This window comes from Streptomyces candidus, assembly GCF_014207445.1.
Lineage (GTDB): Bacteria > Actinomycetota > Actinomycetes > Streptomycetales > Streptomycetaceae > Streptomyces > Streptomyces candidus.
This window is the reverse complement of record NZ_JACHEM010000027.1, coordinates 1-47,596: the sequence shown is the minus strand read 5'-3', so window position 1 is coordinate 47,596 and position 47,596 is coordinate 1. Positions and strand designations below refer to the sequence as shown.

Annotated in this window: 46 protein-coding genes and 6 pseudogenes; 17 read left to right on the top strand and 35 right to left on the bottom strand. The window is 68.0% G+C overall.

Annotation, left to right across the window (positions count from 1 at the left end; genetic code table 11):
- Window positions 1-196: 196 nt before the first annotated feature.
- Together HNQ79_RS30765 and HNQ79_RS30760 are read right to left on the bottom strand one after the other, a co-directional pair.
- Window positions 197-670 (bottom strand): GNAT family N-acetyltransferase, encoded by a 474-nt coding sequence (locus HNQ79_RS30765; protein WP_185036263.1) that lies wholly within the window; start codon window positions 668-670, stop codon window positions 197-199.
- Between the two features lie 45 nt (window positions 671-715).
- Window positions 716-1,591 (bottom strand): IS5 family transposase, encoded by an 876-nt coding sequence (locus HNQ79_RS30760; RefSeq protein WP_185036262.1) that lies wholly within the window; start codon window positions 1,589-1,591, stop codon window positions 716-718.
- 109 nt (window positions 1,592-1,700) lie between these two features.
- Here HNQ79_RS30760 and HNQ79_RS30755 point away from each other — a divergent pair, with 109 nt between their 5' ends.
- Complete coding sequence (locus tag HNQ79_RS30755) at window positions 1,701-2,048, top strand: hypothetical protein (protein ID WP_229923491.1); 348 nt, start codon at window positions 1,701-1,703, stop codon at window positions 2,046-2,048.
- 33 nt (window positions 2,049-2,081) lie between these two features.
- Here HNQ79_RS30755 and HNQ79_RS30750 read toward each other — a convergent pair whose 3' ends face one another.
- Window positions 2,082-2,675 (bottom strand): TetR/AcrR family transcriptional regulator, encoded by a 594-nt coding sequence (locus HNQ79_RS30750; RefSeq protein WP_185036261.1) that lies wholly within the window; start codon window positions 2,673-2,675, stop codon window positions 2,082-2,084.
- A 79-nt stretch (window positions 2,676-2,754) separates the two neighbouring features.
- Between HNQ79_RS30750 and HNQ79_RS30745 the strand changes: the two genes are divergently transcribed.
- Complete coding sequence (locus HNQ79_RS30745; protein ID WP_221508320.1) at window positions 2,755-3,003, top strand: hypothetical protein; 249 nt, start codon at window positions 2,755-2,757, stop codon at window positions 3,001-3,003.
- A gap of 56 nt (window positions 3,004-3,059) precedes the next feature.
- On the opposite strand, the pseudogene HNQ79_RS30740 reads toward HNQ79_RS30745, so the two are convergent.
- Window positions 3,060-3,274, bottom strand: a pseudogene (locus tag HNQ79_RS30740) (IS5/IS1182 family transposase); the annotation flags it as partial.
- Between the two features lie 105 nt (window positions 3,275-3,379).
- Between HNQ79_RS30740 and HNQ79_RS30735 the strand changes: the two are divergent.
- Window positions 3,380-3,880, top strand: coding sequence for a hypothetical protein (locus tag HNQ79_RS30735; protein ID WP_185036260.1), 501 nt, complete (start codon window positions 3,380-3,382; stop codon window positions 3,878-3,880).
- 1,027 nt (window positions 3,881-4,907) lie between these two features.
- On the opposite strand, the gene HNQ79_RS30730 is transcribed toward HNQ79_RS30735, so the two are convergent.
- The gene (locus HNQ79_RS30730; RefSeq protein WP_229923490.1) at window positions 4,908-5,471 is read right to left on the bottom strand and encodes a hypothetical protein; all 564 of its coding nucleotides are present in this window, start codon (window positions 5,469-5,471) and stop codon (window positions 4,908-4,910) included.
- A gap of 150 nt (window positions 5,472-5,621) precedes the next feature.
- On the opposite strand from HNQ79_RS30730, the gene HNQ79_RS30725 reads away from it, so the two are divergent.
- Window positions 5,622-6,731 (top strand): SMI1/KNR4 family protein, encoded by a 1,110-nt coding sequence (locus HNQ79_RS30725; RefSeq protein WP_185036259.1) that lies wholly within the window; start codon window positions 5,622-5,624, stop codon window positions 6,729-6,731.
- Window positions 6,732-6,813: 82 nt separating this feature from the next.
- Here the strand turns inward: HNQ79_RS30725 and HNQ79_RS30720 are convergent, their stop codons facing one another.
- The 3 genes from HNQ79_RS30720 to HNQ79_RS30710 all read right to left on the bottom strand — a co-directional run bounded on the left by HNQ79_RS30720 (window position 6,814) and on the right by HNQ79_RS30710 (window position 10,067).
- Window positions 6,814-7,989, bottom strand: a complete 1,176-nt coding sequence (locus tag HNQ79_RS30720) for an erythromycin esterase family protein (protein ID WP_229923489.1) — start codon at window positions 7,987-7,989, stop codon at window positions 6,814-6,816.
- A gap of 402 nt (window positions 7,990-8,391) precedes the next feature.
- Window positions 8,392-9,297 carry a LysR family transcriptional regulator gene (locus HNQ79_RS30715; RefSeq protein ID WP_185036258.1) on the bottom strand — a complete coding sequence of 302 codons (906 nt, stop codon included), beginning with the start codon at window positions 9,295-9,297 and terminating at the stop codon, window positions 8,392-8,394.
- Window positions 9,298-9,320: 23 nt separating this feature from the next.
- A complete protein-coding gene (locus tag HNQ79_RS30710) occupies window positions 9,321-10,067 on the bottom strand; it encodes a transposase family protein (protein ID WP_185036257.1) in 747 nt (248 codons plus the stop codon).
- Window positions 10,068-10,332: 265 nt separating this feature from the next.
- Between HNQ79_RS30710 and rarD the strand changes: the two genes are divergently transcribed.
- Complete coding sequence (rarD, locus tag HNQ79_RS30705) at window positions 10,333-11,268, top strand: EamA family transporter RarD (RefSeq protein ID WP_185036256.1); 936 nt, start codon at window positions 10,333-10,335, stop codon at window positions 11,266-11,268.
- 546 nt (window positions 11,269-11,814) lie between these two features.
- On the opposite strand, the gene HNQ79_RS30700 is transcribed toward rarD, so the two are convergent.
- Window positions 11,815-12,462, bottom strand: a complete 648-nt coding sequence (locus HNQ79_RS30700; protein ID WP_185036255.1) for a DUF6461 domain-containing protein — start codon at window positions 12,460-12,462, stop codon at window positions 11,815-11,817.
- A gap of 754 nt (window positions 12,463-13,216) precedes the next feature.
- Between HNQ79_RS30700 and HNQ79_RS30695 the strand changes: the two are divergent.
- Window positions 13,217-13,549, top strand: a pseudogene (locus HNQ79_RS30695) (transposase); the annotation flags it as partial.
- A gap of 30 nt (window positions 13,550-13,579) precedes the next feature.
- Here HNQ79_RS30695 and HNQ79_RS30690 read toward each other — a convergent pair.
- The gene (locus HNQ79_RS30690; protein ID WP_229923508.1) at window positions 13,580-13,987 is read right to left on the bottom strand and encodes a hypothetical protein; all 408 of its coding nucleotides are present in this window, start codon (window positions 13,985-13,987) and stop codon (window positions 13,580-13,582) included.
- Between the two features lie 324 nt (window positions 13,988-14,311).
- Here HNQ79_RS30690 and HNQ79_RS30685 point away from each other — a divergent pair, with 324 nt between their 5' ends.
- Window positions 14,312-14,515 carry a DUF6417 family protein gene (locus tag HNQ79_RS30685; protein WP_185036254.1) on the top strand — a complete coding sequence of 68 codons (204 nt, stop codon included), beginning with the start codon at window positions 14,312-14,314 and terminating at the stop codon, window positions 14,513-14,515.
- 678 nt (window positions 14,516-15,193) lie between these two features.
- Window positions 15,194-15,484, top strand: a pseudogene (locus tag HNQ79_RS34870) (GNAT family N-acetyltransferase); the annotation flags it as partial.
- Window positions 15,485-15,707: 223 nt separating this feature from the next.
- Here HNQ79_RS34870 and HNQ79_RS30675 read toward each other — a convergent pair.
- The gene (locus HNQ79_RS30675) at window positions 15,708-16,253 is read right to left on the bottom strand and encodes a GNAT family N-acetyltransferase (RefSeq protein ID WP_185036253.1); all 546 of its coding nucleotides are present in this window, start codon (window positions 16,251-16,253) and stop codon (window positions 15,708-15,710) included.
- A gap of 86 nt (window positions 16,254-16,339) precedes the next feature.
- Window positions 16,340-17,148, bottom strand: a protein-coding gene (locus tag HNQ79_RS30670) for an IS5 family transposase (protein ID WP_221508319.1) whose coding sequence is annotated in 2 segments (ribosomal slippage) — window positions 16,340-16,800 and window positions 16,800-17,148 — 810 coding nt in all. Because the reading frame shifts where the segments join, the coding sequence is not laid out codon by codon here.
- Window positions 17,149-17,893: 745 nt separating this feature from the next.
- Between HNQ79_RS30670 and HNQ79_RS30665 the strand changes: the two genes are divergently transcribed.
- Window positions 17,894-18,286, top strand: a complete 393-nt coding sequence (locus HNQ79_RS30665) for a sigma-70 family RNA polymerase sigma factor (RefSeq protein WP_185036251.1) — start codon at window positions 17,894-17,896, stop codon at window positions 18,284-18,286.
- Between the two features lie 232 nt (window positions 18,287-18,518).
- Here HNQ79_RS30665 and HNQ79_RS30660 read toward each other — a convergent pair whose 3' ends face one another.
- The 6 genes from HNQ79_RS30660 to HNQ79_RS30635 form a co-directional block, all read right to left on the bottom strand.
- Window positions 18,519-19,004, bottom strand: a complete 486-nt coding sequence (locus HNQ79_RS30660) for a hypothetical protein (RefSeq protein WP_185036250.1) — start codon at window positions 19,002-19,004, stop codon at window positions 18,519-18,521.
- A gap of 2 nt (window positions 19,005-19,006) precedes the next feature.
- Complete coding sequence (locus tag HNQ79_RS30655; RefSeq protein WP_185036249.1) at window positions 19,007-19,552, bottom strand: matrixin family metalloprotease; 546 nt, start codon at window positions 19,550-19,552, stop codon at window positions 19,007-19,009.
- Between the two features lie 652 nt (window positions 19,553-20,204).
- On the bottom strand, window positions 20,205-21,113 hold the full coding sequence (locus HNQ79_RS30650) for a class I SAM-dependent methyltransferase (protein ID WP_185036248.1): 909 nt from the start codon (window positions 21,111-21,113) through the stop codon (window positions 20,205-20,207).
- Between the two features lie 73 nt (window positions 21,114-21,186).
- Complete coding sequence (locus HNQ79_RS30645; RefSeq protein ID WP_185036247.1) at window positions 21,187-22,287, bottom strand: NAD(P)-dependent alcohol dehydrogenase; 1,101 nt, start codon at window positions 22,285-22,287, stop codon at window positions 21,187-21,189.
- Window positions 22,284-23,660: an aldehyde dehydrogenase family protein gene (locus HNQ79_RS30640; protein ID WP_185036246.1), complete on the bottom strand. Its 1,377-nt coding sequence runs from the start codon at window positions 23,658-23,660 to the stop codon at window positions 22,284-22,286. The genes HNQ79_RS30645 and HNQ79_RS30640 overlap by 4 nt, the downstream gene beginning before the upstream one ends.
- 86 nt (window positions 23,661-23,746) lie before the next feature.
- Window positions 23,747-24,502, bottom strand: coding sequence for a (5-formylfuran-3-yl)methyl phosphate synthase (locus HNQ79_RS30635; RefSeq protein WP_185036245.1), 756 nt, complete (start codon window positions 24,500-24,502; stop codon window positions 23,747-23,749).
- Window positions 24,503-24,988: 486 nt separating this feature from the next.
- Here HNQ79_RS30635 and HNQ79_RS30630 point away from each other — a divergent pair, with 486 nt between their 5' ends.
- The 3 genes from HNQ79_RS30630 to HNQ79_RS34645 all read left to right on the top strand — a co-directional run bounded on the left by HNQ79_RS30630 (window position 24,989) and on the right by HNQ79_RS34645 (window position 29,242).
- The gene (locus HNQ79_RS30630) at window positions 24,989-25,522 is read left to right on the top strand and encodes an EF-hand domain-containing protein (RefSeq protein ID WP_185036244.1); all 534 of its coding nucleotides are present in this window, start codon (window positions 24,989-24,991) and stop codon (window positions 25,520-25,522) included.
- A 501-nt stretch (window positions 25,523-26,023) separates the two neighbouring features.
- A complete protein-coding gene (locus tag HNQ79_RS30625) occupies window positions 26,024-27,184 on the top strand; it encodes an acyl-CoA dehydrogenase family protein (protein WP_221508318.1) in 1,161 nt (386 codons plus the stop codon).
- A gap of 3 nt (window positions 27,185-27,187) precedes the next feature.
- Window positions 27,188-29,242 carry a SpoIIE family protein phosphatase gene (locus tag HNQ79_RS34645; protein ID WP_185036243.1) on the top strand — a complete coding sequence of 685 codons (2,055 nt, stop codon included), beginning with the start codon at window positions 27,188-27,190 and terminating at the stop codon, window positions 29,240-29,242.
- A 532-nt stretch (window positions 29,243-29,774) separates the two neighbouring features.
- On the opposite strand, the gene HNQ79_RS30615 is transcribed toward HNQ79_RS34645, so the two are convergent.
- Together HNQ79_RS30615 and HNQ79_RS30610 are read right to left on the bottom strand one after the other, a co-directional pair.
- Window positions 29,775-30,200: a hypothetical protein gene (locus tag HNQ79_RS30615; protein WP_185036242.1), complete on the bottom strand. Its 426-nt coding sequence runs from the start codon at window positions 30,198-30,200 to the stop codon at window positions 29,775-29,777.
- A 476-nt stretch (window positions 30,201-30,676) separates the two neighbouring features.
- Complete coding sequence (locus HNQ79_RS30610) at window positions 30,677-31,288, bottom strand: hypothetical protein (protein ID WP_185036241.1); 612 nt, start codon at window positions 31,286-31,288, stop codon at window positions 30,677-30,679.
- 528 nt (window positions 31,289-31,816) lie between these two features.
- Here HNQ79_RS30610 and HNQ79_RS30605 point away from each other — a divergent pair.
- The gene (locus HNQ79_RS30605) at window positions 31,817-32,212 is read left to right on the top strand and encodes an STAS domain-containing protein (protein WP_185036240.1); all 396 of its coding nucleotides are present in this window, start codon (window positions 31,817-31,819) and stop codon (window positions 32,210-32,212) included.
- Window positions 32,213-32,342: 130 nt separating this feature from the next.
- Here HNQ79_RS30605 and HNQ79_RS34250 read toward each other — a convergent pair whose 3' ends face one another.
- The gene (locus HNQ79_RS34250) at window positions 32,343-32,651 is read right to left on the bottom strand and encodes a DnaJ C-terminal domain-containing protein (protein ID WP_373312552.1); all 309 of its coding nucleotides are present in this window, start codon (window positions 32,649-32,651) and stop codon (window positions 32,343-32,345) included.
- 36 nt (window positions 32,652-32,687) lie between these two features.
- On the opposite strand from HNQ79_RS34250, the gene HNQ79_RS30600 reads away from it, so the two are divergent.
- Window positions 32,688-33,116, top strand: coding sequence for a hypothetical protein (locus HNQ79_RS30600; protein ID WP_185036239.1), 429 nt, complete (start codon window positions 32,688-32,690; stop codon window positions 33,114-33,116).
- Window positions 33,117-33,192: 76 nt separating this feature from the next.
- Here the strand turns inward: HNQ79_RS30600 and HNQ79_RS30595 are convergent, their stop codons facing one another.
- Window positions 33,193-34,539: an IS630 family transposase gene (locus HNQ79_RS30595; protein ID WP_185036238.1), complete on the bottom strand. Its 1,347-nt coding sequence runs from the start codon at window positions 34,537-34,539 to the stop codon at window positions 33,193-33,195.
- 428 nt (window positions 34,540-34,967) lie between these two features.
- Between HNQ79_RS30595 and HNQ79_RS30590 the strand changes: the two genes are divergently transcribed.
- Window positions 34,968-35,354, top strand: coding sequence for a hypothetical protein (locus tag HNQ79_RS30590; protein ID WP_185036237.1), 387 nt, complete (start codon window positions 34,968-34,970; stop codon window positions 35,352-35,354).
- Window positions 35,355-35,536: 182 nt separating this feature from the next.
- Here the strand turns inward: HNQ79_RS30590 and HNQ79_RS30585 are convergent, their stop codons facing one another.
- From HNQ79_RS30585 to HNQ79_RS30560, 6 genes are all read right to left on the bottom strand, one after another.
- Complete coding sequence (locus HNQ79_RS30585) at window positions 35,537-35,689, bottom strand: hypothetical protein (protein WP_185036236.1); 153 nt, start codon at window positions 35,687-35,689, stop codon at window positions 35,537-35,539.
- Between the two features lie 289 nt (window positions 35,690-35,978).
- The gene (locus HNQ79_RS30580; protein ID WP_185036235.1) at window positions 35,979-36,698 is read right to left on the bottom strand and encodes an SGNH/GDSL hydrolase family protein; all 720 of its coding nucleotides are present in this window, start codon (window positions 36,696-36,698) and stop codon (window positions 35,979-35,981) included.
- Complete coding sequence (locus HNQ79_RS30575) at window positions 36,695-37,162, bottom strand: cupin domain-containing protein (protein ID WP_185036234.1); 468 nt, start codon at window positions 37,160-37,162, stop codon at window positions 36,695-36,697. The genes HNQ79_RS30580 and HNQ79_RS30575 overlap by 4 nt, the downstream gene beginning before the upstream one ends.
- A gap of 84 nt (window positions 37,163-37,246) precedes the next feature.
- The gene (locus HNQ79_RS30570) at window positions 37,247-38,113 is read right to left on the bottom strand and encodes a helix-turn-helix domain-containing protein (protein WP_221508317.1); all 867 of its coding nucleotides are present in this window, start codon (window positions 38,111-38,113) and stop codon (window positions 37,247-37,249) included.
- A gap of 15 nt (window positions 38,114-38,128) precedes the next feature.
- Window positions 38,129-38,356, bottom strand: coding sequence for a hypothetical protein (locus tag HNQ79_RS34245; RefSeq protein WP_229923486.1), 228 nt, complete (start codon window positions 38,354-38,356; stop codon window positions 38,129-38,131).
- A gap of 536 nt (window positions 38,357-38,892) precedes the next feature.
- Complete coding sequence (locus HNQ79_RS30560) at window positions 38,893-39,351, bottom strand: hypothetical protein (RefSeq protein ID WP_229923485.1); 459 nt, start codon at window positions 39,349-39,351, stop codon at window positions 38,893-38,895.
- A 173-nt stretch (window positions 39,352-39,524) separates the two neighbouring features.
- On the opposite strand from HNQ79_RS30560, the gene HNQ79_RS30555 reads away from it, so the two are divergent.
- Complete coding sequence (locus HNQ79_RS30555; protein ID WP_185036232.1) at window positions 39,525-41,501, top strand: SMI1/KNR4 family protein; 1,977 nt, start codon at window positions 39,525-39,527, stop codon at window positions 41,499-41,501.
- A 75-nt stretch (window positions 41,502-41,576) separates the two neighbouring features.
- Here HNQ79_RS30555 and HNQ79_RS33335 read toward each other — a convergent pair.
- Both HNQ79_RS33335 and HNQ79_RS30550 read right to left on the bottom strand, forming a co-directional pair.
- Window positions 41,577-41,967: pseudogene (locus HNQ79_RS33335) on the bottom strand (DUF6009 family protein).
- Window positions 41,968-42,096: 129 nt separating this feature from the next.
- Window positions 42,097-42,692: pseudogene (locus HNQ79_RS30550) on the bottom strand (primase-like DNA-binding domain-containing protein); the annotation flags it as partial.
- A gap of 100 nt (window positions 42,693-42,792) precedes the next feature.
- Between HNQ79_RS30550 and HNQ79_RS30545 the strand changes: the two are divergent.
- Complete coding sequence (locus HNQ79_RS30545; RefSeq protein WP_185036231.1) at window positions 42,793-43,530, top strand: dienelactone hydrolase family protein; 738 nt, start codon at window positions 42,793-42,795, stop codon at window positions 43,528-43,530.
- 379 nt (window positions 43,531-43,909) lie between these two features.
- On the opposite strand, the gene HNQ79_RS30540 is transcribed toward HNQ79_RS30545, so the two are convergent.
- The 5 genes and pseudogenes from HNQ79_RS30540 to HNQ79_RS30525 form a co-directional block, all read right to left on the bottom strand.
- Window positions 43,910-44,296, bottom strand: a complete 387-nt coding sequence (locus HNQ79_RS30540; RefSeq protein ID WP_185036230.1) for a hypothetical protein — start codon at window positions 44,294-44,296, stop codon at window positions 43,910-43,912.
- Window positions 44,297-44,406: 110 nt separating this feature from the next.
- Window positions 44,407-45,174 carry a class I SAM-dependent methyltransferase gene (locus HNQ79_RS30535; RefSeq protein WP_185036229.1) on the bottom strand — a complete coding sequence of 256 codons (768 nt, stop codon included), beginning with the start codon at window positions 45,172-45,174 and terminating at the stop codon, window positions 44,407-44,409.
- A 258-nt stretch (window positions 45,175-45,432) separates the two neighbouring features.
- Window positions 45,433-45,996 carry a hypothetical protein gene (locus HNQ79_RS30530; RefSeq protein WP_185036228.1) on the bottom strand — a complete coding sequence of 188 codons (564 nt, stop codon included), beginning with the start codon at window positions 45,994-45,996 and terminating at the stop codon, window positions 45,433-45,435.
- Window positions 45,997-46,096: 100 nt separating this feature from the next.
- Window positions 46,097-46,275: pseudogene (locus HNQ79_RS34240) on the bottom strand (GNAT family N-acetyltransferase); the annotation flags it as partial.
- A gap of 361 nt (window positions 46,276-46,636) precedes the next feature.
- Complete coding sequence (locus HNQ79_RS30525) at window positions 46,637-46,963, bottom strand: WhiB family transcriptional regulator (protein ID WP_185036227.1); 327 nt, start codon at window positions 46,961-46,963, stop codon at window positions 46,637-46,639.
- Window positions 46,964-47,596: the final 633 nt, after the last annotated feature.

Genomic DNA, 47,596 nt, shown 5'->3' with positions numbered 1-47,596 from the left:
CACCCATCCTCCCGATCTGACTCAACGAGCCAGACCCTTGGAGGGGGTCAACTTTCAGGCGTCGATCGCGGTTCACTTTTGGGCCGTCGCCGACACTTGTGGGCGGGTACAAGGCGGTGTCACGAGCGCAGGGGTGCGTGGGACCCGGCAAGGTCCGCTGCACAGGCCCTAGGCCGTGTATCGGAAGTGGCCTTCGTCAGGTGTCGAGGGGTAGTTCCAGCAGTTCGTCCGGGGACTGGAAGCCGAGTCGTCGATAGAGGGGGATGCTGCGCTCTGACGGCCAGACGATCAGGCCCTCGAGGCCTGCGCTGCGTGCATGCTGCTGGAGCGCCTCAAGAAGCGCGGAGCCAGCTCCCCTGTTCCGTTGGGACGACAGGACGAAGTAGTTCGTGACATAGCCGACGGGGTTGTTGTCCTCGTAAGGCTCCGGCATCCGCTCCACCAGGCAGAGGAAGACGTGACCGCAGATTTCGCCTTCGGTCTCTGCGACCCAGGCCAACCAGTGGCCACTTTTGAGCCGGTCGCGGATCCAGTGTTCTGCCTCTGCCAGGGGCCGAGCGGGGGTCGCTGGTAGCTCTTCGTGGTCCTCTTGTTTGAACGTCCATCGGAGTTCGGCCAGGCGTCCCGCATCGGCGGGTCGGGCGGGGCGCACGGTGAAGTCAGTGGTCATGGGGCGAGTTTCCCGGTCACACCGCGGAACTGGTTTCCGTGCCGGTCATAGCCATTCGTTGATGGCCGCGACGAGGACCGTGGCTTCGTAACGGACAGCGAGTTTCTCGTAGCGGGTGGCCACCGACCGGTGTCTCTTGAGCCGGTTGATGCCGCACTCCACAGCGTGGCGCTCACGGTAGTCGGTCTTGTCGAACTTCGGCGGGCGGCCGCCGCGGGCACCGAGCTTCTTGCGGTTGCGGGCGTGGTCGGCCTTGTCCGGGATGGTGCAGCGGATCCCGCGTCGGCGCAGGTAGGCGCGGTTGATGCGGGAGGCATAAGCCTTGTCGGCTCGCACTCGGTCGGGGCGGGTGCGGGGTCTGCCCGGTCCTAGACGACGTACCTGGATCTGCTCCAGTACGGGCTCGAACTGTGGAGAGTCTCCGCGCTGCCCGGCTGTGATCACGATCGACATTGGCTTCTGGCCTTGTTCGACGGCCAGGTGCAGCTTGGTGGTCAAGCCGCCGCGTGAGCGTCCGAGTCCGTGGTCGGCCGGCTCGATGTCGACACCGCCTGGCGGCTCGACCTGCAGTTCGCCCCTTTTCCGTGCCCCGGCGGCGTGCTGGTGGGCCCGGCATACCGTGGAGTCGACGTTGATGTCCCACGTGATCAGACGCTTCGCGTCGGCCTGGGCCTGCAGTTCGGCGAAGATGCGTTTCCAGGTCCCGCCCCGCTGCCAGCGACGGAACAGGTCGTACACGCGGCCCCAGGGACCGTACCGCTCCGGCACATCCCGCCACGGCGACCCAGTCCGTGTCCGCCACCGTATGCCGTTGATCAGCTGCCGCCGCGTCCATATCGGCGGTCGTCCTGGCTTCTTGCCCGTTGGCAACAACGGCTCCAGCCGGGCCCACTGCGCATCGGTTAGATCTCCACGCTTCACGAAGGGAGATCATCTTCTGTCAACTGGCTGACGGGACGCGCCGGCGGCTGGGACGATCCGTGACGTGATCGCTTGGATGCACCGCACCCCACTCCGGGTGGTGATAGTGGTGTGCGCTACTGCAGCCGTCCTGCTTCTCGTTGGCGCCGTCTCCCATGTCACCGACCTTCTTCACTATGGCCTACAGCCCTACGACTGGGCTCCGAGGTGGCTCAACTTCTACTGGTCCTCGCTGGCGCTCCTCGACCTGCTCGCAGCCGCGCTGCTGATCAGCGGCAAGCGCCGAGGGACAGACCTCGCTTGCGTCATCATGGCGACCGACCTCGCCGCCAACTGGTACGCGACCTACGGCATCCAGCACAGCAACCTCGCCGCTCAGCCCGGCCTCCAACGACTGGTCGCCTTCACTGCATTTGTCTTGGGAACGGCGCCTTTTGTCCGACGGCACCTCAGCTGAGCTGACGTGAAGGACCCACTTCCGACACACGGCCTAGCGAAGGATCTGCTCGACGTGGTGGTCGAGGAGATGCTCGGCGGCTTCTGGGGTGCGGTAGCCGAGGGCGACGTCCACGCCAAGGCTGGTGGCGAGGGACCAGCAGATGTCGGCGTCGGTACGTTCCTCACCACGCGGCTCGCTTCCCCGTTCCTCACGGGCTGCCGCGATGAGGCCGGCGGTGAGGGTGAGCAGATCGTCGTCGGCTGGCGCCAGGGCCTTGGCCATTGTCGGATCGGAGACCGCCCGGCCTGCGGCCGCCAGCGCGAAGCGCATCAGCCGCGTACTCTCCTGGGCCGGGCTGATCAGGGCGTACAGGCAGGCGCGGAGGACGGCCTCCGGACTGGTCGTGTCGGCGGCGGCGACCGCGTTCTCGATGGTGGCGTTGACGGCCCGTGTGGCTCGGTCAAGGGCGTCGCGGATCAGGGCCTGCATCGAGGAGTAGTAGTGCTGGATCTGGCCCATCGAGACGCCCGCCTCCTCGGCCACCTTTCGCAGCGATACCTGCTCGATGCCGCCGCGCACGGTCAGTGACCAGACGGCCTCGACGAGGCGCGCCCTGCGCGCTTCGTGATCCACGATCTTCGGCACGGCGTCACCGCCTTTCCTCACACTTTAACCATGCGATCGCATTGCAAAACCGAGCACTGCGCGTTTACAGTGCAAGTGCATGGTAAACCGCAATCAGGCCGAGGAGGAACCCGTGAAGCATGGCCTCTACCAGGCGCTCGGTATGGCGCTGCTCGTCATCGGAGCCCAGGTTGCAATACGCCAATTCGTCGACCACGACAACGCCGGCCTGCTGGGCTGGCTGCCGGGAGGCTTCGCAGTGAACATCACCGTGTACCCACTGGCCGTCGCGATCGGCGTCGTCATCGCAGGGCGGGCTCACAATGCCCGCAAGGCGACTGGCAACTGACTCGGGGCGAGGAAAGGGGGACTGTCCGGCGGATCATGGGCGGAGCCGTAAGCGGATGCTGCTGCGGTGACGGTGCCGTGGAAGACGCAGGCCCTCTTGTCGTACCTCCTGGCGACGGCCCGTCAGTTCTTGAGGCGTTGATCGTTCGCTCGACTTCGTTCCTGCGTGTGTAGATAGTCGAGTCGAAACCCGTGGGCCGACCGCCCTTGCTGCCGCGGCGCCGGCGGCCGGCCCGCTGATTCATGGTGTGCTCGATCTGACGTCGACGCAGGCAGCAGCGTTACGCCGTCATGAATACGCCTCGTTGCCGCGGTCACCCTTAGACATCACTTCGCGGAGCCGTTCTGGGGCTCTGGGGATGCGGGATACTGCTGTGATGCTGTTGACGTGGATCGCAGAGGTGGCGGACGAGCCCTTGGCGCTGGAGCCGGCCGACCGCCGGGTGGAATGGGAGACCAACACCTGGCGCCTGAGCGCGTCGACGGAGGACAGGAGGTCGTTGTCCGTCTCCGCGGTAGTCGCCGCCTTCGAGCGGACCGCCTCAGCCATCCAGGTCCGCGTCCGCGAGCTGGGCTTTGCCGGGGTCGCGACATTCTATGTGTGGCACGACCGGCAGGCCGGTCAGCTCCGGTGTTCGACCGGCTCGGTCCCTGCGGACGCATTGCCGTTCGGCGGCGCCTACCTGATCTCGGACGATCTCGGACCGGTCATCGAGGAGTTCCTCGCTGACAAGCAGCCGGGTGCCACGAGCTGGTCGATCCTGGAAGACGTGCAGAACCACGCGGAGCAGGTAGCGGCTCAGACGGAGCTGGTGCCCATCCAGGTCTGGGCGAGCAGTGTGGGAGCAGCCCCGGGGAGACCGGTTTCGCACGGGTAGGCGGGCGGTGGCAGAGGCCAGCCGTGGACAGACCCGTGGTTGGCCTGCGGCGGTCTGGCGGCGTTGGCCGGCCAAAGTGCTGCTGGCGCTGAGCAGTTCGCTGACTCCCTTCAGGGGCGTCGGGTCGTTGAGTTCCGCTGGCCGGTGGCGGTGCCTGGGCGGCAATGATGGCGCGGGCGACCGTGCGTTCGGCGCATTCGTGGGTACCGGGTCTCGGCACGTCCCCCGCCTCGGTGGCCGCCCTCTCGGCACGCGCGGCCCCTCGCTCGCTGCCCGCCGCCCGGTCGGGCCCGCTGCGCGGCAGCAGCTACGAAGGAGGTGCCGACCGGTGCCCGAGGTGACAATGCAGGTAGTTCCTTGACAGAGTGCCCCTAATCAGAAAGGGCCAGAGCAGCGAGCAGTCCTGCTCCGCCTCCCAGGACAGTCAACTGCATGACACCCAAGGCGCGCCACCGCAGGGCAAGAAGGCCGCCGCCTGTGACTACTGCACCAGCAACCAGGAGCCACATTGCCGGCCACGCCATTTTGGGAGCGCCGGGCAAGTTGTCCTGGTCATAGCTGTCGGCCCAGCTGGCCATCCCGTAGCCGAACACCAACCAAGCGATGACCATCAAGTCGAGGACGAGGAGCGCCAGGCCGACCCCGACGTGTCGACCAGTCGACGCCTCTTTCCTGTGTCCCATCCTCACCACCGATGCCCATGACAGTCCGTTAACCGCATGAGGCCACCATGGGGCCGGGACGGGCCCTGCACATGAGTACGGATACTCAGCGTCTCCCCCTTGGCCGCGTTTCGACGGTCCCCCGCAGCCTCCCGCCACGCACGCGCCACTCGTTGTTTTCGGGAGCTCGGGATGCTGGATCTTCGAGCACCTTCACTGCCATGTTCCACTTCCTCGGCATTTTCCTTCAATGGTTCGAACCCACCGTTCGGGAACGACGCGATCCCGTTGCCCTGCCCAGAATCAGTGACTTCATCAAGCTCGCCTCCCCGATGGCGCCTCTCAGCCGCGTGCTCCGCAGACTCTTACCAGTGGTGCCAGACTTCTGCGGGGGCGATGTCCCAGGACGTGCCCGCGATTTCTCCGGTCTTGAAGAAGAGCGCCCAGGTCACCACAGCGTCGTCGGCACGTTGTGCGCCCAGCTCGATTTCGAAGCCGTCGACGGTCAGGCCTCCGCCCGGGCTGGACCGCAGCCCCGCGTCGTGCTCGATGGCGTACGACTCCATGTCTTTGCTGAGCTCCGACGGAACACGGCCGATCACACGGATGCCCTCGCAGGTCACTTGCGGACCGAGCAGTCCATCGACCAGCACGCACGTCAATCCCGCACCGGCGACGAAGTAGCACAGCACCGCGGGCCGGCCCCGGGCCGGATGCGCCTTTACGAACTCGACCCGCCACTGCGCACGGCCTGTCGAGTGCCAACTCCCCATAGCGTGCTGTTCCGCCGTGAAGCCCTGCTCCGCCATGGCGGCGACGGCGTTCTCCCAACTCATGCCGAAGGTCAGCGGTCCGATGGTCTGGCGCGGAACATACCGCCACTGATCCCGCTCCGAGTCCCAGAGAACCGCCCAATAGTCCACGCTCACGCCCTCATGATCATCGACGCGGTTCCGCTCAGCACAATCCGACCGAGAAGTCCCGAGCGAAGGCCGTGCGTGTAGTACCCAGTCGCACGAGTGCCTGGCGTCCGGGCCCCACTGTGTGCTGGCCCGGGGCACAGTGCGAGCGTGGGGCTCATGACCACTGACACACCAGCAGATGTTCGCGTCACCCGGGCATGGAGCCGGATCGTGGAATGGCTGGCTGAGTACGTTCCGCCGTCGTACGCGGCACTCAGGCCCGGCGCCAGTGAAGACGAGCTCGTGGCTCTGGAGGAAACCCTCGGCACGGGGGTCCGGGAGGAGCTGAAGGCGCTGTGGCGGCTGTCTGCCGGTGAGGACGGCGTCAACGGTTCGGGGCTCATGCTGGGTGGCTGGGCCCTGATGCCGCTCGACACCGTAGTCGAGGTCTACCAGGCGCAGATGCGGATGCAGGAGGAGAACAGTGAGGACGGCATCGAGGGCCAGGAAACGCCAGTGCGGTGGAAGCCGTCGTGGATACCGTTCTGCTCCTTCAGCCCCGGCGACACCGTCTACGGCCTCTACTTGAACGGTGAGAACGGGGAAGTGTGCCGGTGGACCAGGTTCGGGGAGCGTGAGCGGGAGTACGAGTCGCTGCCGGCCTACCTGGAACTCATGGCGGTCAGTCTGGAGGCCCCCATGGCGGCAGCCGGCCCGGAGAAGCCCGGCATGCTGGGCGGCGCCCTGGTGTGGGGACCCCCTCCCGACGAAGGGCGCAAGGACCAGTGGGTGCGCCACCTTGGCCAGGCCCCGCCGCGCCATCCGGCGAAGACTCTCGGCGCGATCCGGGAAGCTCTGCCCCGCGATGAGCGTGCGGAGTTCGACAGGCAGCGCGATGCCCTCGACCTGGCCGGCCCTGCGGCCGTCGCCGCCTTCCGGGACCACTGGTGGGAGCGTGCCGTGCAGGCCCAGGAGCAGCTGGAGGACGACGTTGCCGCCGCGCTGGGCGGGAACATCATGGTCGCGCCCGGCCGCACACTGGCACCGGAGTACGAGGCCATGCTCGCGCCCGCCATCCGCCACCGCCCGCCGTCCATGGACGACATCCGCTCCGCACTGCGCCACGAGAACGTCCGCACACGCTTCGACCGGGAGCTCATGGACGCCGTCCCGCCGCACTATCCGGCGCTGCTGCTGCGCTGGTGGGACATCGCCCGCCTGATGGCCGACCCTCGCGGTGACCGGGCCGTACGCGCCGTCATCAACGGCCTCCGCACCCCGGGTTAGCACGGGCCGAAGGCGCCGTGCGCTGCATCGCAGGCCAGGGCGCCTGCGATCCGCAGCCGCTGAGGGCGCCGCTCGCCTAGTTCTAGGGGGTCGTGAGTGGCCGGGAAGCGGTCGACACTGCGACGTAGACCAGTCCGTCGTACTCCTCGGCCGGGGAGATGGGGCTCACGTTGAAGCGATACGTCCAGCGGGGCACCATGGCGCCGAAAGTTCGCATGTGATGCCGGCCGTTGAGCCACTCCCGTACTGCCATCGGCGTGTTGCCCGCGCTGCGCAGGTCCACGAGGTGGTCGCCCGGGCTGGCGGTGGCGAGCTGGGCGTCGACGGTGCCCGCGCGGGCAGGACCGATCCGGTTGGTGACGGGGGCGCCGGCTCGTGGACGAGCCCAGGGGCCGGGCCACATTCGACGGGCGCGGAAGGAGCCGCTGCCGGACAGCAGACCGAGTGCGTAATACGCGTCGCCGAACTGTGCATGCAGGTGCTGCCCCATCGCCGGTACCGCGCCTGCGCAACGGCTCTTGGTGATGTGCCCGTTGTGAGCCCAGAGAGCGATCTTGGCGGATGGATCATTGAGAAGTTGCCCGACGGCCTCGGCCATGTACCGGTCGCGTGCGGCGAAAACGGTCTGCTCCGGGTCCGCGTGCTGCCTGGCTCGCGTCGCCAGGTCGGCGGCCCGCACCAGGATTCCGGCATGCCGGAGGGCGTCGGCCGCTTCGGGGCCTGCTCCATGGAGGAAGCTCAGGAGTTCGCCCGCCTGGTGCACCAGACGCCGCTGAGGATCAGGGTGCGATGCCGGGTATGCCTCGGCGAGCACGCGGAGCGGGGAGAGGAGTCCGGTCTCGCGCTCCGGTGCCGCCCTGCGCAGGAAGGAGCTGACCACGGCCAGGGAGTTGCCGCACTGTTGCGGGTCGATACCTGCGAAATGCACCTTTTGGCCTTCCGGGCACCCCCGGTTGTACTCGCGCATCCATGCGAGCATCCCGAGGACCTCACGGGTGCGCCAGGTCCAGAACCGCAGCCCGGCCAGTGCCCCCGCGGCGTCACCGACACCTTGGCGGACGTAGGCGTCCACCGCGGGGCCAGCGGATTCGCTGGCCTCCATGGCCAGAACTGAAAATCCCATCTCTTCGACGAGGAACTCCAGTAGGCGGTGCTTGAGCCGGAAGAACTCGCTCGTCCCATGCGTGGCCTCCCCCAAGCCCACGATCCGCACGCCGCCGAGGATGCTCTTCAGCGGCTGGAGGTCAGCAGTGGACACGCCCGCAGTCAGACCGCTCAGCGGTAAAGCGGTCCCGGCCAGCCAACGCGTCAACTCATCAGACACGGCTTTCCCCTCCGTCGCGGTCACGTCCGACGACCCTAGCCACGTCGCCGTTCGCGCAGTGCATGCCCGGCAAGCCCGCCCCACCCCGGTGCCGAAACAAAGAGCGAAGGGGGAGGTGAGAAAAATCTGGAGTGGCGAACGCGCGGCGCACTGGCCGTGACTACGAGTCTCGCCCCGAACGCTCCGAGGTGATGCTCTCCCTCGCAGCTGTCACGCTGATGGCCCGCCGTCTCACCCGGCAGCCCATCCACCCCACCCGCATCGGCCTCTCGGCCCGTTCAAGCCGTATGCCCTGCGGAGATCACTCCAGCGACTGAAGTTCGGGCGCAGGGGGGATCAGGTCTGCTGGTGCAGGGCTTCAATGTAGGCGTTGAGCGCCGGTGAGGTTGGGGACTGCTGGCGGATCATGGCGTAGAGCCGTCGGGTCAGGCTGGTACCGGCGATGTCGCGGATGGCCAGGCGTGGGTCTGCGGCGGGCAGGGTCAGGTCGGGCAGCAGGGTCACGGCGCCTGCGCTGCGGACGAGTTCGAGCTGGACGTCGGCGTCGTTGGATCGGTGTCGGAGGTCGGGGTCGAATCCTCCGTGCGCCCGGCAGGTCCCGATGATCATTGCGTGGTGTCCGGTACCGCTGCCTGAGGAAGCCCATACCTCGTGGCGCAGCGAGGGAAGAGCAACGGGCCCGGGGCGGGCGGCGAGTGGGTGCTCTGCGGGCAGAACCAGGCGTGTCCCTTCACGAAGGAGCAGGTGATGGTCCACGCCGTCGGGGCGCGGGCGGGGATGGCCTTCGTACTCGTCGCTGATGACGAGGTCGACGGTTCCCAGGCGCAGCTCGGGCAGGGCCGCTTCGAGTTCGAGTTCGGTGATCTCGACCTCGACGAGTGGGTGTGAACGTGCCACTTCCACCAGCGCGGGGATGAGTAGCCGCCGGGCTGCCGATTGCAGGCCCACGGCCCGGACCCTGCCGCGGACTTCCTGGGTCAGGTTCGCCAGTTCGGTTTCGGCGGTTTCGGCGACGTTCAACAGGACGGCGGCATGGCGGGCGAGCACTTTTCCGGCGTCGGTGAGCCGGAGTCCCCGTCCGGCCGGCTCGACCAGGCGGGCTCCGGCTTCCCGCTCCAGGACTGCCAGCTGCTGGGAGACCGCCGAGGGACTGTAGCCGATCGCGGATGCCACAGCGGCGAGGGTCCCCCGCTCGGCGAGTTCGCGAAGCATCCTCAGGCGGCGGAGATCAGACAAGACCATCCACAAATCCTAATGAGCCTCTTTCATCCCGAATAGTCGCAGGTCAGCAGTGTGTGGACGGCCTGGACGATGGTGCCGATGCGACGGGTGGAGCATCTGGCTCGCCGGAGTAGTCGCCAGGACTTCAGTTGCGCAAAGGCGCGCTCTCCGGGAGCTCTGAGCCGGGTGTGGTCCCGGTTGTACTGCTGGTAGTGCTCGGGCTGTTCGCGGTGGCGGTAGTAGGGGGTGCGGAAGGTGGCGCCAGCACCTTGGTAGGCCCGGTCGGCCAAGACGAGGATCTGCCGGGTCAGGCACGCCTGGACGATGCCGTGCGCGCGGGCAGACGTCAGGTCGTGGGTGCGGCCGGGCATCGCGCGGGAGAACCACAGCGGAGTGCCGTCCGGGGCGGCGATGACCTGCACGTTCATGCCGTGCTTGCGGTGCTTCTGCGAGTAGTACGGCTCGTCCGCGCGGATCCGGTCGATGGGAATCAGGGTCCCGTCGACGACGACGTGGTCGCCCTCACCGAGGCCGACGAGAGCCTCGTGCAGGCCAGGCGCCCAGGACGCGAGGACGTCCACGGTCTCGTCCACGTAGCGCCAGGCGGTGGCCTGGGATATCCCGAAACCGGCTCCGAGCTGCGAGAACGTCTCGTTCTTCCGCAGGTGGACCAGGGTGAGCAGCGCCTGCTTGAAGCAACCGAGCTTGCGCCAGCGGGTGTTGCGGACCCGACGATGCTCGTACAGCAGCCAGGAAACGTGCTCGACGAGCTCGTGCGGGACATCGAGCATGGCAAAATACGGAACCAACAGGGCCCCTCAGGTCGCCGGTGTGATGAGTGAGATCACCACCCCAACGACGAGGGGCCCTGCCTCGTCACCACACCCGCTGACCAGCCCATTTCACCCCTGCGAAACAGGATGAAAGAGGCTCAATGAACCCTCTCCATTATTCATCGCTGGTCCTTACCGGTGCGGTACGGGACGCTGAAGGACGCCGCTGGTCGGCCCCAGTCCATCTCACCCTCCCTGCCACACGGAAGGTCCCTACGCTCCTATGAACGCGCGCACCGCCTCCGTCCCTGCGTCCGGGATTATGTCCTCGGTCGGAGCGTCAGTCATCTTCGGGATCATTTTCGTCATCCCTCCGCACCTTCTGCCGCTGGATCCCGAGCAGATCCTGGGATACCGCATCATCGCGATGGTCGCCTTCCTGGCTGTCTTCTTCTGCACAGCGCGGATGTGGGGTCAGGCCGCGGCGCTGGTCGGCCGTCTGCGCGCCACACCGCATCTGGCCGGCGTCCTGGTCATGAACGCCGCCCTCCTGGGGCTGCAACTGTGGCTATTCGGATGGGCGCCCCAGAGCGGGCGCGGCCTCGATCTGTCGCTGGGCTATCTCATCCTGCCGCTGGTCATGGTGGTGGTGAGCGTCGTGGTCTACCGCGAGAAGCTCTCCCGCTGGCGGATCGCGGCCGTGCTCTGCGCCGTTGCGGGAGTCACGGCGGCCGTAGTCGTCGCCGGCGGGCTGCGCTGGCCCACCCTGCTGGTGGCACTGGGGTTTCCGCTCTACTTCGTCAGCCGCCGCGCCTTCGCCCTGGACTCAGCCGCGGCCCAGCTCTTCGAGCTCAGCGCGATGCTTCCCTTCTCGCTCTTCGTCCTGGCGGCCAAGCCGTCACTCGGCACGGTCATCCACCGCCCACAGCTGATCGCCGGACTTGTCCTGCTGGGGCTTCTCAGTGCCGCGGGGTTCGCGCTGTACCTGACCGCCAGCCGTGTCCTGCCGTTCTCCCTGTTCGGGGTGCTCAGCTACGTCGAGCCGGTGCTGCTGGTACTGGTTTCCCTGACGTTTCTGGACGAGCCGTGGCAGTCGGCCGACACCTTCGTCTACCTCCCGATCTGTGCCGGGCTCGTTCTTCTCGCACTCGAATCAGCAGCAAAAGAACCAGCAGCGCCGAAACAGCCCGCCCCTCAGCTCAACAGCGCACGCCCGTAACCCAGCGGCCGGGGGCAAAGACCGTGGGTGCCGCATAACCGCGGGCACGGTGCCCGCCGGTCGGTGAGCCCGGCCTCGGGGTGGTAGTGCGGGGCCCACAGCCGACGGACGCAGCCGGGTTCGAGTCCTCGCGAAAATCCGCCGGAGGCCCGCCCCGACCGCCTCGTGAGCGGTGCGGAACGACGACTCGCCAGAGGTTGACGGCGCTATGTGAAGTACTCCTGTCACACGCCGTTGCGTGACCCAAAGCAGCGCCCCCGTCCGGATCTGCGGGCGTGGGCGGGGTGGCGCGGTGCTGGGGCGACTCTGCGGGGCAGGGGCACGCGGCGCAACTGCGGCGGACCGAGGCCCGGACCCACTTTCAGCACAGAGCGGAGGACCATCAAATAGATCAACGGCCAGAGTCCGGGCGCCCTGCGAACCCTGCCGTGGCCAGGGACTTCACCACGAGGCTTCGCCGATGTCCAGTGGTTCTGGCTCGCTTTTCTGAACCAGAACCGAGAAGTGCGAACACTCTTTGGCCGCAGCTTGCCACCTGGCCCTGGACTACGCAGGTTCCAACAGGACCGCTGGCAGAGTGCCGCTCACGATCGAGTCCTGCGGCAGTGAAAGCCCGAAGAACCCCTCGACGATGCCCAGCGCGGTGCGGTGTACCTCCCTTTCGTCCCGCTCCGGGTCCGGGAGGCCGGCAGCGGTGAGCAGTTCCTGAAGGCGGAGGGCCGTCGCGGGGCCGCCGTCGACCCCCTGGTAGCCCCATGAGGCGTCCAGGTACAGGTTGCAGGCGCTCAGCAGGCGGCCGTCGTGGAAGTACTCGAAGTGCGGTGGGACCGGCTTGCCGTTCTCCTCCTCGTACTCCCGGAGGCAGACGTGCGCGCCGTCTCGCGAGACCGGTGCCAGCGGGCCGAACTCGCCTGGCCAACCGCCGTATGCGACTGCGTACGTCCACTCCCCGGCACGTCCGAGTCGCAGGCCGATGCCGTCGAAGGGGTCGCCGTAGGTGTCGTCCATGAGCTCCAGAAGGGACTCTCCGGTGTGCTCCCCGGCTGCCACAGCGATGTGCCCGGTGCCGTGCAGCACGGTCGCGGCGAGGCGGCCGGCGAGTTCCTCCGGCAACAGCCCGCGGGCGAGTACCACGTGGTAGCCCCCGAAAGCGATGGACTGAGGGGTAGCAATCCAGGTTGTTCCGTCTGTCATGACCGCCATCCTGACTGCTGCCTCCGGCAACGCGGAGCGGCCCCGCGGCTCGAACCGTGGTCGTGCGCAGCACACCAGTAGTCCCGAAGCAAACATCTACACGTTCCCGGAACTCCATGACACCGCTCCCGTGACATATCAGGCGGTCTCACCACTGGGCAACGTCTTTCCCCGGGTGCGGGCGTCGGCGGCCAGGACCGCACACTTTCGACGCTGATGTCATTGAGATCAGACTCGTTTCCGCAACATCCGCAGATTTCTCCGGTAGGCCAACCACCTTCCCAGGTAAGTCCCCCACCGTATCCACATACGCGGCAGATCTCTTCCTCATCCGGCCCTGGTGGCATCTGTACTTCCGGCACCTTCGTCGCCTCTCGTGATGCGGTCTGCAGCAACTTTCGACTTACCCTTGGGCCTTGAGGTAGTCGTCCAGCGTAAGATGGACCTCGGGATCATAGCTGTACTTGTTCTGGTCAGACTTCGGAGCAGGTTTATGCATCGCCTTCGGGGTCTTGTTGCCATCGTAGGAGATGAGAGTATTAGTGTTCTTCTCATACACGACGTAGCCGTTAATTTCCCGCTCTGTCCTGGCGCCCCCAAACCCGGAATCCCTTGGGGGGCTTTGCCGGGTCGAGCACGGAACGATACAAGTGTGCCAACTCCACGTCCTGCTTGGCGTTCTTCAGATCTGGAAATTCCGGCTTGTGCTTATTCTTCCAGTGCACGAGAGCATTTTAGAATGGATTGGATTTTCTCCGTCGGCGACGGCACCGGCCTCCCCACCGCCGCCCATCTGGCCTCCTACGCCGGCCTCGCCCCAGCCGCGAGATCGTCGGGGACCTCTATCCACGGCAAACACGCACCACGCGGGGGGAACAGGCAGCTCAAACGCGCAATGTTCCTCTCCGCGTTCACCGCCCTGCACGACCCCGCCTCCCGCACCTACTACGACAAATGCCGAGCCCGGGGAAAGACCCACACCCAGGCCCTCCTCCGTCTCGCCCGCCAACGCATCAGCGTCCTGTTCGCCATGCTCCGCGACGGCACCTTCTACGAATCCCGCGTCCCCCAGGCAACGGCTGCATGACCACCCAGCCCACAGGCAGGTCGATGCAGATCAACACCTTGTGTCGTCTGCCCATGCCGAGATATCCGCGGCCCCCCGACGGACAGCTTCTTCCGGATCCCGGGCGAGCTTCCCGCAGGCCGCTGCGACGTCCGGCCCACCGCCCAGTCCCACGAGCGCGTCATGCACCCCGGTCTGCAGCCAGTCGGCCTGGTTGTCGTCAGCCTCGGAAACCGCGAGAGCGATAAGCCTTATGGCGGTCACGGTCCCCACCCGGGCCAGGGCCGCTGCCGTCTGCCGGGTCACCGCCGTGTCCTCGACGTCCAGCAGCAGTCCCACCAGCGTTTCCGCAGCCTCAGGAACATCAGCGAAGGAAGCAAGGTCACGCCCGGCACGAACACGTTGCGTCCGCGAAGGAGACGACGCCCCGGCCAAGGCCTCCTCCAACCCACTCGTCATCTCTGGCACGACCAGACAGTCTCATGCCTCACAGAGAAGATCGAACCCCGGGCAGAAGCTGCCCACCCCTTGACGAAGAACATAGAGGCACCCCCGTTTGGGGCGCGGCCCCGGTCAGTGCCCGTGCCCTCGGGTGACCGCAGCGCTTGCGGGCCACGTGCGCTCCTGTCTCAGGTACTCCAGCCAAGGCTACGGACAGGGTCCGACAACGGCCGTGCCTTCCACCGGGGCGCCCAGGCGCCCAGGGGGTGTGCGGGATCTCCCTGGGGACTCCGTTGGCGTACCGGTGCGTATCCGGGCACCGCTGTAGGCGTTGTGGAGGTCATGACTCTCCCCCAGACCACTCCACCCGCGCACGGTGCTGCAGAGAACGCCGGTCCGCTGCTGCCCTTGCTCACCCTCTCTGAAAGCCATGACCTGCTGCGTCTGCTGCAGGTCATCGCTGCCGAGGACGACGAACTCGCCGAGGAAGCGCACTGGTTTGCCCAGCAGCTCACCACCCGCATTCCACCGGAACCCGCCGACTAGGACACCGCAAAGGCGATGTGTGTGCCCGACCCCATGCCATGGACCGGGCCCGGGCGCACACGCGGACTCCTGATCGTGGCGGCAGGCTCAACCGCTCGCGGCCGGGGCTTCGGGCCCGGCCCGGGATGGTGGCCGGACCCGCAGTGCGGGCGGCGTGGAGGGTGTGGTCAACAGGCCGGGCGTAGTGGCCGCGCGGCCCGTTCGGAGGGGAACCGTCCTGGAGATGACGTCGCCGGAGCTGCTCAAGCGCACCCCGGAACTGACTTGGCTGGCTCTGTTCATGAGAACCGGGTTCTGGCACAGATCTTGGGGAGCCGTCCCGGCGCGACAGCCCGGTGTTCGCACGTGAGGGTCTCGTAGACCGTTGCATGGCCTGTCCGTTGTCCCCGGTATCCGTCCATGAGCTGAGGGCCAGCGAGAGGTGGCCGGAGCCGGTACCAATCGATCTTGACGTACCTGACGTGTGTGGTGTCGAGTTGCTGGTGAGAAGCGGCACCAGCGCGTAGGGGGTCGACATGTTCATAGCAGAAGAGGGAGTTTTCGATCCTGTGGAGATGCTGAACCTCTACGACTCGGTCGGCTGGGGGGGGATACACCCGCGACGTCGACAAGCTCTGTCGCGGGCTCGTGAACTCTCACCTCGTCATCACCGCATGAGACGGATCGGGAACGCTCCTCGGACTGGCCCGGACCGTCTCCGACGACGAGCACATCTGTTACGTCCAGGACGTCGTGGTCAATCCGGCGAACAACAGGCCGGGTGTTGGCCGCGCGCTGGTCGAGCATGTGATGCAGCGGTACTCCCACTGCCGATTCTCCCTTCTGTCCACGGATCATGAGTCGTCACCAGAGGGAAGCCGCAACCACGCGTTCTATCGGAGCCTGGGTTTCCTGCCCTACGAGGAGAAGGAGATGGCAGGTTTCGGACTGCCACGGAACCGCCCCGACCTGCGCAATACGGTTCCATAGGCAGCAGATCGTGAGGCCGAGTGCTATTGAAACGGGATCAATTTGCAAAGTGGTTCGAATGCGGCTCAGCCGTAGCACCATCATCGGCACCGGCACCGACTCCTAACGCCTCGCCAGCACCCGCGCCCGAGCCGAGGAGGCGGCCAAGGCCTGCCGAATCAGCGCCCACCTTCGCCCATCGCGCCGGTCCTGTCGGCCTGCACAGCAGGCAGGACCAACAGCATCACCGTTCGCCGTTCAACAGTGCATACATGAACATGTCCCGCCGGTCGGCCCCCACCTGTTGCCAGCCCCGCAGCAGCCCCTCGCGCTGGAATCCCGCGCGCTCAGCAGTACGCACGGAACCCGTGTTCCACGGCTCGACATACAGCTCCAGCCGAGGAATGCCTAGTTCGCTCAACGCCCAGTCAGTGACGGCACTGACCGCCGCCACGGCCGCCCCCTGCCCACGCGCCGACTCGGCGACCCAATAGCCCAACGATGCCCGCCCCTGCTCCAAGTCACGTAGCCAAAGCCCCACATTGCCGACCGGCCGGCCATCAGGGCTCACGACGACGAACGGATAGCCCGTCCTCGCGGACGCCCGGCCCCATTGCCGCTCGATGAAGGCGACAGCTGCCAACTCTGAGTAGGGCGACGGCACGGTTGTGATCAACGGAATGTAGTCGTCCTCGGACGCCTCGCGGACTAGTCGAAGATCCGTAAGACGCCACGGCCGAAGACTGAACCCCCCAGCAGTGAGTTCTGGCACGTGAAGTGGTTGTTCCATCCACTCATCCTGCCGTGACACACGATCGGCTGCACGCAGGTATGCGCGCCTGCTCCGCGCCCCCCGGCGACTTCTTAGAAATCATCTCATTTGGCGAGTCTGCGGTAGCAGATGAGGGTGCAGGCGATACTGGTGAAGGCGAGGAAGTGGTCGGCTTTGCGTTCGTAGCGTCGGTGGAGGCGGCGGCAGCCGGCGAGCCAGGCCATGGTGCGTTCCACGGTCCAGCGGTGGCGGCCCAGCCGTTGCGAGGACTCGATTCCCGTGCGGGCGATGCGGTGGGTGATGCCTCGGTCGCGTAACCATCGCCGCAGGTGAGCGTAGTCGTAGCCCTTGTCGGCGTGGAGCTTGCCGGGCTTGCGCCGTCGCCGTCCGCGGCGCGAGCGGATCGGCGGGATGCCCTTCACGAGGGGAATCAGAGCCTGACTGTCGTGAAGGTTGGCCCCGGAGATACCGACGGATATGGGCAGACCCGATCGTTCCGTGACCAGGTGGATCTTCGAGCCGTACTTGCCCCTGTCCACAGGATTCGGACCCGTCAGGTCCCCCTTTTCAGGGCACGCATGTTCACCGAGTCGATCGCGCACCGCGACCAGTCCAGCTCGCCACGGGCACCGAGTTCGTCGAGGACCAGGCAGTGGAGCTTGGCCCACACCCTGGCTTTCGACCACTCGGAGAACCTTCGATGGGCCGTCGCTCCGGACGGGCCGAACGACGCGGAAGGCAGCTGCTGCCAGGTACAACCCGACGTAGCCACGAACACGATCGCGGCCAGCACCTCCCGATCACCATGCCGACGTCGACCACCACCCTGCGGCCGCGACGGCGCCTCCGGCACCACCCGCTGGAACAACTCCCACAACTCGTCCGGCACCAGCCGCTCAACGATCCCCACCATGACCCACAGGATACCGAGTTAACCAAATGAGATGACCTCTAAGCCTGGGGACGTCTGTCCGGGCGGGTACGGGGTCGTCCGGTCGCAAGGCTGCAAGCAGCTGAACAAGCAGGCCAAGGTGCAGACTCTTTCTCGTAGGCCCACGGGGCGCCACCACGCGTCCGGCGGTGCTCTGCACGTTCGGATGCTGGTCCGGGCGCGGAACCAATGGGATGGACCTGGGACGTCGCTGCAACGACACCCCAGAAAGCGCAAAGGGGCGGCCCTGCGGGGATGCCTTTCTGCGTCAGTGAGGGCCGATCAGCTCGCAGCAGTGGGCGTCGGCGTTCCACCGGCGATGACGGCGACACCGCGGCTGATGACGCGTTGAGCCGGGACAGTGAGGGGCGGCTGACGAGTGCCGCGGCGGAGCTGTCGACGATGGCTCCACGGGCCGGTGGCATACACGCAGGGGCCGGGACAGCCCAACGTGACCGATGGTTGGCGCCAGGTCAGGTGCTGGTCGCCAAGGCCGACTCGGGACGGCTGCAAGAGCCGTGGCAGAGCGCGGGCGGGCGGGCGGATGGGTGCGTTCGGAGCTGCTGGCGTCGTCGCTGGGCCGGTGCTGCGGGGACGCGCGGGCGGTTCGGATGCTGTCGTACCACCGCACGGTCGCGGGGGCGGTCTCCGAATAACATCTAGGCCCCCTGGACTATTTTGTCTAGGGGGTCTAGTCTCTAAGCTCGTGCCGAGAAGGGGGTTGGGAATGGACTTGCCGCGGATCGTGGCCCATTGGGTCGACACCGGCTGGATGCTGGAGATGGAGGGGCTCGAGTCGGCCTACGTGGGCCGGCTGAACGGTGCGGTCGAGACCGGGCGCAGGCTCATGCAAGCCGCGCAGGTGCCGGGTGCCGAACACGGCGTCCAGTTGCAGGTTGACCTGGGCTCCGAGCTCAATGAACGAGTCAAGGCCGCCACGCAGGCAACCGTCGACGCGCACAAGGCACAACTCCAGGCGGCGGCGGAACTTCGGCGCACAGCCGCAGCACTCCGCGGCCACGGTCTGACGGGACGTGATATCGCCGAAGTCCTGGGCGTTTCGCCCCAACGGGTCTCGCAGCTGCTCGCCAAGCAGCCACGGGAGACGCCAACACCCTGACGCGCGTCGGGCAGTCGGGCGGCCAGCGGCCCGGGAACGCTCAGGTCCAAGAACACTTCGACTGTTCCCACCGGCAGTATTTCCGCGCCGATACACCCGCCTGTCATGACCCGTCCACGAGGGCCCACGCCTGTAGGGATGTGCACCAACTGGGCGGAGACACATCGATTGTGCCTTGGAGCGGCCAAGTGAGGGGTAGGAGCGGGACGTCACGGCACTGCGGCGCCCTTGGTCACTGCTGTTGCTGTACGGGGAGGGCGGCAGCCTTCTTCCAGGCGGTCAGCTGTGTTCCGTCCGCGGGTTTCATCTCGCCCTGAATCAGCAGGGCCTGGCCGTCCTTGACGGTGTCCTGTCGTGCCTGGGTCGCGAAGACGTACGTGGTGCCATCGATTAGCCGCTGGACGGGTTCTTCGTCCGGGGCGAAGGTGACGCGCACCGTGCCGCGTACGTCGCCGCGCAGGACTGACGTCACGTCGACCCGGTAGATGTCGGTGGCGAGGTGGTCAAGTTCCCTGCGTTCCTCGAATGCCAGCACCTTGCCGGTGAAGATGTGCTGGGCCAGTGGTGCAGTGCTGTCCGGGTTCGTGGCGTCGTAGCCCCGCAGCACGTGCCCGGAGCCGGCCTGTTCTTCCAGGTGCTGGTATCCGGCCCAGCCGCCCGCTGCGAGTGCTGCGGCCGCCATGCCGCCTGCTGCCAGGGCAGCGGTTTTTCTGTTCATGTTCATCCCCACAGTGCGTGGTAGCCCTTGATGTCGACCGTGGTCGGCGCGTTGATCTTCTTGGCTGCGATCGAGTCGTAGACCCGGTACATCAGCGAGGGGTAACGGCCGGTTCCGTAGGCCTTGTGGCAGAACCCGAGGGCGTGCCCGAGCTCGTGGGCGGCGACCTGTCCGCGGTGGGTGTCGGTGCCCAGCGATTTCCCCTTATCCAGGTAGGCCCCGTTCATCCAGAGGTAGTCCGTGCCGGGGTTGGGGTCCCACCTGCCGTAGACCTGCAGCCACCCGCCGCCCGTCTGGTGGGTGTCCTTCCACTCCACGTCCGCATAGCTCGTCGCCCCGTCCGGTTTGATCCTCACCTGCTTGAGGGTGCCCGCCGTCCAGACCTTCGCCGCGTGTCGACGCGCGTCATCGAACTTCGTGCTGCCGTCCCAGGCCAGCTCCGTACCGTCCACCGACGACCTGCCGCGTGAATCAGGCTTGCCCTCCTCGCACAGGTGCGGCCTGAGCGCCGGGGCTGCATGGACCGGTACCGGAACTGACAGCAGCACGACGGCAACTGAAGTGGCGGCCAGTAGCAGCACAGTTCATGCCCATAGTCACCACACGTTAGCGGCCCGCAATCGCATCGTTCGCACACACCAGGCCTCGGACCGGTACTCAAGCCCGATCCGTAACACCTCGGCCACGCCCCAGCCAGCCGGCGCTCCAGGCGACCGGGCAGGCCTGCGGCGCGACGGTCGAGCACCAGTGTCCCGAGGAAATGGTCGGTTTCCTTGTTCGTCGCTGACATAGGTACCGGGCGTGCCAGCGATCGCGGTGGTGCCTTTCGCGTCGAAGTACTGCTCGATGTCGCCACGGTGCCGCGGGCCGCCGAGGTGGGGAGGAGGAGGCCGCGGACGGCGAAGCTTCTCCTCCGGTGCTTGACGCGCACGGCTGCTTGATGCGCACGGACAGTCCTTCCGAGTCGAATTCCTTGAGTTGCCGGCCGGGCTGTTGCCGGAGCGCGACTTCGAGTTGGTCGCGCTCCTTCGGCGTTGAACCTCGGGTGAGCGCGGCTGGGCGACGGTCGCGGACGGCACGGGCCGGCCTGCCACGGCTGCCCCGAAAGCGTGTCCTTCCATGTGGTCACCGGGACTGCGGACTAAAGTGAAGGCCCTACGGCAACAGCGCCAGCGGTGCGGCGTCCGGTCGGCCGCGTCGTCATGGTCGGCGTTTGTGCGCGAACACCCATCGGTTGCCTTCCAGGGCGTCGTTCTGTTCGGGCAGGGGGCCGCGGCCGTGGCGCCGGGTGAAGTCGTAGGGGTGGTGGACCGACGCGGACCAGCCCTGGCTGGTGAGGTGGCCCACGGAGTCGGGGCGTGGCTCGGGGTCGAACAGGGTGAGCAGGTCGATGCCGATCTGCTGAGCCGTCGTGGTGTAGAGCGGGCTGTCGCGGTATGCGAGCAGGTCCTTCTCGAGTTTGACCTCGAATGCCAAGGCGCTGCCTTCGGTGGTCAGTCGGTCCACTGTGTCGATGAGGGACGTCTCGGCGGCGGGTGGGAGGTAGAACAGCAACCCCTCGGCCAGCCAGACGCTTGGTGCGGTCGGGTCGAGTCCGGCGTCGGTGAGTGCTGCCGCCCAGTCGTCACGGAGATCGGTCGCGACGGGTACCCGTGTCGCCTTGGGGACGGCCGAGAGCCCGTCGAGCACCTGGTGCTTGAACGCCAGCACTCCTGCCCGTTCGACCTCGAAAACCGCGCAGCCCGCAGGCCAGTCGAGCCGGAAGGCCCGGGAGTCCAGTCCCGCCCCGAGAAGTACCACTTGACGGGCGTCGCCGGTGTGCACCGCGCGCAGGAGGAAGTCGTCGAGGACCCTCGTCCGCAGACCGAAGTAGCGGGCGAACCGGCCCCACAACGGGTTCGCGTCCCCGTCCGAAACCTGGTGCGGACGCACCGGCCAGTCGGCAGACGCCGGGGCGGCGCGTACGAAGTGCTCCGCATAGGTGTCCCGGGCCAGGGAGTCGTGCCGGTGGGTCTCGATGGCACGTGCCGCGGCCACCAGAAGGGCGGTCGCCCCTACACCTCCTTCCACGCCTTCCGTCGCGGGGTCGCTCGGGGTTGTACTGACCACGTTTCCTCCGTTGGCGAGTAGGGCAGAGCTCGGGCAGTTACAAATCCCGGGGGCGGGGCGCGGGGCCGCCTCGTCATCCGTCTCCGTCCGGCGGGATGAGGACGGGTTTGACCACGCGGCCGGCTTCGCAGTCCCGTTCGGCGTCGTTGATGTCGGCGAGCGGATACTTGCGGATCAACTGGTCGAACGGGAAGCGTCCGGCCTGCCACAGCGCGGTGAGGCGCGGGATCAGCAGTCCCGGCACCGCGTCCCCCTCACAGAGGTGGGAGAGGGTCCTTCCGCGGTCCAGCGCTCCCGGTTGGAGGGGCAGGGTGGTGTGCAGCCGTGCCACGAGCCCCAGGTGGCCGGTCGGACGCAGGGACTGGAGCGCGTCGTTGATCAGGGGGGCGGAGGCCGTGGTGTCCAGTGCGTAGCGGGCGCCGCCGTCGGTCAGTTTCCGGATACGGGTCGGCAGGTGGGGTGTCTCGGCGTGCAGCGCGGTCGCGCCGAAACGTTCGGCCAGGGCCAGGCGCTCGGGGTGCCGGTCGATGGCCACGGTGACCGCTCCGGAGGCAGTGGCTGCCATGACCGCGGCCAGGCCCACCGCTCCCGCGCCGAAAACCGCGAGGGTGTCGCCGGGTCCGGCCCTGAAGGTGTTGAGGACCGCTCCGGCGCCGGTGAGGAACCCGCAGCCCAGCGGGCCGAGCAGTGCGACGGGGAGGGAGGGGTCGACCCGTACCGCGTTGCGGGCTTCGACGACCGCGTAGGCGGCGAACGAGGACTGGCCGAACCAGCGGGGGGCCAGTGCGGTTCCCGCCGGGTCGGTGAACCGTACGGGGGTTTCGGTGCGCGCACCGAGAAGATTGAGCGGGGCGAAGGAGTCGCAGTAGGAGGGCGCTGCGCCCATGCAATTGCGGCAGCGGCCGCAGGAGTCGAAGCTGAGTACGACGTGGTCGCCGTTGCTGAGGCCGGTGTGCGGACCGCCTGTCTGCACCACGGTTCCCGCGCCTTCGTGGCCCAGTACCGCCGGCAGGGGTGAGCGGCCCGCCGAGTGCCGCACCGCGAGGTCGGTGCGGCACATTCCGCAGCCTGCGATCCTGACGAGGACTTCGCCTTCGGCCGGTCCCGTGTGCAGCACGTCCTCGATGGTGAACGGGCCGTCGTACGTCCGCAGTACGGCCGCGCCGAATCTCACCGCGGTCCCTCCTGTCGTTCCTCCTGCGGGCGGTGCACGACGAAGGGCCGGAGGTTGCCGTGGAGGCCCCAGGGGCCGCCCGCGACCCCCACTCCGCTGTCCTTGGTTCCGGCGAAGGGCTGGGCGAGGGACAGTTCGGCGTGGTGGTTGATCCATGCCGTTCCACACTCCAGCCGGCCGGCCGCCTCCTCCGCCCGGTCGAGGTCGGTCCCCCAGACCGAACCGCCCAGCCCGAAGCGGGTGTCGTTGGCCGCGTCCAGGGCATCGTCGAGGTCTCGGTAGGGCAGCACCGGCAGCACGGGCCCGAACTGCTCCTCCGTCACCACCGGGCTGTCGGCGCAGACGTCCGCCAGTATCGTCGGGGCGAAGAAGTAGCCCGGCCGGTCCAGTCGGCGTCCCCCTGCCACAGCCCGGGCGCCGTCGGCCAGAGCGTGTGACGTGCAGTCCTCGACCCGGACCAGTTGGGGGGCGTTGTTGACCGGTCCCAGCTGCGTGCCCGCGTCGAGGCCTGCCCCGACGACTGTGTCCTTCGCGCGCTGGGCGAGCGCCTCGACCACGTCGGAGTAGAGCCGGGCTGGGGCGTAGACGCGTTTGACGGCCATGCAGACCTGCCCGCAGTTGCGGAAAGCCGACCAGAACAGCCGGTCCGCGATCTTTTCCACCTCCACGTCGTCCAGCAGGACGGCGGCGTCGTTGCCTCCCAGCTCCAGGGTGACGCGGGCGAGAGAGTCGGCTGCGCCACGCGCGACGGCCCGGCCGGTGGGCATCGAACCGGTGAAGGTCACATGGCGGATCCCGGGGTGTGCGGCGAGGCGGGCGCCGAGGAGTTCCCCTCCGGTGACGATCGTCAGTACGCCCTCCGGCAAGGCGGCGGACAGCACGGACCCCAAAAGCCCGGTGGCCAGAGGTGTGTGGGGGGAGGGCTTGAGTACCACCGTGTTGCCGGCGGCGAGCGCGGGCGCGAACTTCGCAGACGCGAGCTGGAGGGGGAAGTTCCACGGGACGATCGCCGCGACGGGCCCGAGGGAGCGCCAGCGGATCTCGCTGCGTACCGGCCGGCCGTCCTCAATGAGCTGCGGGGGCGGGGGCGGCTTGGCGAAGTACCGCAGGCGGGCCGCCGTACGGGCGACTTCGTGGTGCGACTCGGCCAGGGGTTTGCCCTGTTCACGAGTGAGTAAGGAGGCGAGGTCGACTGCGGCCGCCTCCACGGCGTCGGCTGCGGCGAGCAGTGCGGCGGTACGGGCGTCGGGGTCGGTACGCCAGTGACGCCATGCCTCATGGGCCCTGGCGACGACGGCATCCAGTTCGTACGGCTGCTGGTCGAGGGTCTCGCTGAAGGGTTCCCCGGTCGCCGGGTCGAGAACGGCGAACATCCCCCTGGGGAGACGTCGCTCTGAGGATCGCGGCGCGGCCGTGTGTCCCGATGGGTGCCCGGGATGCTGTGCGGCCATCGGGGCGGTCACCCCGCGGTGGTGACGGCGACTGTGTGTTGTGCGGCGTGCCGGTCCATCTCCGCGCGGAAGGCGGCCACCAGGTGCGGCCGGATCCTTCCCACGTTGCGGTCGCCGCCTTCGCAGACGGCCCCACGCACTCCCACGATGTCCGTGCCGATCCGGGTCAGTGCACCGAGGTCCTCCACCCGCACACTGCCCGCCAGAGCGGCGAGCAGGCCGGTTTCGTGGGCGCGCCGTACGAACTCCTCACAGGTTTCCGGCGGCAGGTGGTCGAACAGCCGTGTCCCGTCCTTGACGGCGGTGTCGAGCATGGCCGCGTCCGAGCCGGAGCGCCGGGCGATGTCGGGCAGTGCGAGCGGGTTGACGCAGCCGACCCGGTGCGCGTCGGCGTAACCGGAGGCGACGACGAAGGCGTCCGGCCGATGGTCCTTCACCGCCCGGACGACCCCCCGCATGACGTCGATGGCCTGCTCGGGAGTCGTGCATCCATAGAGGCCGACCTTGATGTACGTGGCTCCGGAGACCACCGCGCCGAGTGCCGCCTGAGCCACGGTGCCGGGCTTGTACGGCACGTCGCCCACCGTGGCCGACACCGGCTTGTCCGCCGGAACGGCCTCTCGGATTTCCCGGATGACCCAGGGGAAGTTCGCGCCGAGTGAGCCCTCGTCGGGTTTCTTGACGTCCACGATGTCGAGGTGCTGCGCCGCCTTCGCGCAGTCGAGGGCCTCCTCGACGCCGTCCGGGGAGATGAGAAGCAACACAGCGCACTCCTTTCCCCGCACAGCCGGTCACCCGGGAAGCCGAGCGTGGCGTGCGGAGTCACTTGGGCATCTTGCGGTGTGCTCATCGTGCGGGCCGTCCGTGAGCACCGGTAGGGCGCGCAGAGACGGAACGGAGTGCTGCGCATCTTCTCAGTGCGCCGTGCACTCCGGTTCTTCCTACGCGCATCTCGCTCCCTATGTCCCACGGCCCCAAGCACGGCCACGGTTTGCGCTCCGTACGAAGCACCGGCCCGGACCGGCTCTGCGTTCACTCTTTCTGCTGATCAGCCGGTCGCATTCTGGGACATCGCAGGCCCAGGCCCGCATAGTGACAGCGCGACGGCCCGGCGGTTTGCCCGCAGACACGGGATTCCGCCCCGCACGGCCGCCGCCTGCAGTGGCTCACCCGGTACGCCCCGACCCGACTCGGTCGGTACGGCCCGGTCGTCCTGCTCCTCTGTCCGGCCTGACGAAAGGTATGAATTCATGCGTGACGAAGCGGTCAACCGCGTAAAGGTCGTCTTCACCCTGTTCGACGCCGACGGCAACGGGGTCCTGGAATCCGGGGACTTCGACTTGATGAGCAGCCGGGTCGCCGCGGCTGTGCCAGATGCCGACGAGACGCGCAAGAACGCCATGCGCGCCGGTTTCACCCGCTACTGGAACACCCTGGCCGGTGAACTCGACGCCGACCGTGACGGGCGGATCACCTACGACGAGTACCAGGCGTGCGTCCTGTCGCCGGAGCGCTTCGAGGGGGCGATCGGCGAGTTCGCGGCGTCCTTCGCCCGCATGGGAGACACCGACGGCAGCGGCAGGGTCGCCCGTCCGGTCTTCACCGGCATGCTGCGCGGGGTCGGCTTCGACCCGCCGAACATCGACGCCCTCTTCGAGGCCCTCGGACCCGATGACGCCGACCGCATCGCCGTGGAGGCCTGGGAGGCCGAGATCAGGAACTTCTACGCACCCGACAAGGGCGGCATCCCCGCGGACCTGCTGGCGGGTTCCGCGGTGGGCTGATCCGGGCAGGCAGGTCGCTGGGGCGGTCAGGGCGTTTGGCGGCGGTGTTCCTGAGCCGCGGATTCTGCGCGCGAAGCCAAGCCCGGGCATGGGGAGTTCCATGTCGGGTTGGCGAAGACAGCCAATGGCGACGGCGGTCCGCATGTAGTCCACCCGCTCGGTGACGATGGCGGACGAGGCCGCGCAGGATGTAAAGGATCGAGGTGAGGGAGGCCTCGTGGTGCGGGCGGTGCGCGCGTTGCCTTCCCACCCCTACCGCACCGAGGTCACCCACCGCCCGAGGTCTTTGCCTGGGCGCAGGACCTCGCCCGGCTCGGTGGGCAGCGTCTCACCGGCGTCCAGGTGCGTCCGCACTACGTGGGCGCAGCGTCACCTTCTTCGCGAACGTGGAGGAGCCCGGCTGACGTGAGCGTTAGGCTGGGGGGTTGTTGCCGTGTGGCAACAGTGCCGGTGGACTGGTCTGCCGATGCTCTTGACCGGTTTGAAGGAGCGGGTGCAGTGGTGAGGCGGTTGGAGTTGGGGGCTGCGGTCTCGTTGGCGCAAGAGATCAGCGGAGAAGTCCTGGCACCCGATGCGGGCAGCGTGGATACGGAGCAGCGGTGGCCGGTGAAGGGTATGGCGGCGTTGCGGTCGCGTCTGGGCGGGCTCGTGGTCCCGGAGAATTCCGGGGGTATGGGGCACGGGTTGCTGGCGGTGGCGCAGGTGGGGGAGGTGACCGGGAAGGGGTGTGCGTCGACGTCCATCTGCTTCGGGATGCATCTGGTGGGGTCGGCGGTAATCGCTGCCAAGGCCAACCGCTGTCATCAGAAGGATTACCTGGAGCCGATCGCGGCTGGAGAGCACCTGACGACGCTGGCGCTGTCGGAACCGGCGACGGGTGGCGAGTTCTGGCTGCCCCAGACACGTATGGAGCGCAGTGGCCCTGACCGGTTGCGCCTGAGCGGGGCGAAGAGCTTCGTGACCAATGCGGGACACGCGGACTCCTACGTGCTGTCGGCCGTCGCTGCCGGGCCGGGTACTGCGCCTGGTCAGTTCTCCTGCACGGTTGTCGACGCGGATACCCCCGGGCTCCAGTGGAAGGAGCCCTGGCAGGGATTCGGCATGCGCGGCAACGCCTCACGCGGCCTGGAACTGCCCGGGGTGGAGATCCCTTCCCAGTGCCTGCTGGGCGAGGAGGGTGATGAGATCTGGTACGTCTTCAACGTTGTCGCCCCTTACTTCCTGATGGCCATGGCCGGCACCTACCTCGGGGTCGCCGCAGCGGCATTGGAGGATGCCCGCGGCCATCTGCTGCGCCGTAAGGGCGCCCGTCCGGGGCGGTCGGCTGCCGCCCAGCCGGTCGTCCAGCACCGGCTGGGCACGATGTGGGCCCGGGTGGAGCGCACCAGGCGGCTGATTTATCACGCCGCTGCCGAGGCGGACGCCGGCGGTTCCCAGGCACTGCTGGGGCTGGCTTCGGCGAAGGCCGAGGTCGCCGACGCTGCCGAGGCCACCGTGAACGACGCCCTGACCCTGGTCGGCGGAGCCGGCTACGGAGAGCATTCGCCCCTGCACCGCATGCTGCGCGACGCGCGCGCCGCACACGTAATGTCGCCCGTGACCGACCTGCTGCGGGTATGGACCGGCAGGGCCCTGTTGAACGAACCCCTGCTGGAGGGCTGAGACGTGCAGGATCCCGACCAGCCCCTCCTGCTTCTGGTGGACCTTCCCCGGCAGGTGATCGACGCTGTCGTGGGCGAGCTCGGCGCGACGGCCGAGATCATCGAGAGCACCCCCGAGGACGTCCTGCCCCTCACGAACGGAACGCCCGGCCGACGCCGGCCCACCGTCGTGGTGCTGGGCGAAGCAGTCACCGGGCCGGCCGGAGTGATCCACACCATGCGCCCCCATCCCAGCGACCTGTCGGTCGCCGCGATGTACAGCTTCGCCACCGAGGCGAAACTGGCTGTGCTCCCGCTGCTGTTCTCCGCGGATGTCGTGCGCCCGGTGCAGGATCGGCAGTCAGTGCCCGACACCATCAAAGAACTCCTCAGGACACTGACCCGCCGTCGTGCACACGCGGCGACGCAGGCCGCAGCCCAACAACAGCTGTCCTCAAGTGCCGTGCTCGAACGACAACTGGGCGAGCGTCTGCTGGGACAGTTCCTGAACCAGGCGCCCATCGGCGCACTGATGCTGGACGGCGAGACGTTGGTCGCCTGGAACCGCCGGGCCGCCGACGTCCTGGACATGCGGGAACCCGACTCGCTGCATCGGCCCATGACCGACCTCTTCCCCACCGAAGAGCGCACCGCACTCCGCCGCCATCTGACCTCCCCCGGGCATCACCGGGGCACCGAACCCGACGCGGTCTTCGAACGCACCCGACCCGACGGCGGCCCCCAGGCCCTGCGCATCGCCGCCCAGCACGTCCTGGACACCCAGGGGCGAACCCGCACCCTGGTACTGGCCGAGGACGTCACCGATCGCTTGCACGCACAGCGCAAACTCGCCGAACGCACCAGCCACGCCCTGCTCACCGCGGAGATCGCCGCCGCCATGACGGAACCGGGACCGCTGGACGAACGCCTGCGCCGGTGCGTGCGCGCCATGGCCGACCGCCTGGGCGCCGACCGTCTCTGCATCTGGACCCTTGACGACCAGAACGAGATCGCCCACACCACCTGCGCCGACGGCGACGCCCAACCACCCGCGACGTCCGCCTGCCTGGAAACCCAGCGGCCCCTGGTCGAGCACATCCTCACCACACGCCGCCCCCACCTGGACATCGCCTCCCAGCCCGACCACCAGACCGACCAGGGCACAACAACTCAGGGCTCGTTCGCCGGTTACCCCCTGATCTCCGGGGAGGAACTAATCGGCGTACTGACCCTCACCACCCGCCTCGCCCTGCCCGGCTCCACCCAGACCACGCTGGGGAACATCGCCGACCAGATAGCCGTCGGCACCCAACAGGACCGGCTCCTGCACCGCCTGCACCAGACCACCCGAGCCCTCGAACGCCCCCTGCTCCCCCCACGACTGCCGCATCTGCCCGGCTATGACCTCGCCGCCCGCTACGCGCCCTACGGCCAAGGGCTGCACATCGGCGGTGACTTCTACGACGCCTTCACCGCTCCCGACGGTCGGCACATCCTCGTCCTGGGAGACGTCTGCGGCAAAGGCCCCCACGCGGCCGCCATCACCGGCCTGGTGCGCCACACCCTGTGGGCTGCGGCCCAGCACTCCAGCGACCCCGGCCACGTCCTCAACCTCGTCAACGCTGCCCTACGCCGCGAGAACACCCCCTTCTGTACCCTCATTTACGCCGTACTCGACCCCTCCCCGTCCCCCGCCCGACTGCGGATCGCCTGCGCCGGTCACCCCGCCCCCCTGCTGCGCCGAGCGGACGGCCACACCGTGCCACTGGAGATCCACGGATCCCTGCTGGGTGTCCTGGACGAACCGCACCACCCGGTGACAGAACTGGAACTACAGCAGAGCGACACCCTGGTGCTCTACACCGACGGCTTCACCGAAGGAGCCGGCGCCCAGGACCAGCGCACCACCGAAGACCTCGCCACCCTCATCACCACCATCGCTCCGACCGGCCCCGCGGACGCCCTCGTCGGCGCCCTGCTGGACGACGCCCGTCACTGGTGGGGCGGGCGGCTGCGCGACGACCTCGCCGTGCTCGCTCTGGCCCCGCTGGTAGCGATCCCCGACACCCAACCCTCCTGAAAGTTTTTGCACATGGGTGGGTGCGGGCAGGCCGGTGGGTGTTCTGGTCTGCGGTCTTCACGTGGTGAGGGCGAGGTTGTGCATGGTGGCGATGGGCTGGACGGCGTGGTGGAGGCCGGGGCCTTCCTGGCGGCAGTCAGGACGCGAACGCTACGGCATCGCATCGCATCGCACCGGACACGCAAGCGCGGTGCGAGCAGCGCCTGCCCGAGAGCACTCAACCTGGCCTGCCCCTTCCCTCACGCGCCGCACGAACCTCCCTCAACATCCTCTTCTTCCACCCGCCTCCCAGCCTGCTCCCATGGACGGGTCGGGCGTCCGGGAATGCGCGAACACCCGCTTTGCTGAGCGGCTTGCGGTACGTGAGTACTGGGCGGTGCAGCGTCGGTGGCGGGCGGCAGCACTCGATGAGCCCGGTATACACCGTGGGCACAGCGTGGTTGCGGGGTTACCCAGCATGCGTCGCAGACGGTATCGGCATGCTTCAGCCGTTGCCCACTCATCGGCGACGCCTTCCCACGGCTCGGCCGTATCAGGCGGCGGCGATGCCGGTGAGCGCGCTCCGGAGGCGGCGGACCGCTTCTTCGGCCTCTGTGTACTGCTGGAAGGTGGGCGGTTCGGCGCCGAAGGTGGAGCCGGTATCGGCGGGCATGGCGCGCCAGTGCAGGACCGAGCTGAGGGCGGTGGCCGCAGCACCGAGGAACCAGGCCAGGCGTCCGTAGACGTGGGCCAGGGCGATGGCCACCGCGGCGAGTGCTTCCCGCAGGTGTTCCAGTCGGTCGACCTCCAGCAGAACCTGCTGGTGCCGTGGGGTGCCGCCCACGGCCGGCAGTTCCGTAGCGGCCTCCGCCGCGACAGTACGGTCTGTGTCCGTCACGAACCACACCCGCTCGCGGATCTGCCGTTTGGCTTCTTCCACCAACCCTTCGACGGCCGTCAGGATGTTCACGCCGGTCATCTTATGACGGTGCTCATCCGCGGGAGAGCGCAGCAGTCTGCCGCCCCGGGGCGCCCGCCCGGACGGCCACGACCGGCCGCCCGACCCGGCGCACCGTCCTCGGGCCGTCAGTACGCGACGCGGTCCTGCCTCGCCACTTCTGCACCCCGGAACGTGGTCCCTGTCATCGCCCTGGCCTTCGTGCCCGGCATGAACACTGGTGGTCCCGGCTGCTGTTGACGATGGGCAGGTGAGGTGCCCGGCCCGATAGCTCGTGGCGGCGTACTGCAGGAAGACCCCCACGCACCAACAACGGCGAGTACTTGGCGACCTGGTGACGGATGCAGTCGGAGGGTGGGCATTCCGGGGGTGGGCAGCACGATGCCCGGCTGAGGACTTGTCAGCCGGGCACGTTTCGGGCTGTAGTCAGACGGTGCGGCTCAGGGCTGGCATGGATTGGCTGCCCTCAAGAGCTCCGTTGGCCTGTGTGTGGTGGTTCAGCAGGGGAGGGTGGTCTTTCCGGCTGCGCCGGTGGCGCCGGTGGTCCCGTTGGAGGTGGATGTGGCGGCGGTGCCGTTGCCGCCGGGCTTACCGGGGCAGACCGGGCTGGCCGCGCCGCCGGCGCCGCCGAGGCCGCCCTTGTAGCCGCCGCCGGCCTTGGCTGCGCCGCCGTTGCCGCCCTTGCCGCCTGCGATACCGGCGCCCGCGTCGCCGACGCCGCCCACACCGCCCTTGCCACCGGTGCCGCCGAGCGTGGCACCGCCGCCGGTGCCGCCGGCACCGCCGTTGCCGTTGGCGCCACCCGCGCCTCCCGTACCTCCGGCGCCGCCGACGCTCGCCGTGCCGCTCGCGTCGCCGCCGTTACCGCCGTTGCCGCCGTTGCCGTTGGCACCCGCAGCGCCACCGGTGCCGCCGAGGCCACCGAGACCGCCGCTGGTCCCGACGCCGTTGACGCCGTTGGCGCCGGGGAAGCCCAGGACTCCCAGCGCGGAGTGGGCCCGGGCGCTGTTCGCACCGGACTGGGCGGAGGCGAGGGCCGGGGTGGCGGTGAGACCGGCTACGGCGATCGAGGCGATGAGGAAGGTCCGTGCGGTGGCTGTCGTGCGCATGAAGCGCATGGGATTACGTCCTTCGGTTTGCCGCCGGGGAAAATCCCCGGCTGACAGTCATCAACGTAGGCACACCCGCCGCACATCGCGCCCCAAAGAAAGAGCGAATGTATTTGAATGGCCTGATCCATCAAATTTTGGCCTCAAATTCTAGAACGCTGATTTTCGACGTTCTTGAACCCGGCAACGTAGGCCAGAATCAGCGGTATGCATTTCGATTCCCGCCACCCAGGAAACCGCGCTTCTCTCCGAACAGCCCCTGATCAGTAGAAATCACGGAGGTCCAGCTCGTGCGCATTGGCCACCGAGCCTCGACCAGTGGTGCGCTCGGGTACCGGGGGAACCAGCCGCAGGCGAACAGCGCGGTCAGTCCGCGAGGAGCTGGGACGCCATCACTCGCTTTTGTGTCGGAAACGGTGTAAGCGAGTATTGAATCCCAGGTACCGGGTCAGTCATCACCATGGCCGTCCGAAGCAATGCAGGACGAGGGCGGCGCAGTCAATACGGCCCTGAGGGAACGGGACACCGATGGAACAGACACCCCCGCGGGCCAGAGCAGTACCGGGGATACCCAAGGCTCCGATGCGCCTGCACCAGCTGGGCACTGCACCCGGCCCCCTCGTCCTGGCCGTTCAAGGCGAGATCGACCCCCACAGCGCCACCGTCCTCGAACACCTCTGCGCCACCCTCGCCCAGGACGGCACCACCCGCCTGGTCCTCGACCTGTCCGGCGTGACCTTCATGGACTCCGTCGGCATCAACACCCTCCTGCACACCCACCGCACCATGACCGCTACCGGCGGCTGGCTGCGCCTGATCTGCACCCCCTCCCCCACCCGCGACACCCTGCACCTGCTCGGCCTCGACAAGGTCATCACCCTCCACAACGACCTGGCACACGCCCTCCACCCGCCACACGACTGACCGTGCAGGGAGCGCCTGACGCCCTGTTGAAGACGATCAGGAACTGCGGGTGCGGCTTGCCATGACGGCGGAGGCCGGCCTCGCGATCGGCTGAATCTGCTTCAGATGACTTCTTCGATCGCTCCCACGATCAGCGTGAACAGGTCCTCCATGGGTCGTTCCACAAACTTCTGGTCGGCACCGCGTGCTTGCTGCAGTCCACGTCGATGAGGCGCGCCCATTCGGCCGGCCGAGCGGCAGCTCGGGCGTCAACGTGCACGGTCACGTACACGTCCCCTGGGGCACCGCCGTTCTTTCCCGGCTCCCCCAGTTCCCTGATCCGAACCTCCTGGCCATCCCTGACCCCTGAGGGATGCGGGGTGGAGGTCCTCGCCGGGACCACCCGGCATGCCCCGGTCACGGTCACCTGGGCGCGCGGCGAGTAGCGTGCAGGCTCCATTCTTGCCTTATCGCATACGTGTACGAAACGAGGGGAATGACTATCTCCGCTTTCGCGCCCACAACTGTCCCGGAGGCCGTCGCCCTGCCTCCGGTGGAGGTGGCGCTGCCGGGCTGGCAGCTCACCGCCAGCCTGGCCCGGCGGTGGCAGACGAGTGCCGGAGCGTGGGTGTACCGGGTGGCGGTGCGGGCCTGGACCGCCGACCACAGCCGCACCGGCCAGGACCTCGCGGAGTCCCTCGTCGAGATCGCCATTCCGGCCGATCACGTGCGGCCGGTGCCCGGTCAGGACTACCGCACAGTGCCCTCCCTTCACCGGGCGGCCGGCGGGACGATAGGAGAGCGCCCCCGGGGCATGCGCGGGCAGCCGCAGTCCGTAGAGGGTTGGCAGGTGGAGTCGGTCCGCCAAGGCAGGAGGCGACGGCTTGCGATGTGTGTGCTGCCCGCGATGCGGGCGGTGATCTGAGGCATCCCTACTTCGCACGTCAGCACAGGCGCTCCCCGCCGCCGGTAGCTAGTGTGATGCGCCAGAAATCCCCGAGCTAAGTCCGTGTCTGGTTGTTGTTGGTCACTGGGTTGATTTTGGTCAGGTAGTCAGCGAGAGACTTGAGGATTTCGTCGGCGGTCTTGGTCCAGGTGAAGGGCTTGGGATCCTGGTTCCAGGTCTCGATCCAGGCTCGGATGTCGTCTTCCAGGGCTTTCACGGAGGTGTGGACACCTCGGCGGATGAGTTTGTCGGTCAGCAGGCCGAACCAGCGCTCGACCTGGTTGATCCAGGACGAGCCCGTAGGGGTGAAGTGGACGTGGAAGCGGGGATGTTTGGCCAGCCAGGTCCTGATCTCAGCGGTGTTGTGGGTGGCGTAGTTGTCACACACCAAGTGCACGTCGAGGTCGCGGGGCACGGCCTTGTCTATGGTGCTGAGGAACTTCTTGAACTCGATGGCCCGGTGGCGGCGGTGGAACTCGCCGATGACGGTGCCGTCAGCAATGTTGAAAGCTGCGAACAGGCTGGTCACGCCGTGCCGGTAGTAGTCGTGCGTGCGCCGCTCAGGCATGCCGGGCATCATCGGCAGCACCGCCTGGGAACGGTCCAGAGCCTGGATCTGGGACTTCTCGTCCACGCATAACACCACGGCCCGTTCGGGCGGGTTGTGATAGAGCCCGACCACGTCCACGACCTTCGCGACGAACTGCGGGTCGGTGGACAGTTTGAAGGAGTCCTGCAGGTGCGGTTTGAGATCGAACCGTTTCCAGATCCGGCCGATCGTTGATTTCGACAGGCCCGTACGGGCAGCCATCGAGGCCCGTGACCAGTGGGTGTCCGGAGCGGGTAGAGATTCCACGGTGGCCACGACGACGTCCTCGACTTGGTCGAGGAGGATCGAGGGCGGCCGACCAGGCCGGGGCTCATCGGCCAGGCCGTCCAGGCGATCGGTGAGGAACCGAGCACGCCAGCGATCCACGGTGGAGACGTCGACACCCAGCTCGTCGGCGGTCTGCTTGTTCGTCCCGCCTTCCGCGCAACGCAGGACGATTCTCGCGCGAAGCGCCAGGCACTGTGCGGTCTTCGCTCGCCTGGCCCACCGGATGAGCTGCTCCCGTTCCGCCTCGCTCAGCACGAGATCGGCCTTCGGCCGGCCGATACGCGCACCGTCCTCAAGGCCCGCCATCCGCTCGGCCGCAAACTTCCCGCGCCATTTGCGCACCGTGGCGACAGTGACACCGATCTCCACCGCCACCCGGGCATTTGGTGCACCATCCGCGCACGCCAGCACGATACGAGCCCGCTCGGCGAACCGGGGCGCCACCGCCCCGCTCGCCCAGCGGGACAACTCCGCGAACTCATCGTCAGAAAGGCGGACTTCAACAGCACGAGGACCTGGCGACATGACAACAAGCTACAGACTTAGCTCTGGGATTTCTGGCGCATCACACTAGGGGTCCACAGGCGTGTCCCGATGGGTGGGCGCACACTGGAGTGAGTGCGGGATCCTCTCCGTGGGGTGATACCTATGCGCCGCGTCCTGTCGTCAGGCTTCACCTTCCTGCTGTCGGCGGCCGTTGCTGTGGCGGGGCTCAGTGGCTGTGGTTCCGACGAGAAACCGCAGGGGGCCAGTCCAACAGTCAGCCGGACGCAGACCGAGACCCGGACCGTCGCCCCTGAATCCCCAACGCCCTCACGGCCACCGCCGATAACCACTGCCGTGCCCCCGTCCCCAGCCCCGACCACTCCTGAGCCGTCGTCCGCCCCCGCTGATGCAGCTTCAACCGTCGAGGCATACTTCGATGCCGTCAATGCGCGCGACTACCGGCGGGCATGGGATCTCGGAGCAAATACCTTGGTGACCCTTCCTACTCGTCCTTCGCGGCAGGCTTTCCAGATGTTGAACGCGACACCGTTCACATACTTGATGTCAGCGGCGGGACCGTGACGGTCACGATCGATGTACTGCGGCCAGACGGCACCCAGCAGGTCTGCGAGGGCACTTACACAGTCAGGGGCGGAATTATCATTGACGCCGCCATACGCCTCGTTGCACCGCCGGTGCCGTACGAACCCGAGAGCTCCTACCCGACCGGACCCTCTGCAGGTGAACCCGACGTGGACTGTCCTGACCTCCCCGGCCCCGTCCGGGTCGGCCCTTCCGACCCACACAACCTCGACAGCGACGGCGACGGCACCGGTTGCGAGGCCGACTACTGACCTGAAGCGGGCTGATCGATTGCTTCGCGGCCTGGCCGGCAGCCGATGAAAACGGGCCAGCCGACGTCATCCTAGCGGGGCCGAGAGTCAGCAGGGGGTGGCTACGCAGGGTACGAACGCTGAACTTCAACCGGCCTCGCGAGGATAGTGGTCCCTTCGGTCGGAGGCCATCGGTGAGTGTCTCAGACCTGGTCCCGGCGGCGAGGCCGCAGCGGCCGGTAGCCGGCCGGGTCGAGATTGGCGAGTTCGGTGTCGACCTCTACGTTGACCGTGCTGTGAAAGTTGACGTTCCCGCTGTGCGCTGGGGAGATATGCGCCAGCAGTTCATCGTCCACCGCCCGGCCTTCGGCCCTCGTCTGGGCGACCGCCAGGCCGTAGTACTCGCCCTCGGCACTGGTGGACTCTCATAAGCAACTGCCGCCAGATCCCCGTGGAACCCAACCTGCCGGTGACTTTGTGTGATCGCCAGCGGCGTTTCGGCTCCAGGTCCCGCCGGTCTCGTTGAACAGGCGGATAGTGGCTTTGTCGTGAAAGCCGAGAGCGTTCGAGACGGTCCGGTCTTCGTTGCTCCCCCGGTAGGGGTGGGAACCGAACACGCGGGCAAGGGGCCGCCGCCGGAACCGGCTACGTGCTCCGGGGCGGCAGAAAGGTGTCGATGACCTCGGCGACAAGGGCGGCGCCGCGGCTGTTTTGGTGGATGTGGTCGGTCGTGAGCACGAGACATCGGCGCCGCGAGATCGTGTCGAGGCTGCGGCGCAGCACGGCGTGCCGGACGAGGACGCCGGCGCCCGCCACGGGCGTCAGCTCCCGGTACGGGATCGGGGGCGGGTCCGCTTGGCGTAGTTCCTCGATCTGGCGTTCGTGGAGCGGGAGGTAGGTCGCCCCGTTGGTGGTGGCAATTTCGGCGATCATCCGGCTGTACGCCTGCGATGCCTGCGCCGCCGCTCCGTCGAGTTGTTGGCCGAGGACAGGAAGCGACAGCAGACCGATCGTCGCGCCGGTCTCCGTTCGCAGCCGTTCGACGATGGCTCCCAGACACTGCTGGAACCAGCCGGCCGACGGGCGCTCGGGGAGTTGTTTGCGTTTCATGGCCCGCTCGATGGGGTAGCCGGCGAGGCTCGCTCGGGCGTCGTTGGTCCCGATCAACACGGTGATCACGTCGGGTGGGTCCGCGACGACGGCATCAAGGCGCCGCGAGAGGTTGTAGGCGAAGTCGCCGTTGGCGGCGAAGCGGGCGAACCGTACGTCGCCGGGAGGGCGGCGTCGTTCGACAAGGTCCAGGTAGTCGACGCTGAGCTGCGCGCAGGTGAGGCTGTCGCCGAGGCACGCGACACGGGTCGTCACGGTGTTCGCGGGTCGGACATGCCGGCGTGCTCGGTCGGGCGGGCTTCGGTCCGGGGACGGTGGTCGGTGCCGAGGCCAGCGGTGATGGTCAGGATGGACGCCGGCCCCGCCATATCGACCGCGTGCCATGTCCCGGCCGGGTTGACGGTGGCCTCGCCCGGCCCGAGCGCAACCCGGTCGGGCACTCCGTCCACATCGCGGGTGACCGTCACCGACCCGCTGAGGCAGACGACCAGTTCGTCGCCGGCGGGGTGGCGCTCCCAATGGTCGCCGGGGCCGTCGCCGTCGAAAATCGTCACCATCCGGCCCTCGGCGCCGTCCGCCGCGACCGCGGCGCTGTAGGCCTGGAGCACCTCCGGGTCCCAGGCGAAGCCCTCGACGGGTTTCGCTCTCGACCCCAGCCCGAGGTGCACGGGGGTGGTCCGCAGGTCGATGGCGTTGGGTTCGTGATTGACGAGTCTCATGCCGACGATCGTCACAGGACGGCACTCGGGTGGTCTTGAAGAAAAGGGAACGGAAGCCGACGCGGTGGGCGGCGCGGTCGGCGACTACCCGGTCCCGAGCAGGACTTCGCCGCGACGCCATGCTGTCGGCGATCGGCCCGTGAACTCGCCCCAGTCCCGGACGAGATGGGCTTGGTCGGCGTAGCCGGAGACGGCCGCCACATCTGCCCACGGAAGCGGGTCGTGAGTGGTGGCCAGTTCGTGCGCGTGCTCGAAACGCAGAACCCGGGCGAAGGTCTTCGGCGACAGGCCCATCTCACCGCGAAACCGCTCGGTGAGGTACCGACGGCTCCAGCCCAGTTCTGTGGCGACCGCCCCCACCTGGACACGGCCCCGCGCGGCCAAGAGGCGGCGCCAGGCCTCGGCCACCTCGGGGCGCACCCGGGACACGCGGTCGCCGCCGGCGCCGCGGCTGACGGCTCGCAGGAGCAACTCGTCCAGCGCGGCGAACCGCGCGGCCCATGTCGTCGCCGCGCGGAGCCGGTCGGCCAGCTCGACGCCGAGCGCTCCGAGAAGCTCGTCGAGTGGGACCAGCCGGTGGGCGAGCTCGGCGGCGGGCACGCCGTAGACGGCCCGCGCCCCGAGCGGTGTCAGCGACACCTGCACGCCTTGCTGGCGTCCGTCGTGGTGGATCGCGACGGACCGGCACATCAGACCGCCGGCCACGCTGCCGAATCGGGTGACCGGTGACCCGTCGTCGACGCCCGCTGCCACCTCCAAAGGGTCGGACAGGGTGATCACCGCAGTGAGCGAGCGGCCCGGCGGACCGCAGTGTACCCCCGCCGGGAACCCGCGAAGGTCGAAACCGACATACGAGTTGACGTATCGCCGCAAGGCGGGCGCCGGACGTGCCTCGCTCCTGGTGGTCGCATGGTCCTCCACCCTTGTCAGTGTACGAACCAGCGGGCTCATGGTGGGCTCTCGCTGTCAACTGTCGTCGGTACCCCGAGGAATCGAACCTTCCGGTGACTTGGTGTGATCGCCAGCGGCGTATCGGCTCCAGGTCCCGCCGGTCTCGCTGAGCAGGCGGATAGTGGTTTTGTCGTGGTAGCCGAGAGCGTCCGCGACGACGGGGGCGGGCATCTCAAAGAGTTGTTGCCGGATGGCGGCGCCGCGGGCGGCAGCCACTGGGACGCCGATCTCGTTGAGGAGCACGGACAGACAGTCGGGGGGAAGGGCTGGCCCGACCGGCGACCGGGGAACAGCCAGGGGGATGCCTGGTTGATGGCGGTGTTCATGTGGCCGCGGTCGGCGATGTAGTCCAGTAGCAGGGAAACGGCCGGTTCGGGGACGGGTGAGACCAATTCCCCGAGCCGGAGAAGTACGGCTTCTCCGTCGTGCACGACGTCGTCGACGGTGAGCCGGACGATGCGGGTGAGAGGTTGTGCGTAGAGAAGGTCTCGATGAACGTGAAGACCTCGGCGCGTGCGGTGGCCCGGTCGGCCAGGTCCGGGTTCCGATCTCTTTTTTGACCAGGGCCCAGAAAATCTCCGCAGGCGTGTTGACGAAACACGATCCGGTGCGTCCGCAGCTCCGCCGCAGCCCCAACTTTTCTTTCAGGCCTTTGAATTGTGCCGATGTGTACTCGGCGAGTTCAACCGGTCGTTGCGACCGTGTGGCCGGCGTAGCGGGCGAAGGAGGCCGCCCGACTGCTGAGGGTTTGGGTGTTCTCGGAAGCGCTTTGGCGTTCGTCACACAATTCTAACGGCCTCCGTTGGTGCCCCGGTTACGCCCGTTCGGAGCCACTTCAAGCGGCGGTGCTCCTGGTTACAGGCGCGTGGTGAACCGACCATCGGCAGTTTTCGCAGCCAGCCTCGATCGACGGGTCTGACCAGCTTGCTGCGCAGCGGTTCCAGCTTGGCTTTCACGCTGACGTCCACCCCCACCACCTCGCCGACCTCGCAGGCCATGACGGGTTCGGCGGCCTGCCGCACGGCGGTAATGATGCGCTGGTAGTCCCACGGAGGCGAGCCTTCCTCCACACCTGGTTCGCGGTGCGGAATCAGCATCGCCGCTCGTCCGGCCACCTGCCCGGGTATGGGCGCGGCCGAGGCCCGTTCCTCAGCAAGCTGTTTGGCCAGCTGCTCTTCGACTTCGTCCAGATCCGTGCGCCCTGCGGTGATCCGCTCCAGCAGTTCGGGATCCAACATGCACCGGATCGTAGAAGCCCGCCCAGCCACTGTGCCCACGGGGCCCGCCCGCCGATCTGGCCGTGGCTGGCCGTTCCGCCTTCCTGTCGTGGACTTCCTCGCCCGGCGGCGCCCCGGCGGCGAGCTGAGCATGCCGCAGCTGGTTGTCAGTGGTGGATGTGAGGATCGTGCGCATGAACACGGAGAGTACTGACGGGCGGAGTTTTGACTGGCGGTTCTTTCTCACTCGGTGGAGTGAGGAATGGGCCGGCGCCGAGCGGGACTCGGAAGACTTGAGTCCGGAGGACGAACGGGCGCGACGGGCGGGGTGGTTGGGCGGCGAGCCCGCTTCCGATGAGGCCATCGCCGCCATGGAGGCACGGCTTGGGCGCAAGATGCCACCGTCCTACAGGGAGTTCCTGCGGGTCAGCGACGGCTGGCGGCACGCGGGCCAGTTCGTTGTGGAGCTGGCCGGTACCGGTGCGGCGCGCTGGCACCAGGACGCGATGGGACTCGGCAAGGACTTCGACGAGGCCTGGGGCGAGGAGGGCAACCCCGAGGAGGTCCGGGCGATGGTGGGCCTGTGGTCCCGGGCACTTCAGCTGGACGTCGAGTCGGATGCCGTGTTCGTGCTTCTCGACCCGGAGGATGTAGGCCCCGACGGCGAGTGGGCGGTGCGCGTCTGGGCGTACTGGCGGGCATCCGATCCGCAGCGGTATCCGTCGTTCGCGGCGTACATGGTCGACATGCACCGGGAGTTCCACAGCTTCGCAAATGACGACCGTGAGGGCCGAGCCGCGTTCGTCAACGAGACCACCCGCACGCAGGACGCCGCCGTGGCCGTGGCCAGAACCGCGGCCCTGCGCGGCCGTCACGAGGAGGCGGTGCGGCTGCTCACCGAGGCCGCGGGGTACGGGCGGCCATACGCGGCAGATATCCTGCACCAGCTGCGGCTGCTGAGCGGAGAGCGTGCCTACGGCCGGCCGATGGTGCCCCCCGGTTCCCCTCGCTTCCTCACCGAACTGCTCCCGCTGCACGCGGCCGAGGTCGTCGAGAGCGGCCGGTCCCTGGAGGGCTCTCAGTACGCGTACTTCACCGACCCCAATACCTTCCCCGACACCGCACGGGCCGCGGTGGACATCTGGCGCCTGATGGGCACGGGGGACTACCGGTACCAGCCCGGCGGAGCGTTCGGGAGGGCGGTCGATGAGGCCCACGCGGCGGCCCGGTGGGGCGACACCGACACCGCCTGGCGGATCCTGCGCGCTGCGATCCCGCTCTGGGAACCGCTCGACCCGGACCACCTCGCCCCGGTGGGCCTGCTCGCGGACCCCGTGCTGGCCCCCATACTCACCCCCGCCCGCCGCACGGAACTCCTGGCCACCCCGCGAGGAGACGAGTCCGGCACAGCTCACGCATCCGCAGAGCCGACTGCGGACCTGGACCCGGGCGGCCTGTCCTGGCTCGTCCGCGAAGGGGGACTGCGGCCGGGGAATCCGTCGCTGAGCGACTTCCGGATGGTACTGGTCGAAGGGGTAGCGCCGGACGAACTGCCGGTCCTGCTCGGGGAGTCGACCGGCACACCGCTGTCCCCGCCCTTGCACCGCTGGAAGGTCCGCCGCTACCACCGCATGGAGGAGCAGCGCGCCTCCGTCCCACAGGACCGGGCACTGCTACGGGTGGGGCGGGCAGGCGCGGGGTGGAGCTTCGGCTTCGAGGAGGACCCGGCCGGCCGTCATTCCGCGCATTGGTTCCGCTCGCCGGCACCCGCCGCATCTTCTCGGGGCGGCAGGGCGATCGTGGTCTGGGGCGGGTGGAGTTGGGACACCCTGCTGTTCCACCTCTCCGTCGCCGAAGCCGGGGACCCGCTCTTCGAGTACACGGTCCGCGACGGAATCGTGGAGACCGAGACCGGGAGCGTGCCACCGGAACTGGCGCCCGCCAGCCTCGGCTTCAGTCCACCGAGCGCTGTGGCGCCCCACGAGCCGCCCAAGGACGCTGCCGCCCACACCACTGCAACCGCTCGCGCCCTGGACGCCCTCGCCGAGATGTACGGCATCCGCCTGCCACGTCACGCGCTCACCGAGGGGCTGCTGCGTTCCTTCGAGTCGGTGTCCTGGGTGCGGGAGCCCCGGGACGGAGACAGCTGGGTGACGTTGAGATTCGAGTGAGCAGCCGCCCCATGCTCCCCGAAGACGGTCAGCCGAAGTGCGTCGCTTGCTGAGGCAGTCGAGCGTGCGTGGTGCTTACGCGACTATGCCGGTGTCGGTCGGAGTGGCCTGGGAGCGGGAGGTTTTCCGTCCGGGTTCGCCGGGGGCGATGGTGGCGGGGTAGACGGCTTCCAGTGGGGAGCCCACTTTGTAGGGGCAGGTGGGGTCGTCGGGCCGGTTGGGGCGGTCGTGCGGGAGGAGGTAGAAGGTGCGGCGGGTGAAATAGGCCGCTGTCCGCCGTGGGTTTGGCCTTCGGCTGGAGGTTGGCGTACCCGACGAGGCGGCCGTCGCGTTCGTAGCGGGGGCAGCCTTTGCGGGTGGGCACCTTGTCCAGGGACTGGCGGACGTAGTCGAAGTTCTCCCGGTCTTCCAGCCATACGACCTCGGACTCATGCACGAGATCGCCTTCGCTGGGCGTCGCACTCACAAGATCTCCTGGAGGTTGGCGTCCGGGGCCCGCCGTAGTGCTGGGGCGGGGCGAGGAGGGGAAGCATGCCGGTGCGGCCGCAGGCTCCATGGTTCATCGCAGAGGCATCCGGCAGGAGATGACGCGGACTCACCGAGCGTCACTCGGGAGCGGTTCATGTGTCGTGAGATTCAGCAGGGCGAGCCGGGGATAGAACTTCGTCGCGTTGTTCTTGACCATATCGGCGGGAGAGACAAGTCCGAGTTCCTGGCGGATCCGGCTGGCGAAAGCCCGGTTGGGGGAGGCGCGGATGCCTTCCTCGGCGCACCAGCGGCCGTAGGTCTCGTACAGGACTTCCTGCTCGACGCGCAGGTCGGTGCTGTCGCCCTGAAGGCAGCATTCCTGGAGGAAGCAGCCGACGTGGTCCTCGGTGGTCTGGTAGGCGGCGGTGGCTACGATCTTGCCGGCGTCGGGAACCTGCCGCTCGAAGGGGATGATTCGCATGCGCCGCCAGAAGGCGTGCCCGCCGGTGCCGACCTCGGGACGGTCGTCGCCCAGCAGCCACGGCTTGTGCGTGGGGGTGACGTTGAAGAAGTCCTGCCGCAGGCGGCGGGCTGTGATCCGGTCGCCGCCGGTGAGGAGCTTGACCCGGGCTTGTTGCAGGTGCCGTTGGGCTTGAGCTCGGAGCAGACCACGATGCGCCGCCCGTGGAGTTCGGTGAACTCGGCGAGTTCGGTGGAGTATGACCGTTTTTATGGGATTCGCCATATTCGGGTCAACCGGGCTGTTCTGCCAGCGGCAGAACACCGGCCGGGCCGGGCACGACGATCACTACAGTCCAGATGCATGACAACGATTACGACGCGTACGGTCGAGTACCCGGCCGACGGCCTGACGATGATCGGGCACCTCGCGCTCCCGCCCGGTGCCGACCGCCGGCCCGCGGTCCTGCTCGGCCCGGAGGGCACGGGGCTCAGCGACGTCGAGCGCCGCAGGGCCGACGCTCTCGCCGAACTGGGATACGTAGCGCTGGCCTTCGACCTTCACGGTGGACGCTATCTGCAAGACCCCGAGGAGATGCTGGCCCGCTGCATGCCGCTGCTCGCCGACCCCGACCGGATGCGAGGCATCGGCCACGCGGCGCTCGACGTGTTGCGCACCGAGCCGCGAACCGCCCCCGACCGGATAGCCGCCGTCGGCTACGGCACCGGGGGTGCCATCGCGCTGGAACTCGGGCGCGACGGCGTCGACCTGCGCGCGATCGCGACAGTCAACGGGCTGATCACCGGCCGACCGGGCGAGGCGGCGCGCATCCGCTGCCCGGTATGGGCCGGGGTCGGATCCGAAGACCCGATCATGTCGCCCGCCCAACGGGCCGCCTTCACCGCAGAGATGCAAGGCGCGGGCGTCGACTGGCGCCTCGTGGTCTACGGCGGCGCCCTTCACGCCTTCCACCATCCATCAGTCGACCACACCGTGCGTCCCGGCGTCGGCTACCACCCACGGCACGCACAGCGGGCCTGGCGTGACGTCGTCGCCCTTCTCGCCGAGTGCCTGCCCGTAACGGAGGATCCGGAGGCATGACCCAGGCACGCATGCTGGCGACAGACATGGCCGGCATGCATCGAGCACTGACAATCCCGTCGCTGGCGGGAAAACCACACCCAGGCACTCCTCCGCCTCGCCCGCCAACGCATCAGCGTCCTGTTCGCCATGCTCCGCGACGCCACCTTCTACGAGTCCAGAACCCCCGCCGCATGACCATCCCAAATCCCGCGCACCCGGCATCACGTCCTTGACGAAGGACATAGAACCCCCCGGGCCCGGATGGGCTGCCCCTCCCGTCTCAGACTCTTCTGCAACAACGGGCGGACACTGACTGTCCGGCCGTGAACAGAAGGCAAGTTCGTACAGAGGCAGTGGCGTTCAGACAAGTTCAGAGGCTGTGAACGAACTACTGGTCTCAACTGCCGTACGCGCCGCCCTCCAGCGCGCGGGAGCCGCCGGGGCAGGCGAGGACGGAGCGGTAGGAACCGGAGAAGGGGCCGCCCGTGTAGCGAGAGCCGTTCGAACAGTCAACCCACGTGTAGAAGTTATTGCCGGAGCACGAGATCGCGAACGTGGAACCTGACAGAGACGCGTCCCAGCAGCGCAGACTGTCCGCCGACGAAGGAGCCTCCCCACCGGCCCCAGACGCGGAAGGCACAGCGCCGGTCCTGGCCGCCTCGCTTGGATCCACCAGGTTCTCGGCGGAGTAGCTCGCGTCGTTCGGCGCCGCGTAGGCGGCGGGAGCCGTAATCACAAGCGCGGCCAGAAGGGCGCCAGTAAAGATCATTTTGCTCGTCGTCATGCCTCCTCAACGCCAACCGTCAGTCGCAGGACACGGACGACGCGCCCGAATGCGCTCCAGCTGTCATGGTGTCTCTCGAAAACAGTTGGTGAGAGGGCGAACCGAGGGCGTCAGCTTGGCTTGACTGCGTGCAGGACCTGTAGGCCGCGCGGGCCCACGGCGTGGTACCGGACGTCGAGACCGGACGCCGTGCACTGGTCGGTCAGCCACTGGGGTGCCAGGCGGAGCTTGGGATAGCTGCTGGCTGTGAGGTTCCAGCCTCCGTCCTGCCGCGTGTGCAGGAGGTCGTGGACCTGGACCGTGTCGTCGTCGACGTAATCGAGGAAGCACGTGAGGATCCGGTCGGTGGTGCTGCGGACCGGGATGAAGCGGTCCGGGCCGGTCAGTTCGCCGGTCAAGTCGCGGTAGGTGGCAACGAAGCTCCCGGCGGGACGCAGCGCCCGGGCAGTATCGGCGACCAAGTTCTGTACGTCGCTGCGGTCGGGCAGGTGGGGCAGGGTGTCGCCCATGCACACGACGGCGGCGAGAGATCCCGGGGCCGCGAGGCGGGGCAGGATGCCCCGGATGTCATCGTGTACCGGGTGGACGGCCTCGGTGAGCCCGGCACGGCGGGTGTTCGCGACGAGTTCGTCGAGGAGGTGCTTGCTGGTGTCGACGGCTGTGATGGACGTGTAGCCGAGCCGGGAAAGGGCCAGGCTCTGCGGACCGGGACCGCAGCCCAGGTCGACCGCGGCCGCCTCCGCTTCCGGCGGGGCGGCCAGCCCAAGGCCGCCCAGCAATTCCTCTTGCGCTGCCGCCGTGTTCTCCAGGTCTCCGCCGAGCATCCAGGTGTAGTGCTCGGCCAGGAGACGGTCGTAGTGGTCGGTGGCGGTGGTCATGATGTTCTCCTTTTGCGGGAGGGGCGGGTTGCGGTAGCCCGGCCGGGCGGCCGGCCGCACCTGGTCTTTGCAACGGCCGCAGGAAGAGGCGGCGCAACTGGAGGCGAAGCAGGACGGCTTCTTCGGCTTCCTGTACGGCAGGAAGAACGGGTAAGCAGCGCAGCTCTGCCGGTCCTTGCGCCCACCCCCCCCTGCGCCAGCTGCCACGCGGCCGGGCCAGCCTCTGCCGTGGTGGCCGGCGCTGCGGTGGACAGCGCCTCACCTGGCGATCGCGACGGTTCGGCGGCGGTAGTGGGAGATCGCAAGAGCGAGGGTGATGGGTCCCCAGGCAGCGATGGGGGTGACACACACCGCCGCCACTGTCTCCCAGACGGCACTGCTGTATTCGACAGTGTCGATGATGCCGTAAAGGGCGAGCTCGCGACCTCCGCCGATCGGAACAGTGGTGAACAGAAACGTGAGCACCAGGCCGCCGAGTGCAGCGGCGCCAGATGCCACCACCGGCCGAACCCGTCTTCGCCCGATGACCGGGACCCAGTCCGGCACTACCTCTCCCCAGCCACGGACCAGCCCGATGGTCAACAACGCAATTGCTTCCGACAACGCACTCAGCCCGAGAACGTACGGGATGCTCGCCCAATGGGGCGGCATGCCGCCCGCTTGAACCTGCCCCATCTCGAAGTGCAGAGCGAAGGGCAGCCGCCACAGGCACGACGGCAGCAGAAGTAGCGGAAGCGCATAGGCCAGGCGCATCGCCCAACGAGGAACGGGCTGCTCGGTGTCACTGACGGACGGAGGCCGGTGCAGGATCTTCAGGGTCATGGCTTCATCCTCGTCAGGCAGGCGCCACGAGAAATCAACCACGGGGGCCGAACCGCTACGCCGTGCGAAGGAGGCAGTCTCCCTCTCGCGGCGTAGCGGTTCCAAGGGCACGGGCGAGCTCGACCGCACCGGCAATCAGGACGTGCGAGATCCCCTTCTTGCAATGACCAGGGCGTACGCGGATGCACCACAACGACCAGACCGGCAAGTCATCACCTGCGGGATCTTACGGCTGCGCGCGAAGCAGGTGTCCGAGCGCGGCGCTACGGCGGCCCAGCCGCCTCCAAGAACCACGCCCCCTCACCGACTGGCCGTCCTTGAAGCCGTTCCGAATGGGCTGACCCGGCCGGGCTGGGCACTTGACCGGAACGCGGCGTCACAACATGGCAGACACGGGGGAAGAACACCCTCCGTGAGTCACCCGACAGTCAGCGGCATCGCCGCAGGGGTCGTCGGCAAGCACGATGGACACGCTGTCCCGCATACCGACGGGCGGCGGGGCTGGGGCCGCATGCCCAGTGACAGCGGCCCCAGTTGGCCTCAGCGGGTTGTCGCGGCCCGGAGCAAATGGCGACAGCGGAAGCAAACGGTCAGGCTTGGCCAGTCCCGTTCACGCGGCATGCGCCGCGCCCTGCCGCCCTCACCCCGTGGCGCGCCTGGGCTGCTCGTCGACGGACCCCGCGATGCGCTGATGTTCTGATCGGGCCGCTTCAAGCAGGCGGCGCCAGGAGGTGACCAGCGGGCGCCGTCGTAGGAGGGACCGCCGTTCCCGTTCGGTCATGCCGCCCCAAATGCCGTGCTCAATGCGATTGTCGAGAGCATGGGCAAGGCATTCGGTGCGCACCGGGCAGCCGGTGCAGAGGGCCTTGGCTCTGTTCTGGGCCGCGCCGTCGACGAATAACTCGTCCGGGTCTGCGGAGCGGCAGACCGCTCGCTCACCCCAGGTCTCCCGATCTTCTCCGGCCACCCCGACGCCGTCCTTTCTCCGGTCCCGGCCCGCCGCCCTCCCCTGGGCAGGCGCAGTCCGAAAACGGTATGGCAAGCGCGCGCGGCATGGGCCAATGTCGTGTGACGGCACCCTTTCGGGTGACGGCGACCTTGACAGACAACCCCCTTGCGCCTCAGTTGCGGGAGGAACTGCTCGGCCAAGGGACGGCCGCGAGACGTACCGCGTTGTACTGGAGCTGGCCGCACTCAACGCCGCCGCCCCTAGGTTGTGGCCCTTGCCTTCGCCTCTGGAGGAGTGGGCCTGCTCGGCTCGGCGCTGCCCGGGAGGGCGTCCAATACGTTGATGACGTTCGTGGCCTCGGGGCGCCGGCTTCGCTGACGGCCCCTGGCCCGCCCGTTCGGCACCGACCAGGGCTGTGACGCGTGCTTGGGAGCTGTGGTGGAACCGCTCGCTCAGCGATCCGCCACTCACGCCCGGTATCCGCCGCACCACTTGGGCCGTCCGGGGCATCGGGGCGTGCACGTACACATGGCCGCGGCGGCGAAGGGGAAGCCGAGTGGCATGGTGGACATTCTGCTCACGGTTGCCGGTGCGCTCACTCTCGTCGTGGCGGCGTTCTCGGCGGTCATTCAACGGCTGCCGCTGAGCGGC

Coding starts and splice junctions, on each gene's coding strand:
- HNQ79_RS30630 (WP_185036244.1), top strand. CDS start 24,989: ATGCGTGACGAAGCGGTCAACCGCGTAAAGGTCGTCTTCACCCTGTTC.
- HNQ79_RS30590 (WP_185036237.1), top strand. CDS start 34,968: ATGGGATCTCGGAGCAAATACCTTGGTGACCCTTCCTACTCGTCCTTC.
- HNQ79_RS30615 (WP_185036242.1), bottom strand. CDS start 30,200: ATGACCGGCGTGAACATCCTGACGGCCGTCGAAGGGTTGGTGGAAGAA.
- HNQ79_RS34250 (WP_373312552.1), bottom strand. CDS start 32,651: ATGGAGCCTGCACGCTACTCGCCGCGCGCCCAGGTGACCGTGACCGGG.
- HNQ79_RS30595 (WP_185036238.1), bottom strand. CDS start 34,539: ATGTCGCCAGGTCCTCGTGCTGTTGAAGTCCGCCTTTCTGACGATGAG.
- HNQ79_RS30665 (WP_185036251.1), top strand. CDS start 17,894: ATGGACTTGCCGCGGATCGTGGCCCATTGGGTCGACACCGGCTGGATG.
- HNQ79_RS30600 (WP_185036239.1), top strand. CDS start 32,688: ATGACTATCTCCGCTTTCGCGCCCACAACTGTCCCGGAGGCCGTCGCC.
- HNQ79_RS30640 (WP_185036246.1), bottom strand. CDS start 23,660: ATGTTCGCCGTTCTCGACCCGGCGACCGGGGAACCCTTCAGCGAGACC.
- HNQ79_RS30725 (WP_185036259.1), top strand. CDS start 5,622: ATGACCACTGACACACCAGCAGATGTTCGCGTCACCCGGGCATGGAGC.
- HNQ79_RS30570 (WP_221508317.1), bottom strand. CDS start 38,113: ATGAGCCCGCTGGTTCGTACACTGACAAGGGTGGAGGACCATGCGACC.
- HNQ79_RS30715 (WP_185036258.1), bottom strand. CDS start 9,297: ATGGTCTTGTCTGATCTCCGCCGCCTGAGGATGCTTCGCGAACTCGCC.
- HNQ79_RS30575 (WP_185036234.1), bottom strand. CDS start 37,162: ATGAGACTCGTCAATCACGAACCCAACGCCATCGACCTGCGGACCACC.
- HNQ79_RS30745 (WP_221508320.1), top strand. CDS start 2,755: ATGGTAAACCGCAATCAGGCCGAGGAGGAACCCGTGAAGCATGGCCTC.
- HNQ79_RS30540 (WP_185036230.1), bottom strand. CDS start 44,296: ATGACGACGAGCAAAATGATCTTTACTGGCGCCCTTCTGGCCGCGCTT.
- HNQ79_RS30610 (WP_185036241.1), bottom strand. CDS start 31,288: ATGCGCACGACAGCCACCGCACGGACCTTCCTCATCGCCTCGATCGCC.
- HNQ79_RS30710 (WP_185036257.1), bottom strand. CDS start 10,067: ATGCTCGATGTCCCGCACGAGCTCGTCGAGCACGTTTCCTGGCTGCTG.
- HNQ79_RS30690 (WP_229923508.1), bottom strand. CDS start 13,987: ATGACGAGTGGGTTGGAGGAGGCCTTGGCCGGGGCGTCGTCTCCTTCG.
- HNQ79_RS30700 (WP_185036255.1), bottom strand. CDS start 12,462: ATGACAGACGGAACAACCTGGATTGCTACCCCTCAGTCCATCGCTTTC.
- HNQ79_RS30735 (WP_185036260.1), top strand. CDS start 3,380: ATGCTGTTGACGTGGATCGCAGAGGTGGCGGACGAGCCCTTGGCGCTG.
- HNQ79_RS30675 (WP_185036253.1), bottom strand. CDS start 16,253: ATGGAACAACCACTTCACGTGCCAGAACTCACTGCTGGGGGGTTCAGT.
- HNQ79_RS30555 (WP_185036232.1), top strand. CDS start 39,525: ATGAACACGGAGAGTACTGACGGGCGGAGTTTTGACTGGCGGTTCTTT.
- HNQ79_RS30660 (WP_185036250.1), bottom strand. CDS start 19,004: ATGAACAGAAAAACCGCTGCCCTGGCAGCAGGCGGCATGGCGGCCGCA.
- HNQ79_RS30545 (WP_185036231.1), top strand. CDS start 42,793: ATGACAACGATTACGACGCGTACGGTCGAGTACCCGGCCGACGGCCTG.
- HNQ79_RS30530 (WP_185036228.1), bottom strand. CDS start 45,996: ATGACCCTGAAGATCCTGCACCGGCCTCCGTCCGTCAGTGACACCGAG.
- HNQ79_RS30560 (WP_229923485.1), bottom strand. CDS start 39,351: ATGTTGGATCCCGAACTGCTGGAGCGGATCACCGCAGGGCGCACGGAT.
- HNQ79_RS30765 (WP_185036263.1), bottom strand. CDS start 670: ATGACCACTGACTTCACCGTGCGCCCCGCCCGACCCGCCGATGCGGGA.
- rarD (WP_185036256.1), top strand. CDS start 10,333: ATGAACGCGCGCACCGCCTCCGTCCCTGCGTCCGGGATTATGTCCTCG.
- HNQ79_RS30535 (WP_185036229.1), bottom strand. CDS start 45,174: ATGACCACCGCCACCGACCACTACGACCGTCTCCTGGCCGAGCACTAC.
- HNQ79_RS30685 (WP_185036254.1), top strand. CDS start 14,312: ATGACTCTCCCCCAGACCACTCCACCCGCGCACGGTGCTGCAGAGAAC.
- HNQ79_RS30605 (WP_185036240.1), top strand. CDS start 31,817: ATGGAACAGACACCCCCGCGGGCCAGAGCAGTACCGGGGATACCCAAG.